This is a genomic window from Streptomyces sp. NPDC006193 (assembly GCF_040613915.1).
Lineage (GTDB): Bacteria > Actinomycetota > Actinomycetes > Streptomycetales > Streptomycetaceae > Streptomyces.
The window spans coordinates 1-57671 of sequence record NZ_JBEXTB010000029.1 but is presented as its reverse complement, the minus strand read 5'-3'; the positions used below and the strand labels follow the sequence as shown (position 1 = coordinate 57671).

Below are 57671 nucleotides of genomic sequence, written 5' to 3'. Positions count from 1 at the left end.
CGGCCGAACTCGTCGACCATGCGGTCGATGACCGCCTCCGCCGGGTGCGCCGTCCAGGTGCCGCCCGCCTCCTCCACGGCCCGCTTCGTCTCGTTGCGGATCTTGCGCGGCAGGGTGAGGGTCAGCTCGTCCATCAGGGCCAGCACCTTGGCCGGGTAGCCGGCCTGCGCGGCGGCCTGCTCGACGGAGGCGGGTTCGATCCCCTCGCCGACCATGGCGACGCCCTCGTTGATGAAGTGGCCGATCACCCGCGAGGTGAAGAAGCCGCGCGAGTCGTTGACGACGATCGGCGTCTTGTCGATCTGCCGGACCAGGTCGAAGGCCCGCGCCAGGGCCTCGTCGCCGGTGCGCTCGCCCTTGATGATCTCGACGAGCGGCATCTTGTCGACCGGGGAGAAGAAGTGCAGTCCGATGAAGTCGGACTGCCGCTGCACGCCCTCGGCGAGCGCGGTGATCGGCAGCGTGGAGGTGTTGGAGCACAGCAGCGCGTCCGGGGCGACGACCGGCTCGGTCTCCTGGAACACCTTGTGCTTGAGCGCGGTGTCCTCGAAGACGGCCTCGATGACCGCGTCGCAGCCCGCGAGGTCGGCGGTCTCGGCGGTGGGGGTGATCCGGGCGAGCAGCGCGTCCGCCTTGGCCTGGCTGGTACGGCCCCTCGCGACGGCCTTGGCGCACAGCTTCTCGGAGTGGCCCTTGCCCTTGACGGCAGCCTCCAGGGAGACGTCCTTGAGGACGACGTCGATGCCCGCGCGGGCGCAGGCGTAGGCGATGCCGGCGCCCATCATGCCGGCGCCGAGGACGGCCACCTTGCGGACCCGGCGGGGCTCGACGCCCTGGGGGCGGTTGGCGCCGGAGTTGACCGCCTGGAGGTCGAAGAAGAACGCCTGGATCATGTTCTTGGCGGTCTGCCCGGTGACCAGCTCGGTGAAGTAGCGGGTCTCGATCGTGCTCGCGGTCTCGAAGTCGACCTGGGAGCCCTCGACGGCCGCGGCGAGGATGTTGCGCGGGGCCGGGTACGGGGCGCCGTTGGTCTGCTTGCGCAGGCTGGCCGGGAAAGCGGGCAGGTTGGCGGCGAACTTCGGATGGGCGGGGGTGCCGCCGGGGATCTTGTAGCCGGGCCGGTCCCAGGGCTGCTGCGACTCGGGGTGGGCGTCGATGAAGGCGCGGGCCCTGGCGAGCATCTCCTCCTCCGTCGCGGCCACCTCGTGGACCAGGCCGTTCTCCAGGGCCCGCCGCGGCGAGTACTGGGTGCCCTGGAGCAGCACCTTCAGCAGTGCGTCCGTGATGCCCATCAGGCGCACGGTGCGGGTGACGCCGCCGCCCGCGGGCAGCAGGCCGAGGGTGACCTCGGGCAGGCCGATCCTGGAGCCGGGGGCGTCCAGGGCGATGCGGTGGTGGGAGGCGAGCGCGATCTCGTAGCCGCCGCCGAGGGCCGCGCCGTTGAGGGCGGCGACGACCGGTTTGCCGAGGGTCTCGATGCGGCGCAGCGCGCTCTTGATCTCGGTGGCGGCGTCGAACACCTGCTGGGCGTCCTCGGGCCGGGCCCTGATCATGTCCTTCAGGTCGCCGCCCGCGAAGAAGGTCTTCTTGGCGGAGGTGTAGACGATGCCGCGGATGGAGTCCTTCTCGGCCTCCGCGCGCGCGGCGACCGCCGTGATGGAGGCCCGGAAGGCCTGGTTCATCGTGTTCGCCGACTGGTGGGGGTCGTCCAGGACGAGGGTGACGACACCGGTGTCGTCCTGCTCCCAGCGGATGGTGGTGCTCTCGGTCATGACAGTCGTCTCCGTTGAGGTCGCGTGTTTCCGCAGGGAGTTCAGATGCGTTCGACGATGGTGGCGATGCCCATGCCGCCGCCCACGCAGAGCGTGGCGAGGCCGTAGCGCTTGTCCTGGCGTTCCAGTTCGTCGACGAGCGTGCCGAGGATCATCGCGCCGGTGGCGCCGAGCGGGTGGCCGAGGGCGATGGCGCCGCCGTTGACGTTGACCTTGTCCAGGGACAGGCCCATGTCCTTCACGAAGCGGAGCACGACCGCGGCGAACGCCTCGTTGATCTCGACCAGGTCGATGTCGTCGATGGTGAGGCCCGCCTTCGCCAGGGCCTTGCGGGTGGCGGGGGCGGGGCCGGTGAGCATGATGGTGGGCTCGGATCCGGAGACGGCCGCGGAGACGATCCGGGCGCGCGGGGTCAGGCCGTGGCGCTCGCCGGCCTCCCGGGAGCCGATGGCGACGAGCGAGGCGCCGTCCACGATGCCGGAGGAGTTGCCGGCGTGGTGGACGTGGTCGATCTTCTCCACCCAGTGGTACTTCTGCAGCGCGACGGCGTCGAAGCCGCCCATCTCGCCGATCTCCGCGAAGGACGGCTTCAGCCCGGCGAGGGAGTCGGCGGTGGTGCCGGGGCGCAGGTGCTCGTCGTGGTCGAGGACGACCAGGCCGTTGCGGTCCCGGACGGGGACGACCGAGCGGTCGAAGCGGCCTTCCTTCCAGGCGGTGGCGGCGCGCTCCTGGGACAGGGCCGCGTACTCGTCGACGTCCCGGCGGGAGAAGCCCTCGATGGTGGCGATCAGGTCGGCGCCGATGCCCTGCGGCACGAAGTTCACGGCGAGGTTGGTCATCGGGTCGTTGAACCAGGCGCCGCCGTCGGAGGCCATCGGCACGCGCGACATGGACTCGACGCCGCCCGCGAGGATCAGGTCCTCCCAGCCCGAGCGGATCTTGGCGGCGGCCAGGTTGACGGCTTCCAGACCGGAGGCGCAGAAGCGGTTCTCCTGCACGCCGGCGACGGTGTCCGGCAGTCCGGCGGCGATGGCGGCGATCCTGGCGATGTCGGAGCCCTGGTCGCCCACGGGGCCGACGACGCCGAGCACGATGTCGTCGATCGCGGCCGGGTCCAGGCCCGGGAAGCGGTCGCGGATCTCGTGGATGAGGCCGACGACCAGATCGATGGGCTTGGTGCCGTGCAGGGCGCCGTTCGCCTTGCCGCGCCCGCGCGGGGTGCGGATCGCGTCGTACACGTACGCTTCGGTGCTCACTGGTGTGCCTTTCGGGAGGGTGGGCCGGGCGGGGCGGGGCGTGGGCGGCCGCCGTCGGCGACCGGGGCGGGGGCCGGGGCCGCGGGTATGCCCCAGTCCCGGGCGACCGCCTCGGTGTCGGCGCCGGGCCGGGCGGGGCCGGTGCGGACGGCGGTGGGGGTGGCGGAGAACCGGGGGGCGGGGGCGGGCTGGGTGATGCCGTCGTGGTCGGTGAAGGTGCCGCGGGCGGCCAGGTGCGGGTGGTGCGGGGCCTCGCGCAGGCTCAGCACGGGCGCCACGCACGCGTCGGAGCCGTCGAAGACCGCGGTCCACTCGGCACGGGTGCGGGACCTGAAGGCGGCGGCGATGCCCGCGCGCAGCTCGTCCCAGCGGGCCGGGTCCTCGCGGGCGGACGCCAGGTGCTCCAGGCCGAGCAGGCGCAGGAACTCCGCGCAGAACCTGCCCTCCAGGGCGCCGACCGCCATGTACCCGCCGTCGGCGGTCGCGTAGGTGCCGTAGTAGGGGCAGCCGCCGTCCAGGAGGTTGGCGGCGCGCCGGTCCTGCCACGCGCCGGCGGCGAGCATGCCGTGGATCATCGCGGACAGGTGGGCGGTGCCGTCGACGATGGCGGCGTCGATCACCTGGCCGGCGCCGGTCGCGCGCGCGTGGTGCAGGGCGGCGAGGACGCCGACGACCAGGTAGAGGGAGCCGCCCGCGTAGTCCCCGAGGAGGTTGGCGGGGGCGGTCGGGGGCTCCTCGGGTCGGCCGGTCATGCCGAGCGCGCCGGTGACCGCGATGTAGGCGATGTCGTGGCCCGCGCGGTGGGCGAGGGGGCCGTCCTGGCCCCAGCCGGTCATGCGGCCGTAGACCAGGCGGGGGTTGCGGGCGTGGCAGGGGGCGGGGCCGACGCCGAGCCGCTCGGCGACCCCCGGGCGGTAGCCCTCGATGAGGATGTCGGCCCGCTCGGCGAGGTCCAGGACGCGTGCGGGGCCGTCCGGCGTCTTCAGGTCGACCAGGACCGAGCGCTTGTTGCGGTTGGTGACGTCGTGGGCGGGGTCGACGGCGAGGCCGGGTCCGCCGGGGCGGTCCACCCGGACCACGTCGGCGCCGAGGTCGGCCAGCAGCATGGCGGCGAACGGGCCCGGCCCGATGCCGGCCAGTTCCACCACGCGCACACCGGACAGCGGGCCGGGGCCCGGCGTCGGCGTCTTCGGCGTCGTCATGCGACCAGCTCCCCGCGTGTGTGACACACCTGATGTAACACCGGCGATGCTAGGAATGCGGTGCACCCGGCACAAGACCTGAACGAGCAAGCGCTTAGCCGAGTGCCCGGCCGGCCGGTTCACCACCCGGAGGAGTGACGGGCCGCCCCGCGCCGGCGCCGGCGCCGGCGGGAGGCGCGGGTGCCCGGTTCGGCTCCCCGGCCGTCCGGCGCGACCGTCCGGTCCGTCCGGGTCCGGGCGCGGGCGGCCTCGCCCGTCCGCCCGGCGGTTACTCCTATCGGGTGAACGTGGCCGGTCGCGCCGACGGTCGCGCCGACGGTCGCGCCGGTGCGGACGAGCGCCTTCCGGCCGGTTCCGGCCGCCGCCCGGAACCCTGGGAACCGCCCGGCCGCGCCCGGCGCGGGAAGCGCGCACGCATGCGCCTCCTCCCGCTTCTTCAGGGCATTCCTGGCCACGGCCACCGCTGCCTCCGGGCTGGTCGTCGGACTCCGCACCCCTCACGCTAGCCTCAGCCACCGACAGCGGCGCGGGCTGCACGGCGTGCTGCACGAACCAAGGGGTGTCATGAGCAGGCTGAACAGGACGGACCGTCCCTACGACCTGGTGCTCTTCGGGGCCACGGGCTTCGTCGGCACGCTCACCGCGCGGTACCTCGCCGCACACGCGCCGAAAGACCTGCGCTGGGCGCTCGCCGGCCGCGACCCGAGCAGGCTGGAGCGGCTGCGCGAGGAGCTGCCCGGCGGCGCGGAGGCCGGCGTCCTGCGGGCCGACGTGACCGAGCCGGCCACCCTGCGCGCCCTCGCCGAGCAGGCGCGCGTCGTCGCCACGACCGTGGGGCCCTACGTGCTGCACGGCGAGGAACTCGTCGCCGCCTGCGCCGACACCGGCGCCGACTATCTCGACCTCACCGGCGAGCCGGAGTTCGTCGACCTCATGTACGTCCGGCACGACACCCGCGCGCGCGAGACGGGCGCGCGCCTGGTGCACGCCTGCGGCTTCGACTCCGTGCCGCACGATCTGGGCGTGTACTTCACGGTCCGCCAGCTGCCGCAGGGCGTCCCGCTGACCGTGGACGGCTATGTGACCGCGGACGCGGCCTTCTCCGGCGGCACCCTCGCCTCGGCGCTGAACCAGGTCGCCCGCGCACGGCGGATGCGGGCCGCCGCGCGCGAGCGGGCCCGGCACGAACCCCGGCTGCCGGGACGCCGGGTGACGGCTCCGGCGGGCCCGCCGAGGTACGCCGCGGAGGTCGGCGCCTGGGCGCTGCCGCTGCCGACGATCGACCCGCAGATCGTGCGCCGCTCGGCACGGGCGCTGGAGCGGTACGGCCCGGACTTCCGCTACCGGCACTACGCCGCCGTGGAGCGCCTGCCGGTCGCCCTCGGCGGGGCCGCCGCCGTGGGCGCGGTGGCGGCCGCGGCCCAGCTGCCGCCCGCCCGGCGCTGGCTGTCGGACCGGTTGAAGCCGGGCGACGGACCCAGCGCCGAGAAGCGGGCGAAGAGCTGGTTCCGCGTGCGGTTCGTCGGCGAGGGCGGCGGCAGGCGCGTCTTCACGGAGGTCGCCGGCGGCGACCCCGGGTACGACGAGACGGCGAAGATGTTCGCCGAGGCCGCCCTGTGCCTGGCCTTCGACGACCTTCCGCCCACGGCCGGTCAGGTGACGACGGCCCAGGCGATGGGCGACGCCCTGACCGGGCGGCTGCGCGCCGCCGGGATCACCTTCCGGGTGGCGGCGGGACGCTAGACGGACGAGTCCGACGTCGAAGACTCAGGAGCGGCCGCCGAGGCTTGCGGCCACGGCGGTCAGCCGGCCCAACGCGTGAGCCACGCCGAGCCCGTCCATGTAGTCGCGGACATGCACGATCCGGCCGTCGCGGACCCGGATCACCAGGAGGCCCGGGAAGCTGAAGGGCCGGCCGGTCGTGGTCACGGTCCCGGAGACGACCTGCTCGACGACGATCACCTCCGGGTCGGTGCTCTCGTGCACGACGACTTCGCGGATCTCCTGCGGTTGCGCCGGGCTCGCTTTCCAGGCCGCTCGATACCCCGCGCGGACCTCTTCGCGTCCCTGGTAGCGCTCGGGCATGCCGGGGAAGAGGAAAGGGAACTCGTGCACGGCGTCGACCGCGTACAGATCGGCCAGATCGTCCGCGGACTTGTCGAGCATCGCCCGCTGGTAGCGGGCCAGGACCTCACGAGGGCCGAGGTCGGCCGAGGTGGTGTCCGACATGGCGGTGGGCTCCGTTCGGTTGCGCGTGGACGAGTGCTTTCGACCGCTGGGCCGGAACGTCGGGGCGTCGAGCCCGCGGACCGGACGAGGGTCTCCAACACCCGGTTGTGAGGCCCGACTTGAGGACCCTCTTCACCGCACTCTATGTGAGGATCGTCGTTCGGACGTGAGTGGCGGCGCTGTGGCGAGCCGATGCCGAAGAAGGCCGCCGCTGATCGAGTCGGTCGACGACACCCCCGAAGGGCAGCCCGACCTGGGACAGCACGGCGGACGGACCCTGGATCGGCGCACCTGTCACCCGCGCGCTGATCGCGTACGACCACTGATCACATGGACTCGTCCGTCCGGTCGGTTCCGGGTGGCGGCGGGGCGCTCGGCCGGGCCGTCGGGGCCGCCCCGGCCTCGCCGCCGCGGCCGGGACGGCCCGCACGGCACGACCCGGCCGCCTCCCGCAGGGCCTGCCGGCACAGGGCGTCCGCCCGGCGCGTGGTCTCCGGCAGCCGGTAGGCCGGGGTCAGCGCGAGGGTGTGCGCCACGGCGTTGCCGAGGCTCACCCGGTGGCCGACGGAGACGAACACCGGTTTGACGCCGTCCCGGGTGCGCACGGCGCGCCCGACCTCCTCGGTCCCGGCGAGCAGCGGCGTCCAGCCGCCCCGCGCAGGCGCCGGTTCGTCGTAGGCGAAGGTGAACGGGTTCTTCGCGACCCCGAGCACCGGCAGGCCGGTGAGCACGCCCAGGTGGCTCGCCAGCCCGAAGCGGCGCGGGTGGGCCAGGCCGTAGCCGTCGCACACGACCAGGCCGGGCGGGCACGGCAGCCGCTCCAGTGCGGCGGTCACGGCGGGGATCTCGCGGAAGGCGAGCAGGCCCGGCACGTACGGGAAGGACACCCGGCCCACCGCCGTGGCCTGCGCCACGACGTCCAGCGTGGCGGCGTCCAGCACGACGGCCGCCGCCGCGACGAGGTCCAGGCCGTCGTCGTAGGCGACGTCCACCCCCGTGACCAGACCCGTCCCCGGCGGGGGCCCCGGTTCGTCGAGCACCACCCGGCCGCGCAGGTCGTCCTGGACGGCGCGGGCCTCCTCCTCGGTCGCGGGCCAGCCCGCCGGTACGCCAACGATGGTCATGACGGGGGACTGTACGGGCCCGCCGCGCGCCGCCCGCCGGGCGGGGTGGGCTCAGCCCTTCTTGGAGTCCAGCGCGCGCCGCAGCTGCTCCTTGTTCATGTGCGAGCGGCCTTCGATGCCGCGCTGCCGCGCCTCGTTGTACAGCTGGTCGCGGGTCGGGCCCTGGGGGCCGGACCGGTTGCCCGACCGCCGGCCTCCCCGCTCGCCGGAGGACATGTCCTGCGTCGAGCTGCGGCTGGCGGTCCTGGACTCACCGGAGCGGGCGCGTTCCTTGTTCACCGTCCGTGCGGCGATCTCCTTGGCGCGTCCCTCGCTCTCACCCCGGTCCTGTGCGCTCTGCTTGATGTGCTCGTACTGACGCTCGCGTTTGGGGCTGGAACCGGCTGGCATGATCGCTCCCTTCCTCTGCGGCGAAGAAACGGGTACCCGTGTTCAGGTCGCTCACGTCACCCGCCGACCGCGTCCGCGCCCCGCGCATGAAACACGGTGACCGAGGTCACTCGTTCCATGTGTGCACGCACCGGCCGTTTCCTTCGTCTCCTGAAGTGCCGGGCGTCACACGTCCGGCACAACCAGCCGTCACGAGGGAGCAGGCGTTGTCCACCGTCATCGAGCAGCCCGTAGAGGCCCGTCTCGTCGCCGCCGCACCGCGCATGCCGAGCATTCCCGCCACGCTGCGCTACGACCGGCGCGATCCGTTCGCCGTCCGCATGACGTTCCCGGCCCCGGCCACGCTGGAGGGCGTGGAGGTGTGCTGGACGTTCTCGCGGGAACTGCTCGCGGCCGGACTGGAGGGGCCCGAGGGCGACGGCGACGTCCGTGTGCGGCCGTACGGGTACGACCGCACGGTGCTGGAGTTCCACGCCCCGGAGGGCACCGCGGTCGTCCATGTGCGCTCGGGTGAGATACGCCGGTTCCTGCGGGCGGCCGGCCGTCTGGTCCCCGCCGGCCTGGAACACCTCCAGCTCGACCTGGACGGCGACCTGGCCGAGCTGATGCGGGACGCCTGCTAGAGCCGGCGCGCGCGCCGGAGGAGGCGCGCGCGGGAGAAGGGCGGCGTGCGAAACGCGTTGACAGCCCTCCGGCTCCCTCCTACGGTGTACAGCGGTTCTGTAGCCGTCGACAGGAGAAGGACGTTGCTCGTCTGAGGTCCCGGGACACCGCGTCGCACCGGTGAGGTGTGCGCGGCGTACGACCTCGGCGTCCGAGCCGTCCCTGCGGCACAGGCCCTCTCCACGGCCTCTTCCCGTGCCGCCCCCTCGGTTTCCGCCTCGCGGTGTCTCGACTACGCGTCCACCCGACCGCACGCACTCTGCGAGGCGCCCATGTCCGCTTCCCTCACCTGCACGTCCCTGTCCTTCGCGTGGCCCGACGGCACCGCCGTCTTCGACGGCCTCGACATCGCCTTCGGCCCCGGCCGCACCGGCCTGGTCGGCGTGAACGGATCGGGCAAGTCCACCCTGCTGAGACTGCTGGCCGGGGAACTCGCCCCGGCCGGCGGCGCCGTCAAGGCGGTCGGCGAGATCGGCTACCTGCCGCAGCACGCCGCCCTCGACACCGCGCTCCGCGTCGACCAGGCCCTCGGCATCGCCGGCCGGCGGGCCGCGCTGCACGCCATCGAGGCCGGCGACGTCTCCGAGGAGCACTTCGAGACGGTCGGCGACGACTGGGACGTCGAGGAGCGCGCCCTGGCCGCCCTCGGACAGCTCGGCCTCGGCCACATCGGTCTCGACCGGACCGTGGGCGAGGTGTCCGGCGGCGAGTCGGTGCTGCTGCGGCTCGCCGCGCTGCTGCTGCGCCGCCCCGACGTCCTGCTGCTGGACGAGCCCACCAACGACCTCGACGTGTACGCGCGCCGGCGGCTGTACCAGGCCGTCGCCTCCTGGTCCGGGGTGCTGGTCGTGGTCAGTCACGACCGGGAACTGCTCGACCTGGCCGACCGGATCGCGGAGCTGCGCTCGGGGGAGGTCACCTGGTACGGCGGCAACTACTCGGCCTACGAGGAGGCCCTGGCCGTGGAGCAGGAGGCGGCCGAGCGGACGGTCCGGGCCGCCGAGGCCGACGTGCGCAAGCAGCGGCGCGAACTGTCCGACGCCCAGGTCAAACTGGCCCGGCGCAAGAGGTACGGGCAGAAGATGTGGGACTCCAAACGCGAACCGAAGATCGTCATGGGGGCGCGCAAGCGCGCCGCGCAGGAGTCCGCGGGCAAGCACCGCATCCTCCACGAGGAGCGGCTCGCCGAGGCCCGTGAACGCCTGGACGAGGCGGTGGAGGCCGTACGGGACGACGACGAGATCCGCGTCGACCTGCCGTACACGGCCGTGCCGCCCGGCCGCCGGGTCCTCACCCTGGAGGACCTGGTCATGGTCCACCACGCGCGCGTGGCCGGCGTTCTGGAGGTACGCGGCCCGGAGCGGATCGCGCTGGTCGGGCGCAACGGCGCCGGGAAGACGACGCTGCTGCGGACCGTCGCGGGAGAGCTGGCGCCGGTGGCCGGGACCGCGACGGCGCACGTGCCGCTGCGGTTCCTGCCCCAGCGGCTGGACGTGCTGGACGACGCCCTGACGGTCGCCGAGAACGTGGCCCGGTTCGCGCCGGGCGCCACCCGCAACCGGATCCGGGCGCGCCTCGCCCGCTTCCTGTTCCGGGGCGCGCGGGCCGACCAGGAAGCGGCCACCCTGTCGGGCGGCGAGCGGTTCCGGGCGACCCTGGCCGCGCTGATGCTGGCCGAGCCCGCGCCGCAACTGCTGCTGCTCGACGAACCGACCAACAACCTGGACCTGGCCAGCGTCCGGCAGCTGACCTCGGCCCTGGAGTCGTACGAGGGTGCGCTGATCGTCGCCAGCCACGACCTGCCGTTCCTGGAGTCGATCGGGATCACGCGGTGGCTGCTGATGGAGGGAGGGGAACTGAGCCGGACGACGCCCGGCGCGTTCGGCGAACCGGCCTGACCGCTCACGGAGGGCACCCGCAGGGCCGCGGCGCCGCGGCCGGACGGCAGGTTTCGTCCCGGCCGCGGCGGGCTGCATGATGGCGGACCGGTGCCGGGTCGCCGGCGCCGCAGCCGAGACACCGTCCCGACCGACCCGAAAGGTCCCTCGTGCCCAGCAAGAAGGCCCTCGTCCGCCGCCCCAGCCCCCGCCTCGCCGACGGCCTGGTCACGCACATCCAGCGGGAGAAGGTCGACGCCGGGCTCGCCGCCGAGCAGTGGGAGGCGTACGTCGAAGCCCTCCGGACGCACGGGTGGGAGACGATCGAGGTCGAACCGGCCGACGACTGCCCGGACTCGGTGTTCGTCGAGGACACCGTGGTCATGTTCCGGAACGTGGCGCTGATCACCCGGCCCGGCGCCGGGTCGCGGCGGGCGGAGACCGCCGGCGTCGAGGAGGCGGTGGCCCGTCTGGGCTGCTCGGTGAACTGGATCTGGGAGCCGGGCACGCTGGACGGCGGCGACGTCCTGAAGGTCGGCGACACGGTGTACGTGGGCCGGAGCGGGCGGACCAACGCGGCCGGGGTGCAGCAGGTGCGGGCGGCCTTCGAGCCGCTCGGCGCCCGGGTGGTGGCGGTCCCGGTGAGCAAGGTGCTGCACCTGAAGTCGGCGGTGACCGCGCTGCCCGACGGCACGGTGATCGGGCACATCCCGAACGTGGACCGGCCGTCGCTGTTCCCGGGGTTCCTGCCGGTGCCCGAGGAGTCCGGCGCGCACGTGGTGCTGCTCGGAGGCGGCAAGCTGCTCATGGCGGCCAGCGCCCCGAGGACGGCGGAGCTGCTGGCCGATCTCGGCCACGACGTGGTCACGGTGGACATCAGCGAGTTCGAGAAGCTCGAGGGCTGTGTGACCTGTCTCTCGGTGCGTCTGCGGGACCTGTACGCCTGACCGGGTGACCGGGCCCCGCGACAGCCCCGGGACCTGCGGTTCCGGGGCCCTCGGCGCTGCCCGGCGACGCCGCCCCCGCTCGGCTGATCAGCGGGTTCTTTACGGCACCTTAACCTACGGCTTCGTAACCTACGGGTTCGTAGCCTACGATCTCGTAGGTTCCCGGCACCGCTCGCCGGAGCGTCCCTTCCCCCGTCAGCCGTCCCCCTGGAGTTCCCATGACGATCACTTCCCCTCACCTCGGCAGCCCGTCCGTCTGGACCGACGCGCGTCTGCTCTACGCACTGGAGGAAGTGGTCGAGAAGGAGCTGAACCGGCACCTGAAGGTCGCCAAGGACTGGATGCCGCACGAGTACGTGCCGTGGTCCGACGGCCGCAACTTCCCCGGCCTGTTCGAGGACGGCGAGGCCTGGGACAAGGAGCAGTCCAAGGTCACCGAGGTCGGCCGCATCGCCCTCGTGGTGAACCTGCTCACCGAGGACAACCTGCCGAGCTACCACCACGAGATCGCCTCGCTCTTCGGCCGCGACGGCGCCTGGGGCACCTGGGTGCACCGCTGGACGGCCGAGGAGGGCCGGCACGGCATCGTGATGCGCGACTACCTGCTCACCTCGCGCGCCGTGGACCCGGACAAGCTCGAACGCTTCCGCATGTCCCACATGAGCGAGGGCTTCGAGTCCGACAACCGGCACTCGATGCTGCACTCGGTCGCCTACGTCGCCTTCCAGGAGCTCGCCACCCGGATCTCGCACCGCAACACCGGCCACCAGTCCGGCGACCCGGTCTGCGACCGCATGCTGGCCCGCATCGCGACCGACGAGAACCTGCACATGGTCTTCTACCGCAACCTGCTGCAGGCCGCCTTCGAGCTCGCGCCCGACCTGACCATGCAGGCGGTGCGCGACGTCGTGGTCAACTTCCGCATGCCCGGCCACGGCATCCCCGGCTTCGAGCGGGCGGCCGCGCAGATGGCCATCGGCGAGGTGTACAACCTGCGCATCCACCACGACGACGTGCTGCAGCCGGTGCTGCGCTACCTGAAGGTCATGGAGATCGACGGCCTGGGCCCCGAGGGGCGCCAGGCGCAGGAGGAACTCGGCCGCTTCCTGGACGGGCTGAACGCCGAGGCCGCGAAGTTCGACGAGAAGCTGGCCGCGCGCAAGGCGCGGATGGCGGCACGCGCCGGAGCCTGACGCCCCGCGCGGGCCGGGACCGCGGCCGGGCGGCGGTCAGCGGGCGGAGCGCCTCAGCGCGAGGCGCTCCTTCTCCGACAGACCGCCCCAGACGCCGAACCGCTCGTCGTTGGCCAGGGCGTAGTCCAGGCAGGCCGGGCGCAGTTCGCACAGGGCGCAGATCCGCTTCGCGTCGCGCACCGAGCTGCCGGGCTCGGGGAAGAAGAAGTCCGGCCCGGTCTGCGCGCACAGGGCCTGCGCCTGCCAGGCGCCGTCGGCCGGGGTCATCGTTTCGGAGTGCATGGCCAGGAGCCTGCCGCACGGGGGAAAACGTTCGATCAACGTCCGCTCAACGGCGGGCCCGGCACCCGCGCCGCTGTGGATGATGCTCCCCTCCCCCGGCCCGTGCACGGCGGCGCGCGGAACCGGCGGGGAAACGGGAGGACGCACGCCGTCGCCGGAGGCCGGGGGGCGGCGGGCGCGCCGCGGCGCTCCGGCGGCGTTTGTCAGCGGGGGGTGCCAGACTCGGCTGTACGGGACCCCTGCCGAGGAGGGCGAGGATGCTCACCACCCGTTTCGTCACCGGCGCGCCGAACTGGACCGACGTCCGCGCCCCCGACCTCGACGGCGCCACGTCGTTCTACGGCGAGCTCTTCGGCTGGCGGTTCAGGCCGGCGGGGCCGGACGCCGGCGGTTACGGCTTCTTCCAGCTGGACGGCAGAACCGTCGCGGGCGGTGTGCCGGCCGGCTCCGACCAGGGCCCGCCGGCCTGGACGGTGTACTTCCGCAGCGAGGACGCGCGGGCCACGGCCGAGGCGGCCGAGCAGGCGCACGGCAGCGTGCTCGTCCAGCCGGTGGACGTGATGGACGAGGGCCGTACGGCGATCCTCGCCGATCAGGCGGGCGTGCCCTTCGGCGTCTGGCAGCCCGGCCGCACCGAGGGCGTGGACGTGGCGGGCGAGCCGGGCGCGCTGTGCTGGGTCGAGCTGTACACGCGGGACATCGCGGCGGCGGCCGCCTTCTACCACCAGGTGCTCGGACTGGAGACCTCCGCGGTGTCCTTCCCGGGCGGTACGTACACCTGCGTCAACCCGGCCGGCGCCGGGGAGGACGCGATGTTCGGCGGGGTGGTGCCGCTGGCCGACGCGCCGTCCGAGGCGGAGGGCGGCCCGTACTGGCTGCCGTACTTCGCGGTGGAGGACCCCGACGCGGTGACGGACCGGGCCCGGCGGCTCGGCGGGACGGTGCGGATGCCGGCGACGAGCGTGCCCGGAGTGGGCCGCATGGCCAGGCTCGCCGATCCGTACGGCGCCCGCTTCGCGGTGATCAGAGGCGAACCGGCACAGGGCTGAGCACCCGGCCGGGCGGCCGCCCGGGCGGGGCCTGCGCGTGCCGCCGTCACGCGGAGGCGCGCCGTACCAGCGTCGTGGGCAGGATCACCGCCGCCGGCGCCGTGCCCGGCTCCGGGGCGGCCGCATCCTCGCCGGCGCGGTCGCCGCACAGGCCCCGCAGCAGCAGCCGGGCCATCAGCCGGCCCATGCCCTCGATGTCCTGACGGATCGTCGTCAGCGGCGGGTCGGTCTGCTCGGCGACCGGCGTCATGTCGTCGAACCCGACCACGGCCACGTCCTGAGGCACCCGCCGGCCGGCCTCGCGCAGCACCCGCAGGGCGCCGAGCGCGGTGAGGTCGTTCCCGGCGAACACCGCGTCCACGTGGGGGCAGCGGTCGAGGAGCTCGCGCATGGCGCGTTCCCCGCCGGCCGGCGTGAAGTCGCCCTCCGCGACCAGCCCGGGAGCGCCGCCGCCCGGCGCGTCGGCCAGGACGTCCCGGTAACCGTCGAGCCGGTCCACCGCCGAGGTCTGGTCCAGCGCGCCGGTGATGTGCGCGATGTGCCGCCGCCCCAGGTCCAGGAGGTGCTGGACCGCTGTGCGGGCCCCGCCCCGGTTGTCGCAGTCGACGTAGACCGCGTCCGGCTCCCTCTCGGCCCGGACGTCGTCGCTCCAGCCGGGCCGGCCGCCGAACACGGTGGGCACGCCGGCGTCGTTGATGAGGCCGGGCAGCGGGTCGTCCAGGTGCAGGGAGAAGACGAGCGCCCCGTCGACATGGCCGCCGGCGAGGTACCGGGCCACGCGCGCGTGGTCGGCACGGCCCTCGGTGAGCAGCAGCACCAGCTGGTTGTCGTGGGCGGTCAGCTCCTTGCTGATGCCGCGCAGCTGGAGCGCGAAGAAGGGATCGGCGAAGACCCGCGTCTCGGGTTCGGCGATGACGACGGCGACGGCGTCGTGCCGCCGGGTGACGAGGCTGCGTGCCGCCTGGTTGGGGACGTACCCCAGTTCCTCCACGGCCCGCCGGACCCGTTCGGCCAGCGGCTCGCGGACCCCGTCCCCGCCGTTGACCACGCGGGAGACGGTGGCCCGGGACACGCCGGCCCGGGCGGCCACGGCCTCCAGCGTGGGACGCGACACTGCCTCGGTCACTTCGGGACTCCTCGTCGGCGGCTCCCGATCAGGATAGCCGCGGGCCGCCGGGCCGCCGGGCCCGACCGGCGGCCGGGCGCCGCACGGCGGGACGGGGCTTCAGGACGCCGACTCGCGGCGGGCCCGGCTCGGCTGGACGCGTTTCGGTTCGCCGGGCATCTTCGGGTACTCCGGCGGGTACGGCAGATCGCCGAGGCCGTGGTCGTGTTCGTCCCGGCGGGCCAGTTCGAGCAGCGCCTCCAGGGAGAAGGCGTGGTCGTCCATGTCGGCGTGCACGTCGCCGGCCTCCGCGAACCGGGCCGGCATCGTGGCGAGGTCGAAGTCCCGGGGGTGTGCGTCACCGACCTCCTCCCAGCGCAGGGGCGCCGAGACGGGGGCGTGCGGGCGGGGGCGCACGGAGTAGGCGGAGGCGATGGTGCGGTCGCGGGCCGTCTGGTTGTAGTCGAGGAAGATCCGCCGCCCGCGCTCCTCCTTCCACCACTTGATGGTCACCCGGTCGGGCATCCGGCGTTCCATCTCCCGGCCGACCGCGATCGCCGCGCGGCGCACCTGGGTGAAGGTCCAGCGGGGCTCGATGGGGACGAAGACGTGCAGGCCCCGGCCGCCGGAGGTCTTCGGCCAGCCGCGCAGCCCGCCGAACTCCTCCAGGACGGCGCGCAGTTCGTGGGCGGCGCGGACCGCGTCGCCGTAGTCGGTGCCGGGCTGCGGGTCGAGGTCGATGCGGAGCTCGTCGGGGTGGTCGACGTCGGTGGCGCGCACCGGCCAGGGGTGGAAGGTGAGGGTGCCGTACTGGGCGGCCCACACCACCGCGGCCTCCTCGGTGGGGCACATCTCGTCGGCGCTGCGCCCGCTGGGGAAGGTGATGTGGGCGGTCGGGATCCAGCCGGGCATGCCCTTCGGGGCCCGCTTCTGGTAGAACCACTCGCCGCCGACGCCGTCCGGGTAGCGCTCCAGGGTGGTGGGGCGGTTGCGCAGGGCGCGCAGGATGCCGGGGCCGACGGCCGCGTAGTACCGGGCGAGGTCCAGCTTGGTGAAACCCCGCTCCGGGAAGAAGACCTTGTCCGGGCTGGACAGCCGTACCGTCCGGCCGGCCACCTCGAGTTCCACCGCAGCACCCATGCGGCCACGGTAGGCGCACCGCGCACAGCGCGCATACCGGGCGGATCGGGACGCGGACGAGCAGAATCGGAGGCATGGACCTGCCCGTCATGCCGCCCGTGATGCCCATGCTCGCCAAGTCGGTGGCGCGGATCCCGCCGGGCATGCACTACGAGGCGAAGTGGGACGGGTTCCGGTCGGTCGTCTTCCGGGACGGGGCCGAGGTCGAACTGGGCAGCCGTACCGGGAAACCTCTGACCAGGTACTTTCCCGAGCTGGTCGCGGCGCTGGCGGAGCGGGCGCCCGAGCGGTGCGTGCTGGACGGGGAGATCGTGGTCGCGCGCGACGGCCGGCTGGACTTCGACGCGCTGACCGAGCGGATCCATCCGGCGGCCTCCCGGGTGCGCACGCTGGCCGAGCGGACCCCGGCGTCGTTCGTCGCGTTCGACCTGCTGGCCCTGGACGACCGCTCCCTGCTCGCCGCGCCGCTGGCCGAGCGGCGCGCCCTGCTGGACCGGGCGCTCGCCGGGGCCACCGCCCCGGTGCACGTGGCGCCCGCGACGACCGACGTCGAGGTGGCCCGGCAGTGGTTCGAGCGGTTCGAGGGCGCCGGTCTCGACGGGGTCGTCGCCAAGCCGCTCACCCTGCCGTACCTGCAGGACGAGCGGGCCATGTTCAAGATCAAGCACGAGCGGACGGCGGACGTGGTGGTGGCCGGTTACCGCTTCCACAAGAGCGGCCCGGTGGTCGGCTCCCTGCTGCTCGGGCTGCACGACGGGCACGGCCGGCTCCAGCACGTCGGCGTGTCGGCCGCCTTCCCCATGAAGAGACGCGCCGAACTGGTCGAGGAGCTGGAGCCGCTGCGCATGGACGACGTGTCCGGGCACCCCTGGGCCGCCTGGACGGACGAGACCGCGCACGAGACGGCCCGGCTGCCGGGCGCACCGAGCCGCTGGACCGGCAAGAAGGACCTGTCGTGGGTGCCGCTGCGACCGGAGCGGGTGGCCGAGGTGGCGTACGACCACATGGAGAACGGGCAGCGTTTCCGGCACACGGCCCGCTTCCGTCGCTGGCGGCCGGACCGGACGCCGGAGAGCTGCACCTACGCCCAGCTGGAGGAGCCGGTGCGCTACGACCTGGCGGAGATCCTCGGCGGGAAGCCCGGCCGCGGCTGAGCCGCGGCCGGGCTTCTCGGCTGCACGGGGCCGGAGCCGCACGGGGTCACGGCTGCATGAGCACCTTGACGGCGCCGTCCTGCTTGCGCTGGAACATCTCGTAGGCGCGCGGCGCGTCCGTGAGCGGCAGCCGGTGGGTGGCGAAGTCGTCGACGCCGAGCGGGTCCTCGTCCGTCAGGTAGGGCATGATCCGGTCGGTCCAGCGGCGGACGTTGGCCTGCCCCATGCGCAGCTGGATCTGCTTGTCGAAGAGGGTGAGCATCGGCATCGGGTCGGCCATGCCGCCGTAGACGCCGCTGAGGGAGAGGGTGCCGCCGCGGCGGACCAGGTCGATGGCCAGGTAGAGGGCGCCGAGCCGGTCGACGCTGAAGCGTTCGGCGAGCGGTCCGCTGATCTTGCGGGGCATCAGCGCGGTGGCCTGCTGGGCGAGCTTGGCGGCGGCGCTGCCGTGGGCCTCGGTGCCGACGGCGTCGATCACGGCGTCCGGCCCCCGTCCGCCGGTCTCGTCCTGGATGGCGCGCACCAGCGCCTTCTCGTTGTCGAAGGCCCGCAGGTCGTACGTCTCCACGCCCCGCCGGCCCGCCCGGGCGAGCCGTTCGGGCACCAGGTCGACGCCGAACACCCGCTCGGCGCCGCGCGCCATGGCGATGCGGCAGGCCATGTCGCCGATCGGGCCGAGACCGAGGACGGCGAGGGTGCCGCCGGGCGGGACGGCCGCGTACTCCACGGCCTGCCAGGCGGTGGGCAGGACGTCGGAGAGGTAGACGAAGCGGTCGTCCGCCGGGCCCTCGGGCACCTTGATCGGGCCGAACTGGGCCTGGGGGACGCGCAGGTACTCGGCCTGGCCGCCGGGGACGGAACCGTACAGGCGGGTGTAGCCGAACAGCGCGGCGCCCATGCCCTCACCGGTGACCTGGGTGGTCTCGCACTGCGTGGGCAGCCCCGTGTCGCACATGAAGCAGTGCCCGCAGGCGATCTGGAAGGGGACCACGACGCGGTCGCCGGGCCGCAGGTTCGCCACCTCCGGGCCGACCTCCTCGACGATGCCCATCGGTTCGTGGCCGAGGATGTCCCCCGGCGTCATGAACGGCGTCAGCACCTCGTACAGGTGCAGGTCCGAGCCGCACAGTCCGGTCGAGGTGACGCGGATGACGGCGTCCGTGGGTTCCTCGATCCGCGGGTCGGGCACGTCCTCGACCCGGACGTCCCGCTTGCCCTGCCAGGTGACTGCCTTCATGGGGTCGCACTCCCTCGGTCGCGTGTGGGCGGCTCCTGTGTGGGGTGGCGGGCCGGGTACCCGGGCGCCGGCCGCTGAACCCCGGCTCCGTGCCGTTCGGCCGTGCCCTCGATGTCCGGACGCGATCGCGGCGTGACACCGGCACGGCACGGCAGGGGGCCCTGTGCGTCCGGCGCTCGGCCGGACGCACAGGGCCCGCGGCACTGCCCGGTCGGCTACCGGTAGGAGAGGGTGGTGCCGCTGCGGATGCCGCGTTCGGGCGTGCTGATCCGCAGGACGTGGGTGCCGGCGTCCCAGTGCCAGGCCGACGCCGACATCCGTGTGCCTCCCGCGGTCACCCGGCTCGGGGGGTGTTCCACTCCCAGGAAGGACACGGTCCAGGTGCGCCGGGCCGTCTGCCCCCGGAAGGACCCCCGGGTGGGGCCGATCCTCAGCACGTGCGAGCCGTCGTGCTCCGAGTAGCGGATCCGCGTGGTCGCCGACCGCCCCGGGACACGGCCGGCGCCGTCGTCCTCGTAGAGGGAGAAGGAGCCGGACGCGCCCGCGGCCACCGTGACGCCGACCCGGGACAGCGGGCGCTGCGCGTCGCCGGCCCCGCCGTCGGACCGGGCGGCGACGATGCCGCCGGCGCGGACGAAGACCGGCATGGTGTCCAGTGTCGTCGTGACGTCGTACGTGGCGCCGCCGGCGGGCGCGGTGTAGGTGCGTCCGGTGAAGTAGTCCGTCCACTCCCCCGGCGGGAACCAGACCCGCGTGGTGGCCTCGGAGCCCGGCGTGGCGACCGGCGCGACCAGCATGTCGGGCCCGTAGAAGTACTCGCTGTCCGCCTTGGCGTAGGCGTTGGCCTCCTCCGGGTACTCCAGGTACAGCGGCCGCAGGATCGGGACCCCGGTGGCGTTCGCCTCGTGGGCCAGCGTGTAGGTGTACGGCACCAGCGCCTCGCGCAGCCGGAGGAAGGCCTCGGCGGACTTGCGCGCCTCGGGGCCGTACTGCCAGGGCAGGCGGTCGCTGTGGTTGCTGTGCAGGCGGTCGATGGGCTGGAAGGTGCCCAGCTGCACCCACCGGGCGTACAGGTCGTCGGGGAGCTTGGTGGTGCGGTGGGTCCGGCCGTCCGCGACGTACGTCTCCGCGCCGGGGATGCCGTACGGGTCGTTGTGGCCGCCGATGTCGTGGCTGACGGCCGGGAGCCCGGTGGCGGCCGACTCGCCCGGCGTGTAGCCGATCTCGGCGCGCAGGGTCCCCCAGTTGGACGTCGTGTCGCCGGTGAAGTGGAGGGTGCTCCGCTTGTCGGCCCACGGTCCGGTGGGCAGGCCCACTCCGCCGCTGTAGCCGCCGGCCTGCAGGGATCCGTAGGCGCGGGAGAAGGCGAAGCCCCGCTCACTGGTCTCGGAGGTGAGGCCGGCGTACTTCTGGTTGATCCACGCGTCCGGGGTGACGCCGGCCTGCGAGGAGCGGGAGGCGTCGCAGCACCAGTCCAGCCACCAGAAGTCGTTGCCCGCCCGGTCCAGTGGGCGGTGCAGGTCGAGGTAGGCCTTGAGCTGGTCGGGGTCGCCGAAGTCGAAGGTGTAGCAGTCCGAGCCGGCCGCCGGCGCGCATCCGCCCTTGCGCAGCTTGCCCTTGGCGGTGGCCTGCGCCGCCGCGAACCGCGGGTCGGATCCGAGGATGCTCGGGTGCACGTTCAGGGTGCTGTGCAGCCCCTGGCCGGCCACCCAGTCGAGGAAGCCCTTGGGGTCGGGGAACTTGCCGGGGTCGAAGTTCCAGCCGCTCCAGGTGTTCGGCGACTTGAAGTCGGTGTCCATGACGAGCACGTCCAGGGGCACGTTCGCGTCGCGGAACGCCGACACGACGGACTTGTAGCCGTCGGCCGTGCGGTCGATGTACTCCGAGTACCAGACGCCGTAGGCCCAGCGGGGCAGCAGCAGCGGCGGCCCGGTCAGCTTGGCGAGGTCGGCCAGGCCCTGCCGGTAGTCGTGGCCGTAGCCGAAGAGGTAGCCGTCCTGGTACGGGCGCCCCTGGTGGCCGGGGCGCGCGGAGGCCTTCTCGGTGCCGGTGTCGAAGACGGCCGAGGGCGTGTCGTCGAGCAGGTGCCAGCCGTCCCGGTACAGCAGTCCGGGGGTGGTCCACGGGGTGGGGTCGCTGTCGCCGTTCAGCCCGTCGAGGCTGCGCCGGTAGCCGCCCAGGGCGAGGTGCGGCGCGGGCGCCGGCTCGGTCCGCCGGCTCAGTGCGAGGGTGTCCAGGTTGACGTGGCAGCTGACGGCCTGCGGGCAGGTCAGGGTGACCTCGTCGGCGCCCGCCTTCAGGTCGACGGGGACGGACACCGACAACCAGGTGTCCCAGTCGGCCGTGGGCGGCAGGGACACGGTGCGGTGCGTGCCGCCGCCGGTGGCCACGGTCACCTCGCGCGCCTGGTGCAGGCCGTCGCCGCCGACGCCGTTGGCGTAGCGCAGGTGCAGCGTGTAGGCGCCGTCCTCGGGGACCCCCACGATCCGGTCCGAGACCCGCGCCCCCTGGTCGAGTTCGGCGGTGAAGCCGTAGCCGGCGTGGCCGTCGTGGTCCGTGGCGACGACCGCGGAACCCGACAGGAGGGCGTCCTCGGCCTCGCAGCTCGTGCCGAACCGGCAGCCCGCGACGGCGCTGTCCTCCCGGGAGGGGTAGCCGGCTCCCGGGGTGAGCAGGGCGACGCTGTCGACGTTGACGTTCCCGGAGTCGGAGGCGGCGCGGTGGAGCCGCACCGTGTGCGGGCCCGCGCCGAGGGACAGCGGCAGGCGGGCCACGCCCCAGGTGTTCCAGTCGTCCGTCGCGGGCAGGGTGAACGTCCGGTCGGCGCCGCCGTCCACGCTGAGGCTGAGGGTCCGGCTGTCGTGGCGGCCGTCGCTGCCGACGGCGTTGGCGTAGCGCACGGCGAACTCGTACGTGCCCTTCGCGGGCGCCTGCACGTCCGCGGTGAGGGAGTTGCCCTCGGCCTCGAACCCGGCCAGGAACCCCTTCCCGGTGAAGCCCCGGTGGTCCGCGGCCATGCCGGGGCCGTCGTACAGCCGGTCCTCGACCTCGCACAGGTCCCCGGCGTCGCAGACGGAACGCTGCCAGGGCGCCGCCAGTACCGGCTGCTCCCCCGCGTGGAGGGCGACGGTCAGGTTGTCCGCGGTGAACGGCCCGGAGCCGATCCGGTAGCGCAGGGTCACTTCGCTGGTGGTGATGGTCAGGACGCCGTCGCGGACGGCCGACGTGTAGTGCGGCGGTGTGAAGGAGCCCCGGCCGATCGCGTTGAACGTGGACCGGTCCTCGAACCGGCCGTCCCCGGCGTACTCCGTGCGGATCAGGGTGGGCGAGAGCACCTCGAACCGGGCGTTGTCCACCGTCACGGCCGGGATGCGCGCCGCCGTGCTCGCGGTGTCCGCGCTCGCGACGCCCGGGAAGGTGAGGCCGAGGGCCACCGACGCGCCGGCCATGATCTGTCCGACGATCGGTGCGCGCAGTCTGCGGAAGGATCGGGTGAACGAAGGTGGCACGTCACGCTTCCTCTCATGGTCGGGCACCGCACGGGCGCCACGGACATGCGGCGACGACCGCACGTGCGAACCGGCTCGCGAGTACAACGTTGTAGATACGGCCTCAGGCATGAGATCACGCTCCGTCTCACGCGTCCACACCTCGGACCGGACATCGTTGTCGGACATCGCTCCCGACGGCCGCTGCGGCTCAACTCGCCTAACCAGGCAAGGTGAGTGACGCCGTGTCGGCGGAAACCTCGCCGCGGGGCGACCGGTCAGGGGCCGTGCCGCAGGGCGAGGCGGCGGACCGGGCCGGGCGCGTCCACGGGTGACGCCGGCTCAGTGCAGGTCGCGTCCCGTCTCCAGCGCCTCGCGGGCCCGCGCGGCCAGCCCGTCCGCGCCGCAGGCGAGGGCGAGGTCCAGGCCCCGGTGAAGTTCCGCCGTGGAGCGGGCGGCGATGCCGTACTCGACGCGGGCCGCCGCGTGCTCGTACTGGCAGGGCGAGGCCTCCAGGTAGGTGACGGCCCGGGCGGCGAGATGCGCGGCGCGCCGGCCCGTCGCCAGGGCGGCGGCGCAGCGCAGGGCCTCGCCGACGGCGGTGTCCGTGCCGAACCGCTCGGCCTGCCGGCGGGCGTCGGCCGCGAGCCGCGCCGCCCGTTCCGGGTTCTCGGCGGCGACGGCCTTGGCGAGGTCGACGGACCAGGGCGCCAGGACGGGGTTGTGGCCGCCGCGTGAGGCGGCGGTCTTCTCGGCGGCCTCCAGTTCGTCGATGCCTTCCTGGGTGCGGCCGACGGCGAGCAGCAGCCGGCCACGCACGGAGCGGATGTCGGGCAGCACGATGGTGGACGGGTACGGCGGCGCGAACCCGTACTGCTCGGCGACCGACCAGGCCTCCTCGACGCGGCCCCGGGCCAGCAGGGTGTCCACCAGTCCGCAGGTGGCCGACCAGTACAGCGGCAGGCGGCGGCCGACGCGTTCGGCGAGGCGGAGGGCCTCGCGCAGGGTGCACTCGGCGTCCCGCAGCCGGCCCTGCCTGCGGTAGGCCAGCCCGAGGAAGGCGTTGGCCAGGGAGAGGTGGCCGCCGCGCCAGCCGGCGCAGGTGTAGACGCGGCGGGCCTCGGCGAAGAGGCTCTCGGCGCGGTCCAGCCGGTCGGCGTACGCGTACGCGCTGCCGAGCATCATCAGCAGTTCCATGCCCCACTCGGGGTCGGTCCAGCCGAGGCCGGGCGCGAGGCGGCCGTTGACGAGGGCGCGGTCGCACAGCTCGATGACCTCGTCGGCGCTCTCGCCGTGCGTCATCGCGTCGAAGCCGCGCAGGATCAGCAGGACGCGCTCGGCGTTGTCGCGGCCGGTGCAGGTGGCGGCCAGGTCGGCGAGGCGCCGGGAGCGGGCCGGGGAGACGGTCTCGCCGTGGATGCCCTCCCACATGAACTGGAAGGCCTGCAGCCGCATCCGGACGGGGCCCGCCTCGTGCCGGGCGGCTTCGGCCTCGACCGTGCGGACGGCCTCCTCCAGCTGGTCGTTGTGGAGCAGCGCCTGGGAGAGGCGGACCACGGCGTCGACGCGGTCGCCGGCGTCCAGGCCCGGCATGCCGAGCGCGGTCTGCAGGTGGCCGATGGTGACCGCGGGGTTGGTCAGCGAGGTGGCGCAGCCCAGTTCGTAGAGGACCTGCGCGTGCACCTCGGGGAGGGGCGGCTCCCGCAGGGCGCGTTCCAGGCAGCGGCGGGCCGCGTCGGGCGCGCCGACGGCGAGGTGCTCGCGGGCGGCCTCGCGCAGCTGCTCGACCAGCTCCTCGTCGTCGTCCGGGTGCACCTTCAGCAGGTGCCGGGCGGCCTCGGCGGCGCCGCGTCCCAGTTCGGTGAGGATCTGGGCGGCCACGCCGTGCATGGCGGTGCACACGCCGGGCGGGATGGAGTTGTAGACGGCGGTGGCGATGAGCGGGTGGACGAACTCCAGCTCGCCGTCGTCGTGATCGAGGCCGGCGGCGGGGTCGGGAGCGGTCAGGATGCGGGCGCTGCACAGGACCTCGGCGCAGCCGCGGGCGAGGTCCTCGTCCATGGTGGCGAGGCGGGCGACCATGTCGACGGTGATGCCGGTGCCGAGAATGGCGGCGGCCCAGGCGAAGCGGGTGGCCTCCAGGCCGAGGCCCTTGAGCCGGTCGACGAGCCCGCCGCCGCGGGCGGCGCGGTTGAGGGCGCGCAGCTCCCCGGCCCGTGCCTCGACCGGCTGCAGTTCGCTGTCCTGCACCTTGGCGAGGAGTTCGACGGTGTCGTAGGGGTTGCCGCCGGTGACGGCCCAGACCTCGCGGCAGAACGGGTCGTCGGCGTGCCGGCCGAGGGTGGCGCGGGTGAGGCCGGCGGTGGCGTCGGGGGTGAGGGCGCTGAGGTTGCTGACGGGGTGGCGCGCGGCGGCGGCCACCGCCTCGAGGTGGCGGGCGCTGTCCCCGCGGACCTCGCCGGGGCGGCGGGCGACCACGACGAGCACGGGCAGGTCGTCCAGGCGTTCGGTGAACGCGGCGAGCCAGCGCAGGGTCTCCTGATCGGCCCAGTGGGCGTCGTCGAGGAGCAGCACGAGCGGCCATGCGCGGCGGGCGAGCCGGCGCACCGCGGCGACGAGTCCGTCGCAGACGTACTGCGGGTCGGCGTTGCCCTCCCGCGGATCGGCTATGCCGAGGGCGGGGCCCGCGATGTCGTACCAGTCGCCCAGGTGGGCGCGGGCCTCCTCGGGCCCCAGGGACAGCAGCGCGGGCTGCAGCAACTGCCGTAACACGGTGAACGGGACGGATCTCAGGGTCTCGGCGCCGCGGGCGGACCAGACGGTGCAGCCGCGGCGTTCGGCGATCCGGCGGGCCTCGGCCAGCAGCGCGGTCTTGCCGAGTCCCGACTCGCCCCGGACGACCAGCAGGCTGCCCGCGGACGACTGTTCGGCGCACAGGTCCTCGACCGCCCGTGCGACGGTGGCGATCTCGGCGTCCCGCTCCCACAGGGAAGCCGAGGCGGCCGCCGGCGGCCGTCCCTCCGTCATCCCGTCACCTCCCCAGGTCGCCCGAATGACGTACAGAGCATGAGCGTAGCCGTCCACCGGGGCGTGCGGCGGACGGTCACGGCAGGTGCTGCCCCGCCGGGTGAACCGGGGTGCGGGCGGGCGACGCGCCTGCCGTCCGGACCAGCGGACGGAGCGTCAACGGCGCCCGCGCGGGCCGGAGGAGAGGGACGGGGAGGGTGGGACCGCCGTGCGGGGAGGGCCGTGGACGACGGCCGGGAAAAAGTGCGGGGTGAAATGTTCCGGTACGCGGGATTGGCGGCGGATGCTCTCATCCGGCTTTCACCGTCGCCTCTTACGGTGGGCACATGACGCAGGTGACTCCTCCCGGGTGGTACCCCGACCCCGGTCAGACGAATGACGGTCCGCCCACCGAGCGCTGGTGGGACGGCACGGCCTGGACGGGGCGGACCCGCCCCGCGGGCACGGTCGCCCCGTGGGGCCCGCCCGCCGGGCCCGCGCAGCCGGCCGGGCAGGCGCCCGCGGGGTACGGCGGGTATCCGGCGTACCAGGGGTACCCGGGGTACCCCGCGTACCCGGCCCAGCCGCCGGCACGGACCCGGAGCGGGCTGCGCACCGGCATAGCCGTCGCGGCGGCCGCCGCGGTCCTGGCGAGCATCGGGGTCGGCGTGTACGCCCTCTCCGAGGACGGCGGCGGCAGCGGCGACCGCGTCGGGGCGCAGCAGCGGCCGGGCGGCGGGGACGACGGCCGGGGCGGCCCGTCCGGCGGGCCCGGCGGCGGACCGGGCGGGGCCTCGCCGTCCCCGGGGCGGACCGGGGCGCCGAGGATCGGGGGCGGCGGCACGGTGCCCGACCCGGTCAACGGCATCAGCCTGCCGGTGCCGAAGGGCTGGAGCGGGCAGAGCATCGGCAGCGGCGTGCAGGTGACCTCCGACGACTCCTACCCGTGCCCGGGCGACTCCGCCCAGACGTGCACCGCGGGCGGCGCCTACACGGCTCCGGCGGCGGCGTCGGGCGCCGGCGCCGACACGGCCGAGAAGGTCGCCAAGGCGGACATCGCGGCCAACGCCAAGCAGTCCTACGGCGGCACCACCTACGGCAGCATCACCTCGCACGAGGTGCTGGCCTCCGGGCCGGTGACGGTGGCCGGGCAGAAGGGCTACCGCGTGCGCTGGAAGGCGGTCACCAGCAAGGGCGCCGACGGCTACGTCGAGTCGGTCGCCTTCCCCTCGCCCGGCGACGACTCCCGGCGGCTCGTGGTCGTGCGCTTCGGCGTGGACGTCGGCAAGGACGTGTCCGTCATCGACGAGATCCTGAGGGGGATCAAGGCGTCGTCCGGCGGCGGCAACGGCCAGGACGTCTGAGACACAGGCCGGCCGGGTGGGACTCCCTTCCGCTCGAAGGGAGTCCCACCCGGCCGGGTGCGCGCCGCCCCCGTCCCCACGGTGCGGCGCGGTCGGGCCGCCGTCCAGTCATCCCGTGAACGGCGCCCCGGGTCGAGGGGGATGCGTCCGGATCAGCCGACACCGCCCCGGTCCGGACGAACCCCCTGCGTCAGTCCGAGCGCGGGCAGCACCGCGGCCTCCACGAACCCGACGAGGTAGTCGGCGTCCGCGTACCGGCCGCAGAGCACCGGCCGCACCCGCAGGACGCCGAACATCATGTCGGGCACGTACGCCAGCGCCGGGTGGCCCGCGGGCACCTCGCCCCGGGCCACGCCCCGGGCCAGCATCTCCTCCAGCGCGGCGATCTCCGGCAGCACCAGTGCCTCGCGCAGCGCCTGGGCCAGTTCCTGGTCCGCCGTCACCGCGTGCCCCAGCGCCTGCAGCAGCCTGGTGTCCTTGTCGGACCAGTCCCCCGCGGCCCGCGCGGCCTGGCGCAGGTCCTCGGCGAGCGAGCCGGTGTCGATGCCGGCGAAGCGCACCCGGCGGCTGGCGCGCAGCGCGGCCGCGACGAACTGCGGCTTGGTCTTCCACTGCCGGTAGAGCGTGGACTTGCTGCAGCGGGTGCTGGCGGCGATGCCCTCCATGGTGACGGAGTCGTAGCCGCACTCGCGGATCTGTTCCAGCACGGCGTCGAAGAACTCCCGCTCACGCTCGGGGGTGATCTTGGAGCGGCGCGAGGCGGCGACCGTCTCCGGTCCGTCCGCGGCCTGCGACGTCATGCGCTGCTTCTCCTCACTCGTGGTGCGGCCGGCCGTCGGCGGCCGGCTCGCCGGCATCCGGCCGCGCGTGCGCACGGACCCTGTCCCCAGTGTGACGCACATCGATCGATACGCAAGTGTACCGGTACTCGATCGTATCGGTACACTGGCGTATCGGTACACTGGCGTTTCGGTACGCCGACGTACCGATGATTCCCGGACCGGGCACGCACCCGGCGCCGGGACCCGCACCACCACACGCACCACCGTCAGCGAAGGGGCCGGGGGATGCATGCCCGAACCGAGCCTGCCGAGGCGCAAGCGGAGCCGGACACCTCGGCACGCCCGCCCCTGATACGCGAGTTCCTGCTGGTCGCGGGGCTGTTCCTGGTCTACAAGCTGGGCCGGCGCCTGGCCGTCGGCCACACCGGCGCCGCCTTCGCCGACGCACGCGGCGTGTGGCGCCTGGAGCGGGCCCTGCACCTCCCCCACGAGACCGCCGTGCAGTCCGCGCTGCTGCACGGCGGCGTCCTCGTCCGCCTGGCGAACACCTATTACGCGACCGTCCACTTCCCGGCCACGCTCGCCTTCCTGGTCTGGCTCTACCTGCGGCGCCCCGCGCACTACGTGTGGGCGCGCCGGGTCCTCGCGGTCGTCACCACGGCCGCCCTGGTGCTGCCGTTCGCCTTCCCGCTGGCCCCGCCCCGGATGCTGGCCGGCACCGGCCTGGTGGACACCGCCCGCGTCTACGGCCCGTCCGTGTACGGGCCGCCGGCCGACGACCATCTGTCCAACCAGTTCGCCGCGATGCCGTCGCTGCACTTCGGGTGGGCTCTGATGGTCGCGGTCGGTCTGATCGCCGCCACCCGGTCCCGTCGGCGCCGCCTGTGGCTGCTGCACCCCCTGATCACCCTGCTGGTGATCGTCGGCACGGCGAACCACTACTGGCTCGACGCGGCCGTCGCCGCGGTCATGCTCGGCGCCGCCCTCGCGGTCGTCCCCGCGCCGCGGCGCACGGCCACCACGGCCCGGCGCGGCGCCGGCCGGCCCGCGGCGCGCGAGGCCGTGCCGGCGGGAGCGGTCCGGTGAGCGCCGCCGCGGTCGCCGCGCTCGCGCTGTCCCTGGTGTCGGCCGTCGCCTACGCGCTGGCCGCGGTCGCGCAGGAGCGCCTCGCCGCGCGCGGCGCCGGAACCGGCCTGCTGCGCCTGCTGGGCACCGGCGCCTGGTGGTCGGCGGTCGGGCTGAACGCCGCCGCCGCGCTGCTGCACGTCGTCGCCCTGAAGTACGGCCCGCTGACGGCCGTCCAGCCGCTGGGCGCGCTCACCCTGGTCGCCGCCGTGCCGCTGGGCGCGCGGGCGGCCGGCCGGCGGGTCCGGGCGGCGGAACGGCGCGGCACGGCCCTGACCCTGCTGGGGCTCGCGGCGCTGCTCGTCACCGCCTCGGGACCGGCGCCCGCGCGGGTGCTGTCCCTGCCGGAGGCCGTGGCGGTCGCCGGTACGGCCGCCGCCGCGATCGGCCTGCTGGCCCGGCCCGGCGTGCGCCCGGGGCTGCGGCACGCGACCGCGTCCGGCTTCGCCTCCGGTGTCGCCTCGGCGCTCACCCAGACGGTGACCGTGGCGGCCACCGGCCGCTCCGGTCCGGTCCCGGTCGCCGAGGTGGTCGTGGTCGCGGTGCTGGTCGCCGCGTTCGCCGTCGGCGGGCTGCTGCTCTCCCAGACGGCGTACCGGGGCGGCCTCGGCGGTCCGCTGGCCGTGGTCACCCTCGCCAACCCGGTGGCCGCCGCGGCGGTGGGCCTCAGCCTGCTCGGCCAGGGTCTGCGGGGCGGCTCGGGCGGTGTCCTGCTGGGGCTGGCCGGAGCGGGGCTGGCGGCGCGGGGCGTGGTGCTGCTGACGCGGGCGGCGCCCGGGCCCGGCCGGGCGGGGCGCACCGGAGCGGACGACGGGCATCCGGTGGCGGCGGTGCCGGCGCCGGAGCCCGCGACGGCCGCCGCCGAGCCGGCGCGGGCGCCGGGGCGGACGGTGCCGCGGCAGCCGGAGCGGCCGGGGCGTCTCACCGCTTCGTGATCCCGTACGGCCGTCCGGCGGCGGTTCGTCGGCTCCGAGGCAGTACGGCGGCGGCCGGTGCGCGGAGGAACCTCCGCGTGCACCGGCCGCCGTCGCCGTACGTTCCCGCGCCGCCGGTCAGCCCCAGCCGCGCGCGTCCTGCTTGAGCGCGGTGTCGACCGTCAGCGCCGTCGCCACCACCAGGCTCAGCAGCGGCTCGGGCAGCTGGTAGTGGATCTGCAGGACGTAGTTGTCCGCGGTCGTGAACAGCGTCTTGGCGAGGCCCTCCCAGGTCTTGGTGATCCGGGCGACCTCGTTGTCCGCGTGGTCGACGATCGCGAAGTTCCAGGCCCGCCAGTTCTCCGCCTTGATCGCGCCGACCTGCTGGCCGTTCGCGACCATCGCGAAGTTGATCTTGCCGATCATGTTCTTCTGGACGATCTCGCCGACCGGCGATCCGTCCGGGCGGGACACGATCACCCGCGACTTGAAGACCTTGGCGGGCCGGGTCAGCAGCAGCTGCGGCTGGCCGTAGGCGTCACGGATCTCCAGCTTGTGGGTGAGGAACTGGTCGAGGCTGGAGACGAAGCGCAGGATCTTCCTCAGCACGCCCTGCCCGACCTGGGTGACCGAGCCGATCTCCCGGCCGCTCTGATCCATGACCTTGTACTCGTTGGTCAGCTCGATCAGCTTGGCCTTCTGGTTCACGACCAGGACGGGCTCGGTGAACAGGGTGCCGCCCCCGGGGCCGGCGGCCGCGACACCGGCCTGCTGCTGCACCTGGCGCTGCACCTTGGCGTCGGCGGCCTGCGGGGCCGGCTGCGGCGGAACCTGCCCGGCGCCCTGCTGGGCCGGGTTGGTGTGCTCGGTCCACTGCGAGCCGTCCCAGTAGCGGAGCGTCTGGGCCGCCCCGTGCGGGTCCGGGTACCAGCCTGCAGGAGTGTTCGATTGCGTGGTCACCGGGGCACACTACCCTGACGTGACCGGTACCTGACCAGTCCGTACGAAACGGTGTCCTCCGCGCATCCGTCCCGTGACGATCACCGGGGCCGCCGCGTCGCCGGCCCCGGCGACACGGGCCGGCGGGGAACGGCGGCGGACCCCCGGACCCGGCGGCCGGGCCCGGGGGCCGGCGCCGCCGGGCGGGAGCCCGGCCGGCCGTCCCTCCCGATCAGGAGGTCAGGTACGCCTCCACCTCGCTGAACTGCCCTGCCGGCCAGCCGGTGTTGGCGCTGACCGTCAGGCGCAGGTAACGCAGGTTGGTGCCGCCGGGCAGGGACACGGTCGCGGTGTTGCCGGTGGCCGGGTCGAAGCGGTAGCCCTGGGCCGCGGCCACGGTCGAGTAACCGGAGCCGTCGGTGCTGCCGAGCACCGTGACCGTCTGGGTGCGGGCGCCCCAGGCCGCGGACGGCGGCAGCTTCAGCACCAGCCTGCGCACGGCGTAGGAGGAGCCGAGGTCGACCGTGAGGGACTGCGGGAAGGCGTTGTTGGCGGACTCCCAGTACGACTGGGCGTCGCCGTCGACGGCCCTGCCGGGCGTGTAGACGTCCTGGGAGCCGGTCGCGGTGGCCGGACGGCCCTTGGCGAGGTTGCGGTTCGGGTCCGGCTCGGGGTTGCCCTGGCCGGGCCGGGGCCAGGTGGAGCAGTCGGACCAGGTGCTGGACCAGCCGGAGTTGCCGCCGCCGTCGGTGAGCGTGAAGGATCCCGAGTTCGCCGGGTAGGGGCAGTTGTAGACGCCCGCCGCGCCGACCCCGGTGGCGGTGACGTTCTTGAAGGTCGCCGCTCCCTGCGCCTCGGCCTGGACCACCACCGTGCCGGTGTTCTGCACGGTCGCGCCGCTCACGTTGACGTTGCGGACCGGGTAGCCCTGGCCGCCGCCGGAGACGAACTCGAAGGCGCTGTACGGGCTGCCCGTGATCGTCGTGTTGGTGATGTTCACGGTCGCGTTGACCGCGCTGTCGTAGGAGTCGACGCGCAGCGCGCCCATCGGATGGTTCCAGTTGGGGTTCATCGCCCCGGTGCGCACCAGTGTGTTGCCGTCGACCGTGATGGTGCCGGCGAGGGGGTGGAACGGGTCCAGGAACTTCTGGTTGGAGATCGCGATGCCGCTGCCGAGGGCGTTGGTGTCGGAGACCAGGTTGTTCCTCACCGTGATGTCGGTGCCGCCGTAGATCGCTATCCCGTTGGCGAGGTTGGGCTGCGAGACGGTGTTGTTCTCGAAGCTGGAGTCGGTGTCCGGGGAGTACAGCGACCACATGGCGAGGGCGTCGTCGCCCTGGTTGCGCAGGAAGTTGTTGCGGACGCGGACGCCCTTGGCGGTGCCGTTGAGGTTGAGCCCGTCGGCGGTGGTGTCGAGGACGCGGTTGTTCTCCACCACCAGGTTGTCGTTGTTGCCGGTGAGCCACAGGCCGACCTTGAGGTGCTGCAGCCACATGCCGGAGACCGAACTGCCCGGCCCGAGCGACCCGTTGACGAAGTTGTCCGGGTTGGAGTCGACACGCTCGGTGACCTCGCCGATCACCGCGAAGTCCTTGATGCGGACGTTCCCGGCGGATCCGGACTGGTCGATGAAACGGGAGGCGTGGACGACCGAGTGCCACGGTCCGGCGCCCTGCAGGGTCACGTTCTGCACGCCGTTCAGGGAGGACGTGAGCCGGTAGTCGCCGGGCGGGATCCACACCGTGCCGCCCTGGGCGGCGGCGATGGCGTCGCGGAACGCCTGGGTGGAGTCACCGTTGCCGCTGGGGTCGGCGCCCTTGGAGACCACGGACACCGAGCCCGCCGGCTGACCGGCGGCGGAGGCGGCCTGCTCGAAGTCGGCGACGTCGACGGTGACCTGGACGCCGGCCGCCTCGACGGCGACCTTGTCGCCGGCCTGGACGTCCCGCCCGAGCAGCATCCGGGTGTTGTCGAAGAAGTGGTGGGTCTTCGAGCCGGTGATCCAGCCGGTGTCGATGTAGGAGTACTTGGAGGTCACCGGGAGCGTCCTGGCGAGCCTGGTGCCGTTGACGTACACGTTCAGCGCGCCGGACTGGCCGTCCGGGACGCTGTAGGCGACGTTCAGCGCGTTGGCGGCGCGCGGCACGGTGAACTCGACCCGCTGCCCGGGGGACAGCCGCACGGCCTGGCGTCCGGAGGCCTCCGAGGCGAGGGTGCCCTGCGTGTAGTCGGGTCCGATCTTCGTGCCGTCGGTGGCCGCCGACTCGGCCTCCACGGAGGTGAAGGGGAGCGTGGCCCCGGCCGCCGCCCGGGCCGCCGGGGCGACGGCCACGAGCATGCCGGCGGCGAGGGCGACGACCGCCCCGGCGGCCGGCAGGCGCCGGAGGTGTCCGGCAGTTGTGCTGTGCATGTGCTGATCCCTTCGTGGTGGGGGTGCGTGGGATAGCGAGGTGCGTGCGGGGGGGGGCGGCTCAGGCGCGCAGCCAGGCCGCCGTGTCCTGCGGCAGCCGGCCCGCGTCGTCCAGCGGGCCGCTGCTGAGCAGGAGCCGGGAGTGCGCGGGCAGGCCGGCGGGTGCGGGCGCGAGGTTGACCACGCACAGCGCGCCGTCCCCGCGGGAGAAGGCGAGGACGCCGTCGGGCGCGGGCAGCCAGGTCAGGGGGCCGTCGCCGAACACCGGGCGCAGGGCGATGGCCCGGCGGTACAGGGACAGCATGGAGTGGGGGTCGTGCTCCTGGCGGTCCACCGCGTACGACGGCCAGTCGGCCGGCTGCGGCAGCCACGGCTCCTCGCGCGAGCCGAAGCCCGCGTACGGCCGGCCGGCGGCCCACGGCAGCGGCACCCGGCAGCCGTCGCGGCCGGGGTCGGCGCCCTGCGACCGGAAGTACATCGGGTCCTGGATGCGGTCGGCCGGGATCTCCGCCTCCGGCAGGCCCAGCTCCTCCCCCTGGTAGAGGTAGACCGCGCCGGGCAGCGCCAGCGACAGCAGGGCCGCGGCCCGCGCCCTGCGGGTCCCGAGGGCCAGGTCGGTCGGCGTGCCGAAGGCCTTGGCGGCGAAGTCGAAGGCGGTGTCCTCCCGGCCGTACCGGGTGACCGTGCGGGTGACGTCGTGGTTGCACAGCACCCAGGTGGCCGGGGCGCCGACGGGGGCGTGCTCGGCGAGGGTGGTGTCGATCGAGGCGCGCAGCCGCGCGGGGTCCCAGGGGCAGGTCAGGAAGGAGAAGTTGAAGGCGGTGTGCAGTTCGTCGGGACGCAGGTAGCGGGCGAAGCGCTCGGGGTCGGGGAGCCAGACCTCGCCGACGAACACCGCGCCGTACTCGTCGGCGATGCGCCGCCAGGAGCGGTAGACGTCGTGGAGTTCGTCGCGGTCCAGGAAGGGGTGCGGTTCCGGGCGGGCGGCGAGGTCGGGCAGGTCCGGGTCCTTGGCGAGCAGGGCCGCCGAGTCGATGCGGACGCCGGCGACGCCCCGCTCGAACCAGAAGCGCAGGACGTCCTCGTGTTCCTGGCGGACGGCCGGGTGGGCCCAGTTCAGGTCCGGCTGCTCGGGGGTGAACAGGTGCAGGTACCACTCGCCGTCGGGCACCCGGGTCCACACCGGTTCGGTGGAACCGGCGAACTGCGACGGCCAGTCGTTGGGCGGGAGTTCGCCGTGCGCGCCGCGGCCCGGCCGGAAGTGGAACAGCTCCCGCTCCGGGCTGCCGGGTCCGGCGGCGAGGGCCGCCCGGAACCAGGGATGCTGGTCGGAGACGTGGTTGGGCACGATGTCGACGATGGTGCGGATGCCCGCCTCGCGGGCCTCGGCGATGAGCTTCTCCGCCTCGGCGAGGGTGCCGAAGGCCGGGTCGATGCTCCGGTAGTCGGCGACGTCGTAGCCGCCGTCCTTCATGGGCGACAGGTACCAGGGGGTGAACCACAGGGCGTCCACGCCGAGTCCGGCGAGGTAGGGCAGGCGGGAGCGGACGCCCGCGAGGTCGCCGGTGCCGTCGCCGTCGCCGTCCGCGAAGCTGCGGACGTACACCTGGTAGATGACGGCGGAGCGCCACCAGTCAGGGTCCTTGGGGGCATGGCTGGGCTGTCCCACTGAGCTGCCTTTCTGTAGACGGGGGCGTCGGCGTCAGCCCTTGGTGCTGCCCGCGCTGATCCCGGCGATGATGTGCCGCTGGAAGACGAGGAACAGCGCCACCATCGGGATGCTGGCGATCACCATCGCGGCGACGAGCACGGTGAGCTGGATGTTCTGCGAGAGCTGGACGAGGGCCACGCTGATCGGCTGCTTCCCGGTGTCGGGGAAGACCATCAGCGGCCACAGGAAGTCCTGCCAGACGGCCACCAGCGCGAAGATCGACACCACGCCGAGCACCGGCCGGGACATGGGCAGCACCACGGACCACAGCGTGCGCAGCCTGCCGGCGCCGTCGATCTCGGCGGCCTCCAGCACGTCGCGCGGGAGCTGGTCGAAGAACCGCTTGAGGAGATAGAGGTTGAAGGCGTTGGCGACCGCCGGCAGCCAGATGGCCAGGGGGTCGTCGAGCAGGCTGGTGTGGATCAGCGGCAGGTCGGCGACCGTCAGGTACTTGGGCACGACCAGGGCCTGCGCCGGGACCATGAGGGTGGCGAGGATGCCGCCGAGGACGACCTTGCCGAAGGCCGGCTTCAGCTTGGACAGGGCGTAGGCGGCGGCCGTGCAGAACACCAGCTGGAAGGCCCAGGCGCCGGCGGCCTGGACGACCGTGTTCGTGAGGTGCTGCGGGAGCTGCATCAGGTCCCAGGCGTCGGTGTAGCCGCCGGTGCGCCAGTGATCGGGGACCAGGGTCGGCGGGGTGCGGGCGATCTCGTCCGGGGACTTCATCGCGCCGGTCACCATCCAGTACACCGGGAAGAGGAAGGCGAGGGTGAAGCAGACGACGACGGCCGTGAACACCGTCCAGTAGACGGCCTTTCCGCGGGGGCGGGCGAGCGTGGCCGGCGAGATCAGGGTGCGGGTGGCGCTCATGCGTCCCCCTCGGAGCGGGTGAGCCTCAGGTAGACGGCGGAGAAGGCGCCCAGCAGGAGCAGCAGCATCACGCTGAGGGCGCAGGCGCCGCCGAAGTCGTTGTAGAGGAAGGCGTACTTGTAGATGAGGTAGAGGACCGTGACGGTGGCGTTCTCCGGGCCGCCGCCGGTGATGACGAACGGTTCGGTGAAGACCTGCATGGTGGCGATGATCTGCAGCAGCATCAGCATGAGGATCACGAACCGGGTCTGCGGGATCGTGACGTGCCGGATGCGCTGGAGCAGGTTCGCGCCGTCCAGTTCGGCGGCCTCGTACAGCTCGCCGGGGATGGACTGCAGGGCGGCCAGGTAGATGAGGACGGTGCCGCCCAGGTTGGCCCAGGTGGCGACGAGGACCAGGGAGACGAGCGCGGTGTCGGCGCCGTTGGACCAGTTGGAGGTGGGCAGGTGCAGGAAGCGCAGCGTCTCGTTGGCCAGGCCGGCTCCGGGGTCGTAGAACCACTTCCACAGCAGGGCGCTGACCACCGGCGGGATCATGACCGGCAGGTAGACCACGACCCGGAAGAACGCCTTGGCGTGCCGCAGCTCGTTGAGGACGAGGGCGAGGACGAAGGGGACCGCGAAGCCGATGAGCAGGGCCAGCAGGGTGAAGACGAGGGTGTTGCGCCAGGCGGCCCCGAACTCCGGGTCGTGCAGCACGCGGGTGAAGTTGGCGGTGCCGACCCATTCGGGCGGGGAGCCCGGGGTGTACTTCTGGAAGGCGATCACGACCGCGCGGATCGCCGGGTACCAGGAGAACAGGGCGAAGCAGATCAGGCCGCCGAGGAGGAAGGCGTAGGCGCGGGCCTGGTCGGCGAGGCGGCGCCGGCCGCGGTCCCGCGCCGGGAGCGGCGCCGGGGCCGGGCGGGCGGCGGCCTGCGCCGCGGGGCGCCGTTCGGCCGTCTTGGTCATGGCGGTCAGCTCCGGGCGAGAATGCCGTCGATCTTGCCGGAGGCCTCTTTCAGGAGCTGGTCGATGTCGGCGTCCTCCTTGGTGAGGACGGCGGAGACGACGCCGTCGAGGACGGAGTAGATCTGCTGGGCGTGCGGCGGTTCGATCTTCATCCGGAGTTTGCGGCTGCCGTCCAGGAAGGCCTGGTAGTTCCCCACCGGGACGTTGGCGTTGGCCTTCTTCACCCTCTGGTCCTCGGCGTCGGCGGCGCCGGTGAACAGGCGCGGTTCGGGCAGGCCGACCGGGGCGTCGTGCTTCCGGGCGCGGGCGTAGTCGCCGAGGAAGCCCTTGCCGGGGGTGAGGAACATGTGGTCGAGCCACTTCAGGCCGGCCCGGATCTGGGCGGGCGTGGCGCGCCGGCTGAACATGTAGCCGTCGCCGCCGATGAGGGTGCCCCGGCCGCCCGGCATGGGGGCGAGGGCGAGGTCCTTGTAGTCGCCGCCCTTCTCCTTGACCAGGATCGGGATGTTGTCGGGCGCGGCGAGGTACATGCCGAGCTTGCCCGAACCCATCATCTGCTGCACGTCGTTGATGACGAGGAGCTGCTTGCTGCCCATCGAGTCGTCGGTCCACCGCATGTCGTGCAGGTTCCGCAGGACGGCGCGGCCCTCGGGGGTGTCGACGGTGGCCTTCGCGCCGCCGGCGTCGACGACGTCGCCGCCCTGTGAGTACAGCTCGGCGGTGAAGTGCCAGCCGCCCTGGTTCTGTGCGCTGTAGTCGGCGTACCCGACGGTGCCGTCGCCGAGGGCGGCGATGCGCTTGGCGGCGGCGCGGACCTCCTGCCAGGTCGCGGGGGGCTTGTCGGGGTCGAGCCCGGCCTTGCGGAAGAGCTCGCGGTTGTAGATCAGGCCCATCGAGTAGCCGGTGCGCGGGATGCCGTAGACCTTGCCGTCGACGGTGTAGATGTCCCGCAGCTGCTTCTGGATGCTGCCGTAGCTCTTGAGTTCCTTCAGGTACGGGGTGAGGTCCGCGGCCTGGCGGATGTCGACGACGTGCCGCGCGTCGGTGAAGTACGTGTAGAAGACGTCCTCCATCCGCCCGCCGGCGAGCTTGGCGTCGAAGGTCTTCGGGTCCTGGCAGGGGAAGGCGTCGTGGGCGACGACGTCGATGTCCGGGTTGCGCTTCTCGAACGCGGCGACGTCCTGCTCGAAGAAGGCGCGGTCGACCTTGGCGCTGCGGGGCGGCTCGCAGTTGACGGTGATACGGGTCTTGCCGCCCGCCGAGCCGCCGTCGCCCGATCCGCAGGCGGCGAGGGCGAGGGAGGAACAGACGCCGATCGCGACGGCGGTACGGCGGAACCCGGTGCTTCTCATCGGTGGACCCCTCAATGGCACTCAAGGCGGCGGCGGTTGGGTGCCGCACACTCAAGCACCGCCGACATCCGACCGCAAGATGTCACGCAGAATCTGTAATTATTCGACAGGTTCCCGCAGGCAGCCGGATGCGGCGGGCCCTCAGTCCCGGGGGGCTTGCGCGGTGGATCCGCGCACCACCAGCTCGGGCTCGAACAGCAGCTCTTCGGCGGGCACGGCGGTGCCGCCGATCTGCGCGTTCAGCAGCTCGACCGCCGCGCGGCCCATGGCCTCGATGGGCTGCCGGACGGTGGTGAGCGGGGGCTCGGTGCAGTTCATGAACGCCGAGTCGTCGTAGCCGACGACGGAGATGCGGCCGGGGACGTCGTGCCCCTTGCGGCGGGCGGCCCGGACCGCGCCGAGCGCCAGGGGGTCGCTGGCGCAGATGATGCCGGTGACGCCGCGGTCGATCAGCCGGGAGGCGGCGGCGTGCCCGCCCTCCAGGGAGAAGATGGCCCGCGCGACGAACTCCTCCGGCAGGTCCCCGGCGATCGCCCGGGCCGCGGCCAGCTTGCGCGCCGAGGGCACGTGGTCGCCGGGGCCGAGGAGGAGGCCGATGCGCTCGTGGCCGAGGGAGGCCAGGTGCCGCCAGGCCTGCTCGACGGCGACGGTGTCGTCGCAGGACACGGCCGGGAAGCCGAGGTGTTCGATGGCCGCGTTGACGAGGACGACCGGGATGTTGCGGTCGGCGAGCAGCCGGTAGTGGTCGTGCGGCGCGTCCGCCTGGGCGTACAGGCCGCCGGCGAAGACGACGCCGGAGACCTGCTGCTGCAGCAGCAGGTCGACGTAGTCGGCCTCCGACACCCCGCCCTTGGTCTGCGTGCACAGCACCGGGGTCAGCCCGAGCTGGGCCAGCGCGCCGCCGATGACCTCGGCGAACGCAGGGAAGATCGGGTTCTGCAGCTCGGGCAGGACCAGGCCGACCAGCCGGGCCCGCTCGCCGCGCAGCTGGGTGGGGCGCTCGTAGCCGAGGACGTCGAGCGCGGTCAGCACCGCCTGGCGGGTGGCGTCGGAGACGCCCGGCTTGCCGTTGAGCACCCGGCTGACCGTGGCCTCGCTGACCCCGACCTTCTTCGCCACTTCCGCAAGTCGTCGCGTCATGGACGCAAGCCTAGCGCAAATCACGCAAGTGGCTTGCGTCGGCGCCTCCCGGCGGTCCGCCGCCCGCAAGGCCCCCGGCCGGGACGGCTGTCGCACGGCATGGGTCTCGTGCGGCCGGGACTGTTCTCCGGCGCGGCCACACCGTCGGCGTGCAGGAGCGGGATGCCGGCGGCGTCCGCCGGGGCCGCCGGACGATCCGCACGGCCCGGCACGGGGACGGGAGCGGCACCGCAGCCGCGTGCCGGGGCCGGGCGCCGGCCGACCCGGCGCCGCCGGTGACCTGAACACCGGCGGTGCCGGATCAGCCCTCGGGGGCCGGGACGACCGTCAGGTGCGCGCCCGTCCCCCGGGGACGGCGCGGACGGCGGACCGGCGCGGCGGACCGGCCGGGATCGCGCAGGACCATCGACAGACGCCGGTAGCCGAGCTCCAGCAGCGGCTGCGGCGCCTCCTCGACGATGCGGCACTCGGTGCGCCCCCGGCGCGGGTCCGGGTGGAGCAGGAGCCGCACGGCGCCGTCGAGGCGGGCCCCGGCCTCGCCGACGGCCCGCATCCAGTGGGGCAGGCCCTGCCGGTAGGCGGCCTCCATGATCGGGTCCTGGGCGATGTCCCGGCGGACCGCCTGGAGTTCGTGGTCGTGCCCGTACGTCTCCAGGGCGGAGCGCAGCTGGGCCAGCATCGGCAGGCACCAGCCGGGCTCGTGCTCGCCGAGCACCTCGCCCGCGTCGGGGTGGAACAGCACGAACCGCAGGAAGTTGTCCCCCGGCATGGCCGTCGGATGCGGGCGCACGCCGCGGAAGAGCGTCGCGTAGGCGCTGTTGGCCATGACCACGTTCCAGTGGCGGTCGACGACCAGCGACGGACAGGACTGGTGCTCCAGCAGTGCTGCGTAGTCCTGGAGGTACGCCTGGGTCTCGCAGGTGTCGGGGACGGGCCGCGGTGCCGGCCGCTGCCCTCCTGCCTGATGTGCCATCGGGAGGTCACCCCTCTTGCCTCTGCGGCCTTTCACGCGGCGATGCGATCCTGCTGCCCCGCACGAGTCGTGTCAACTATCGTGGCATTTCATGCCGCTTGACGGCCGAAATTCGCCACAGTTGTGGCGACACCTGGATGTGGGTTCGAGACACCCGCTACTCTCCGGGAAGTTCACGGCGATCGCTCGTGAGAAGCACGGACGCATCTGAAGCCCTCGAGAGACGTAGGAGTTCTGTCGGTGACGGATGGCTACGAGGATCCGGGCGCCTCGGCGACCGCCCAGCTGCCGGCCGTCGTCGCCCGCGTCACCGCGCTCGCCGACCGGCTCGGCGTGGCGCACGCCGAGGTCTTCGACGTCGGGCGGCTCTCGTTCGCCTGCGGGGTGCCGGAGCCGGTGGTCAGGGCCCTGCTCAGCGGCCGGCCCGCGGGCGAACCGGACGTCCAGGCCCGCTTCCTGCAGCGCCTGGACCTGCTGCGCCGCACCCGGCTGAAGCCCAACGGCCGCCGGTACACCCAGCAGGAGATAGCCGACGGCGCGGGCATGTCGCGCCAGCAGGCCGGCGCCCTCATCAACGGCGACCGGCGGCCCACCATGGAGCACTGCGACGCCCTGCAGCGCTTCTTCCGGGTGCACGCGGGCTTCCTCACCGCGGAGGACCCCGAGGCGCTGGCGGGCGCGCTGCAGCGCACCGAGCAGGAGCTGCTGCAGAAGCTCGCCGACCGGGAGCGGGCCGCCGCCGAGGCCGCGGCGGACCCGCTGGAGCGGCTGCTGCAGGACCACGGCGTGCGCGGGATCGCCTGGCGGGCCGCGCAGTTGCCCACCGACCACCACCGGGACAAGGTCGCGGAGTGGCTCGACATGCTCTTGGAGAGCGTCAAGCGGCCCGAGTCGTGAGCAGGGGAGGACCGTGGGCATCGGCAGGGACATGCGCCGGCTGTGCGGCGAACTGCTGGGCGGGCTGACCCTGCCCGTCCCCGCGCCGCCGGACGACCTGTACCACGCGCTGTGCGAGGCGATGAGCCGCCGCCGGGGCCGGCCGGTGCACTTCCGCACGGCCGTCTTCCCGCCGGGCACGGCCAGCGGACTGTGGCTGGACCTGACCGACCGGGACGTCGTCGTGGTGGAGGAACGCACCGCGCCCGGGCACCAGTTGGTGATCCTGGGCCATGAGCTGTGGCACATGCAGGCCGACCACTGCGGGCACGTGGACGGCGCCGGCGCCGCCACCCGGCTGCTGCGCGGCGAGACCGACCAGGCGGCGCTGCAGGCGGCGGTGCAGCGGGTCGCGGCCCGCACCCGCTTCGACCTGTCCGAGGAGCGGGACGCCGAGACCTTCGGCCTGCTCCTGGCCAGCAAGTGCCGCACGCTCATGGCCGGTTCGGCGCTGCGCGGTCCCGTGCAGCGGGACCGGGTGGCCGGCCGCATCGAGGCCTCCCTGGGCTATCCGGGCCTCCAGGGCTGACATTCACCGCCACCGGACGGGCTCCGTGCCGGCCACCGCCCCGGCGGCGCCGTCGCCCTGCGCGCCGCACGCCTCCGGCCGGGGCGGGGGTGGCGGGCGCCGCCCCGAGGGCGTTGTCAGTGGTGGGCGGCAAGCTGGTCGCATGCGCTTCAGTGCGCCCGACCGTGACGCCTACTCGGGGAGAGCCGACCGATGCCCACCGCCGTACCGACCGACCGGGAGCGCACCGCCGTGCAGGCCTACCTGCGGCTGCTGCACACGGTGCGCGCCGCCTTCGACGGGCCGCCGGACGGCGGACGGCCCGCCGTGGTCCCGCCCGCCGTGCTCGCCGAGGCGGAGCGGGCACTGGCGGGGGCGGGACTCGCCGGCAACGAGGAGAAGTTCTTCCGGCTCCTGCGCGACTGGTGCCCACGCGCCTGAGCGGCCCGGCGGGTCCGGCCGCCACCGGCCGCGGGCGACCGGGTGACGGCGGCCGTACGGCGTCCCGCCGCGGCGCAGGGAAGGGTGACGGCCCGTCACGCGGCAGGGTGCGGGACGACCACGGAGGTGGCCACCACTCCGTCCCGCACGGCCCACCGGCCCTCGAACGTCTGCAGCCGCCTGCCGCCGACCAGCGGCCCGGGCACCAGGAGGCGGGCGCGCAGCGTGCCGTGGGGCCCGTCGGCCGGGTCCCGGTCCAGGGTGATGTCGGCCTCGGAGAAGTCCAGCCACATGCGCGTGAGCGGATACCACGCCTTGTAGACGGACTCCTTGGCGCTGAACAGGATCCGGTCCCAGTGCACGGCCGGCCACCGCTCGGCCAGCCGCACCAGCCGCGCGGCCTCCGCGGGCAGGAGGACGGAGGGGGCGACGCCGTCCGGGAGCGGCCCGTGGGGTTCGGCGTCGATGCCGAGGGAGGCGAGGTCGGTGGCGCGGACCAGGGCCGCGGCGCAGTAGCCGTCGCAGTGGGTCATGCTGCCGAGCAGGCCGGCCGGCCAGCGCGGAGCGCCCCGCTCGCCGCTGAGGACCGGCTGCGGCGGTACGCCGAGCTTCTCCATGGCGCGCCGGGCGCAGCCCCGTACGGCGGTGAACTCGCGGCGGCGCTTGGTCACCGCGCGGGCGACCAGCGCCTCCTCCGAGGGGTAGAGCGGGGACTCCCACAACGGGTCGTCAGCGTGTGCCTCCACGGCCACGACCGACGCCGGGAGCAGCTCCTCCATCACCTGCTTCGACCTCCATCGGCAGGATGCGGCGCAGCCGCCCCGGGGGGTGCGGGCGCTTGCGCCATTCGCGGGGGTATCCGACGGAGACCTCCATGAAGCGGACTCCGTCGTGCCAGGTGGTGCGGGGGACGTGCAGATGGCCGTAGACCATCGTGGCGACCCGGAACCGGCGGTGCCAGTCGGCGGTCAGCTCCGTGCCGCACCACATGGCGAACTCGGGGTGCCACAGGATCTCGGTGGGGTGCCGGTCCAGCGGGTAGTGGCCGGCCAGGACGGTCGGGAGGTCGCCCGGCAGCTCGGCGAGCCGGCGCGCGGTCTCGGCGACCCGGGCCCGGCACCACGCCTCGCGGGTGGGGTAGGGGTCGGGGTGCAGCAGGAACTCGTCGTTGCAGACGATGCCGGTGCTCTGCGCGTAGGCCAGGCCCTCGGCCTTGGTGGCGCAGCCGGCCGGCAGGAACGAGTAGTCGTACAGCAGGAACAGCGGGGCGACGACGACCGGGCCGCCGGGGCCGCGCCACACCGGGTAGTCGTCCTCGGGGGTCACCACGCCCAGTTCCCGGCACACCTCGACCAGGTGCTCGTAGCGGGCGACGCCGCGCAGGGTGACCTCGTCGCGCGGGTGGGTCCACAGCTCGTGGTTGCCGGGCGCCCACAGCACCTTGCGGAAGCGGCTCGCGAGCGTGCCGAGGGCCCAGCGGATGTCGGCGACGGTCTCCGCGACGTCACCGGCCACGATCAGCCAGTCCTCGTCGCTGTGCGGGCGCATGTCCTCGACCAGGGCGCGGTTCTCCGGATAGCCGATGTGCAGGTCGCTGATGGCCAGCAGCTGTCCGGTCCCGGCCGTCGACTCCACTGCGCGCACTCCTTCCGGTCCGCCGACGGCACCACAAGAACACATGCACGGGGCGGCGGACAAGGGATACCCGAGATGTCACGGTACGGGCGGCGGGAGCCGACCCTGCCGTGCGCCGCGCCGCCGCCCGGCGGGCGCGCCGCCGGACACGGGTGCGGACGGACGGGTGTGCGGGCGACGGAGGCGGGCGCGGACGTGCGTGCGGGCGACAGCGGCGGGTGCGGAAGGGGGTGCCTTCATCACCCGGCCGGGTGATGCCGGCCGGTGGGCGCGGTCGACCGCGGCCGGCCCGTGACGCCCGTGCCACGGCGTCGGACCGGGCCGTCTTCCGGCGGGGCCGGCGGCACCCCGCGACGCCCCGGAATCCGTGACGCGCGCGGTGCACCGGGGGGCTCCCGCAGGCCGTATGATCGCCCCGACACCAGCGCCCATGATTCCCCCCTTCGCACAGGGGTGTTTGGTGACCCTTCCTCCCACCTGCCCGGGCACGGGCCGCTCCGTCCTGCCCGCACACCCCCGAAAGGCGGCCTGCATGCTCTCTCGCGTACGCGTCTGGCTCAACCGCACGTACGCGGAGAACGTGTTCTTCATGGAACAGCTGCGGAGAAATCCCAGCGACCGCGCGGTGGAGATCCATGCCACGCACGGCGACCCCGACTCCCCGGTGCTCGCCGCGGCCGACACCGCAGACCTGGAGCCGGAGGGCCTGTCCCCGGCCGCGTACGTCGAGTACGCCCTCGACCAGTGCGTGCGGCGCGGCATCGACGTCTTCGTGCCCCGGCTGCACCAGGCGGCGATCGTGGCGCACCGGGCCGAGTTCGCGGCGGCCGGTACGGCGCTGCTGGCGCCGACGCGCGAGGCGGTGGCCGTGTTCGAGGACAAGGCGACCGCGTACGAGGCGGTCCGTTCGGTGGGCGTGCCGGTGCCGCCCTGGCGGCGCGTCCGGACGGCCGACGAATTGGTGTCCGCCGTGGAGGAGTTGGAGGTGGCGGGGCACCGGGCGTGTTTCAAGCCCGCCTCCGGCGCGGGCGGGGCCGGCTTCCGGGTGCTCACCCGGTCGCCCTTCTCGCTCGCGCACCTGGACGGCTTCCCGGGCCCGTACGTCCAGCTCGACCTGGTCGTCGAGGCGCTGCGGCGGGCCGGGGAGCCGGTGAACTGGCTGGTGATGCCGCGTCTGGAGCAGCCGGAGGTGTCCGTCGACTGCCTGACCGGGCCGGACAACCGGCTGCGGCTCGCGGTGGGCCGCACCAAGAACGGCCGCCGCCGCGGTTTCACGCTGGACGAGCGCTGGCTGGAACCGGCCCGGCTGATCGCGGAGGGCTTCGGACTGCACCACCTGTCCAACATCCAGTTCCGCATGCTCGGCGACCGCCCGGTGCTGCTCGATGTCAACACGCGCCCCGCCGGGGGGCTGCACCAGCTCTCGCTCTGCGGGTTGAACGCACCGTGGGCCGCTGTGCGGCTGGCGCTGGGCGAGGACCCCGGAGTGATCGTCCCGCCGTTCCTCGGACAGGACTACACGGTGGTGTCGGGGCCGCGTCCGCTGCTGCCCGGAGGGCTCGGGCGGCAGCGGGTGGAGCCCGCCGAGGTGCTGCTGCCGGCCGTTCCCGCCCAGGCCCCCTCGGCGGACGCCGCCCAGGCGCTGCCGCTGTAGGCCGCCGCCGGCGCGGGCGTCCGGCCCGGCCGCACCGCTTCCCGCGCCCCCTTCGAGGGCGCTCCCGCTCACCGGTATGGACCAATTCTGTTCTGCTTCTTGACAGCCGGATTGGTCCATACCAAATTCGTCGGCGCACCTCCTTCCGCACCCCCTGCACTCTCAACACCCCCACCCCCACAGGGAGATCGTGTGCGCAACACATTCGGGCGCTCCAGACGCCGGCTTCTCGCCCTCCTCGGTTCCGCGGCCCTCGCGCTCGGCGGGGCCGTCGCCCTCCCCGGTTCGGCCCAGGCGGCCGACCTGCTCTCCAACCCCGGCTTCGAGTCGGGCGGCCTGTCCCCCTGGACCTGCACCGGCGGCCTCGGCTCGGTCGTCTCCTCCCCCGTGCACAGCGGCGCCAAGGCCCTGCAGGGCGCGGTGACGTCGAGCGACAACGCGCAGTGCAGCCAGACGGTCGCGGTCCAGCCCAACACGACGTACAGCCTGAGCGGCTGGGTGCGCGGCAACTACGTGTACCTCGGCGTGGACGGCGGGGCCTCCACCTGGACCTCGTCCCCGTCGGCGTACAGCCGGCTCAGCGTCTCCTTCACCACCGGCGCCTCGCAGACCCGCGCCACCGTCTACGTGCACGGCTGGTACGGCCAGGGCGCCTATCAGGCCGACGACATCGCCCTGGACGGCCCGGGCGGCGGCTCGGGCGGGGACACCCAGGCCCCCACCGCGCCCAGCGGACTCACCTCCACCGGCCGGACGTCCACGAGCGTGTCGCTGAAGTGGAACGCCGCCACGGACGACACGGGCGTCACCGGGTACGACGTGTACAGCGGCTCGAACCGGCTGCTCACCGTCTCCGGCACCTCCGCCACGGTCAGCGGGCTCTCCCCCAGCACCAGTTACACCTTCAGCGTCCGGGCGCGGGACGCGGCCGGGAACACCTCGCCCGCCTCCGGATCCGTCACGGTGACGACCGAGGCGGGCACCGGCGGCGACACCGGCTTCAAGCAGGCCGCGCCGTACCTGTTCGAGGGCTGGGGCGATCCGCCGAACCCGGCCACGGTGATGAGCGCGACCGGCGTCAAGTGGTTCACCATGGCGTTCGTGCTGGACTCCGGGGGCTGCACCCCGGCCTGGGACGGCAGCCGGGCGCTGACCGGCGGCGTGGACCAGACGGCGATCAACCAGATCCGGTCCGCGGGCGGTGACGTCGTCCCGTCGTTCGGCGGCTGGTCGGGCAGCAAGCTCGGCGCCAACTGCTCCTCCGCGAGCGCGCTCGCCGGGGCGATACAGAAGGTGGTCGACGCCTACGGGCTGAAGGCCGTCGACTTCGACATCGAGAACACCGACGAGTTCGAGAACGAGGCCGTCCAGGCGAAGATCCTCACCGCGCTGAAGACGGTCAAGGCCGCCAACCCCGGTCTGAAGACCATCGTCACCTTCGGCACGTCCACCACCGGGCCGTCGTACTACGGCAACCGGCTCATCGAGCAGGCGCAGGCGATCGGCGCGAACATCGACGTGTTCACCATCATGCCGTTCGACTTCGGCGGCGGCTCGGACATGTACGGCAGCACCGTCAACGCCGCCGAGGGGCTGAAGAACAAGCTGAAGTCCACCTTCGGCTGGGACGACGCCACGGCCTACGCGCACATCGGCATCTCCGGCATGAACGGCCTGTCCGACCAGCAGGAGAACACCACCCCGGCGATCTGGACGCAGATCCGCGACTGGGCGAACGGCCACCACATCGCGCGGCTGGCGTTCTGGGCCGTCAACCGCGACCGGCCCTGCCCGGGCGGCGGCGTGGTGAGCAACTGCTCCGGCATCAGCCAGAACACCTGGCAGTTCACCTCGATCACGGCCGGGTTCACCGGCTGACCCGCCGGCGCCGTACGGCGGAGGGCCGCCCGGCCGGGCGGCCCTCCGTGCGCGTCGATCGGCCGGGAACGGTCAGGCGAGGTAGGCCAGGGCCGGGTGGACCTCGGTGTAGCGGTCGACCAGCCTGCGCGCCACGGTGACCGAGTCCACCAGCGGGTGCAGCGCGAACGCCTTCACCGCGCTCGCCCGCGAACCGGACTCGGCGGCGGCCAGCACCTCCCGCTCGACGGCCTTGACCGAGCAGACCAGGCCGGTGGCGTGTGCGGGCAGCGGGTCGGCGGACAGCGGATGGGCGCCGCTCGCGTCCACCAGGCAGGGGACCTCGACGACCGCGTCCGCGTCGAGCACGGACAGCGTGGAGCGGTTGCGGACGTTGAGGATGAGGGTGGCGCGCTCGTCGCGGGCGACGGCCCGCATCAGGGCGAGCGCCACCTTCTCGTACCCGCCGGACAGGTCGTCGGCCTCGCGCTCGCCCGCCCCGGCGCTCTCCCGGTTCTCGGCCATGTACGTCGCCTCGCGTTCGGCGCGGGTGCGCTCCCAGGCGAGCAGGGCGGAGGCGTGGGGGTCGCCCGCCTCCGCGTAGAACCGGGCCTGCTGGTCGCGCAGGAAGGCGCCGCGGGTCTTCCCGGCCTCCTGGTAGGCGCGGACCGTCTCCCGGTTGAAGTAGTAGTAGTGCAGGTACTCGTTGGGGACGGCGCCGAGCGACCGCAGCCAGTCGGCGCCGAACAGCCGGCCCTCCTCGAAGGAGCCGAGCAGCGCCGGGTCGGCGAGCAGGCGCGGCAGTTCGTCGCGCCCGGCGACGCGCAGCCCGCGCACCCAGCCGAGGTGGTTGAGGCCGACGTAGTCGACGAAGGCCTCGGCGGGGTCGGCGCCGAGGACCCGGGCGATGCGGCGGCCGAGGCCGACCGGCGAGTCGCAGATGCCGATGACGCGGTCGCCGAGGTGACGGGACATGGCCTCGGTGACCAGGCCGGCCGGGTTGGTGAAGTTGATGACCCAGGCGTCCGGGGCCAGCCTGGCCACGCGCCGCGCGATGTCCACGGCGACGGGGACGGTCCGCAGGCCGTAGGCGATCCCGCCCGCGCCGACCGTCTCCTGGCCGAGCACGCCCTCCGCGAGCGCCACCCGTTCGTCCTGCGCGCGCCCCTCCAGGCCGCCGACCCGGATCGCGGAGAAGACGAAGTCCGCGCCGCGCAGCGCCTCGTCCAGGCCGGTGGTGGCGGTCACCGCGGGCGCGCCGGGGACACCGGCGGCCTGTTCCGCCAGGACGCGGGTCACCGCCCGCAGCCGGCGGTCGTCGAGGTCGTGCAGGACGACCTCGGTGACCCGTCCCTCGCCCCGGTCGGCCAGCAGTGCCCCGTACACGAGCGGCACCCGGAATCCGCCGCCGCCCAGAATCGTCAGCTTCACGCCCGCACCCTTCCCGCAACTCCCGCCGCGGCCGCCTCGGCCCGGCCCCGCAGTGGCCATCCCCTGCCGGCCCACCAGGGTACGGAGCCGGACGCCGCCCGGAGCGGAACGCCGGCGACAGGAGCGGACGGCGGCGGACGGGAGCGGGCGGGCGGGAGCGGGCGGGCGGGAAGAGGCGGGCGGAACGGCGGCCGAGAGCGGGCGGGCGTGCGGACCGCCGGGGCGGTGGGCGGCTCGGCGCGCGCCGGGCTCGGACCGGTTCGGACCGCTTCAGTCGGCGAACTCGCCTGCGGGCAGCGGACTTTCCTTGCTTCAACTCTTGACGACCGGGAGAGCGGGGAGCACATTGGCGGGCACCGCTGAGAGCGCTCTCATACGGCTTGGGAGCGCTCTCACGAGTACTCCCGCACCCACTCCGTACCGAGAGGCTCCCCATGAGCGCTTCCTCCGGCACATCCAGACCCCGCCCCCTGCGGCGCGCGCTCGTCGCCATGGCCGCGACGCTCGGCCTGGCCGCCGCGGTCGCCACGGCCGCCACCGCGCCCGCCCGCGCCTCCGCGCCCACGCCCCCCACGGGCTGGACGCAGGTCTTCCTGGACGACTTCGAGGGCGCGGCGGGCTCCGGCGTCAACACCGCCAACTGGATCTACGACACGGGCACGTCCTACCCCGGCGGCGCCGCCAACTGGGGCACCGGCGAGGTCGAGACGATGACGTCGAGCACCAGCAACGTCTCGCTGGACGGCAGCGGCAACCTGCGCATCACCCCGCGCCGGGACGCCGCCGGCAACTGGACCTCCGGCCGGATCGAGACCGTCCGCACCGACTTCCAGCCCCCGGCGGGCGGAAAGCTGCGGGTGCAGGCCCGGATCCAGCTGCCGAACGTCACCGGCGCCGCAGCCAAGGGCTACTGGCCGGCGTTCTGGATGCTGGGCGCGCCGTTCCGCGGCAACTACTGGAACTGGCCCGGCGTCGGCGAGCTGGACATCATGGAGAACGTCCAGGGCCTGAACACCGACTGGGCCACCATCCACTGCGGCACCAACCCGGGCGGCCCGTGCAACGAGACCACCGGCATCGGCGGCTCCACCGCGTGCACCGGCACCACCTGCCAGGCCGGCTTCCACACGTACGCGATGGAGTGGGACCGCTCGACCGCCACCGAGGAGATCCGCTTCTACCTGGACGGCGTCAACTTCCACACGGTGCGCGCCAACCAGGTCGACGCCACGACGTGGGCGAACGCCACCAACCACGGCTACTTCATCATCCTCAACGTCGCGATGGGCGGCGGGTTCCCGGGCGCGTTCGGCGGCGGCCCGGACAGCGGCACCGAGCCGGGCCACCCGATGGTCGTCGACTACGTGCAGGTCCTGCGCTCCTCGGACGGCGGCACCACTCCCCCGCCGCCCGGCAACCGGGACGCCTACAGCGCCATCCAGGCCGAGTCCTACGACGGCCAGTCCGGCGTCGGCACCGAGACGACGACGGACTCGGGCGGCGGGCAGAACATCGCGCAGCTCGCGAACGGCGACTGGGCGCTGTACAAGGGCGTCGACTTCGGTTCCAGCGCGGCGAGGCAGTTCTACGCGCGGGTCGCCAGCGGCGCCGCGAACGGCGTCAGCGGCCTGGTCGAGGTGCGTCTGGACAGCCGCGGCAACGCGCCCGTCGGCAGTTTCGCCGTGGGCAACACGGGCGGCTGGCAGTCGTGGCGGACGGTGCCGGCCAACATCGGCGCGGTGACCGGCACCCATGACGTCTACCTGACCTTCACCAGCGGTCAGCCGGCCGACTTCGTGAACGTGAACTGGTTCGACTTCGGGCACTGACCCGCGAACCGTGCGCGCGTCCCCGGCGGGGTGCACCGCCGGGGACGCGTGCGTCCGCGGCCCGTCGCCGCGCTCCGCGCCCGCCGCGTCCCGCACGTCCCCCGCGGCTCGACCGGGGTGTTCACCGGCCCCGGCGTCCGCCGGCGTCCCGTCGCCCCGGCGCGGCGGCCTCAGGGGCGCAGCTCCGCGCGGAACGCGACCGGGGTCCGGCCGGTGTGCAGCTGGAAGAACTTGGAGAAGTTCGCCGCGTCGGGGAAGCCCACGGCCGCCCCGACGCGGCCGATCGGCAGGTCCGTGTGGGCGAGGAGGCGCTTGGCCTCCAGGACGACGCGCTTGTCGATGAATCCCTTGGGGGTCTCCCCGGTGGCCGCGCGGACGGCGCGGACGAGGGTGCGGCGGGAGTAACCGAGGCCGTCGGCGTAGGCGCTGACGCTGTGGTTGACGGCGAAGCCCCGTTCGACGGCCTCCCTGAAGCGCGTGAACGTGGTGTCGGTCTGCTGCCGTGAGACCTGTGCCGAGCTGGCCGCGAGGTGCGCGAGGCGCAGCAGGAAGGCGGTCAGGGTGTGCCGCAGCACGGCCGTGTGCAGGCTGAGCGGGAGCGTCGCGGTGTCCTCGTACTCCCGCCGCAGCTGGTCGAGGGCCGCCTGGAGCGGGCCGAGCCGGGCCGGACCGGGGCGCAGGAGGGGCGGGAGGTCGTAGCGGTACAGGCCGGCGGCCTCGACGGTGGCGGGGGGCAGAAAGCCGGGCTGCATGGTCAGGACGGTTCCGCGGTACACGGACTCACGGGAGAAGCGGTGCACCTGCCCGGGGCGGATCCACAGCAGGTCACCGGCCGTCGCCTCGTGTTCGGTGAAGTCGATCATGTGCCGGACCGGGCCGTCGGTGAAGAGCATGACCACATGGAAGTCGATGCGGTGGACGCGGTGCAGCGGGGCCTCGGCGTGCCATGCGCGGTCGGGACCCAGGGGACCGATCTGCATGCCGACGCCACCGGCGGCCGGGTCGGCCGGGAAGGGAAGGGTTCTGATCCGGTCGCGGTCCGTCGTGCCGTCGTCGCCGGTGTCACCGGCGGCGGCTTGCTGTGTTTCGTCGGTCATGTCCTCTTCGTGCCGTTCCTGTCGTGCGCCCGGTGTCCCAGATTCACCACAGGCTGACACACCCCGACCTTCCCCCGAAAAAGTCAGACTTTTAAGTTTGAACGCGCTCGGCCAGCCATCCCGCACGGAACGAGGATCTCCTGAAGATGACCACGCAGATGTCCGAGGGCTTGGAGTGGACCGAACTGGACCGGCGGGCGGTGGACACGGCCAGGCTGCTCGCGGCCGACGCGGTGGAGAAGGCCGGCAACGGCCACCCGGGCACCGCGATGAGCCTGGCGCCCGCCGCGTACACGCTGTTCCAGAAGGTGATGCGCCATGACCCGGCCGACCCGGAGTGGGCCGGCCGCGACCGTTTCGTGCTGTCGCCCGGCCACACCTCGCTGACCCTCTACACCCAGCTCTACCTCGCGGGGTACGAGCTGGAGCTGGACGATCTGAAGGCGTTCCGCACGTACCGCTCGAAGACGCCGGGCCACCCCGAGTACGGGCACACGGCGGGCGTGGAGACCACCACGGGACCCCTCGGGCAGGGCGTCGCCAACGCCGTCGGCATGGCGATGGCGGCCCGCTACGAGCGCGGCCTGTTCGACCCCGGCGCCCCCGAGGGCGCCTCCCCGTTCGACCACACCGTCTGGGCGATCGTCTCCGACGGCGACCTGCAGGAGGGCGTCTCCGCCGAGGCGTCCTCGCTGGCCGGCCACCAGAAGCTCGGCAACCTGGTGCTGCTCTACGACGACAACCACATCTCCATCGAGGGCGACACCGCGACCGCGTTCTCCGAGGACGTGCTGAAGCGGTACGAGGCCTACGGCTGGCACACCCAGCGCGTCGAGCCCGCCGCCGACGGCGACATCGACGTCCCGGCCCTCCACCGCGCCCTCACGGCCGCCCGGGCGGAGACCGGGCGGCCGTCCGTCGTCGCGCTGCGCACGGTCATCGCCTGGCCCGCCCCCGACGCGCGGAACACCGCGGCCGCCCACGGCGCCGCGCTCGGTGAGGAGGAGGTCGCCGCCACCAAGCGCGTCCTCGGCTTCGACCCCGGGCGCAGCTTCCAGGTCGAGGACGAGGTGCTCCGGCACACCCGCCGGGCCCTGGACCGGGGCGCCGAGGCGCACGCCGCCTGGGACAAGCGGATCGCCGAGTGGCGGACCGCCCGGCCCGAGCGGGCCGGGCTGTTCGACCGGATCAGCAAGGGCGAGCTGCCGGAGGGCTGGGAGGACGCGCTGCCCGTCTTCGCGGAGGGCGAGCGGGTCGCCACCCGGGCGGCCTCCGGCAAGGTGCTGCAGGCGCTCGGCGCGGTGATCCCCGAGCTGTGGGGCGGCTCCGCCGACCTCGCCGGGTCGAACAACACGACGATCGACAAGAACAGCTCCTTCCTGCCCGAGGGCAACCCGCTGCCGGAGGCCGACCCGTACGGCCGCACCGTCCACTTCGGCATCCGCGAGTTCTCCATGGCCGCGGAGCTGAACGGCATCGCCCTGCACGGCAACACCCGTGTCCACGGCGGCACGTTCCTGACCTTCTCCGACTACATGCGCAACGCCGTCCGCATGTCCGCGCTGATGCAGCTGCCGGTGACGTACGTGTGGACGCACGACTCCATCGGTCTGGGCGAGGACGGCCCGACCCACCAGCCGGTGGAGCACCTGGCCTCGCTGCGCGCGATCCCGGGTCTGAACGTCGTGCGCCCGGCGGACGCCAACGAGACCGCGGTCGCCTGGGCCGAGATCCTGAGGAGGCACGCCACCAACCCGGCCCCGCACGGCCTCGCGCTCACCCGCCAGGGTGTGCCGGTGCACGCGCCGGACCAGGACGCGGCCAGGGGCGGCTACGTGCTGCGCGCCTCCTCGACCGAGGTCCCGGAGGTGATCGTCATCGCCACGGGTTCCGAGGTGGAGCCGGCCCTGGCCGCGCGGGAACTGCTGGAGGCCGAGGGGATCGGCACGCGGGTGGTGTCGATGCCGTGCGTGGAGTGGTTCGAGGAGCAGCCGCGCGCCTACCGCGAGCGGGTGCTGCCGCCGGCCGTGAAGGCCCGTGTCGCCGTGGAGGCCGGCATCGGCCTGACCTGGCACCGGTACGTCGGCGACGCCGGGCGCATCGTCTCCCTCGAGCGCTTCGGCGCCTCCGCGGACGCGAAGACCCTGTTCGCCGAGTTCGGCTTCACCCCCGAGAACGTCGCCGCGGCGGCCCGCGAGTCGCTCGCCGCCGCGCGCGCCTGACACCGACGCACACCCACAAGAGAGATGAGCACAGTGACCGAAGCAACCGCGACCCCGGGCGCCCTCAAGCGCCTCGCCGACGAGGGCGTGTCCGTCTGGCTGGACGACCTGTCCCGCGAGCGGATCACCTCGGGCGGTCTCGCCCGACTGGTGGCGAACGCAGGCGCCGTCGGTGTCACCACCAACCCGTCGATCTTCCAGGCGGCCATCGGCTCCGGTGAGGGCTACGAGGAGCAGCTCGCCGACCTCGCCGTGCGGGGCGTCACGGTCGACGAGGCCGTACGGATGCTGACCACCGCCGACGTGCGCGACGCCGCAGACGTCCTGCGGCCCGTGTACGACGCGACGGGCGGGCGCGACGGCCGGGTCTCCATCGAGGTCGACCCCCGCCTCGCCCACCGCACCGAGGCGACGGTCGCCGAGGCCAGGCAGCTCGCCTGGCTGGTCGACCGGCCCAACGTGATGATCAAGATTCCGGCGACCAGGGCGGGCCTGCCGGCGATCACCGAGGTCGTCGGCAGCGGCATCAGCGTGAACGTGACCCTGATCTTCTCCCTGGCGCGCTACCGGGAGGTGATGGACGCCTACCTGGCCGGCCTGGAGAAGGCGCGTGAGCGGGGCGTCGACCTGTCCACCGTCCACTCGGTGGCGTCGTTCTTCGTCTCCCGGGTGGACACCGAGATCGACAAGCGGTTGACGGCCCTCGGCACCGACGAGGCGCTCGCCCTCAAGGGCCGCGCGGCCCTCGCCAACGCCCGCCTCGCCTACCAGGCGTACGAGGAGGTGTTCGGCTCGGCCGACGGCGCGACGCCGCCCTGCGGCCGCTGGAGCGCGCTGAAGGAGGCGGGCGCGCACGAGCAGCGTCCGCTGTGGGCGTCCACCGGTGTGAAGGACCCGGCCTACAAGGACACGCTGTACGTGGACGAGCTGGTCGCGCCGAACACGGTCAACACCATGCCGGAGGCCACGCTGAACGCCGTCGCCGACCACGGTGAGATCACCGGTGACACGGTGACCGGCGGCTACGCGCGGGCCCGCGCCGACCTGGACGCCGTCGAACGGCTCGGCATCTCCTACGACGAGGTCGTCCGTCAGCTGGAGGACGAGGGGGTCGCCAAGTTCGAGGCGGCCTGGCAGGAACTGCTGGACGCCGTCACCGCGTCCCTGAAGAGCAAGGGAGTTGACGCCCGATGACCGACGACGCACCCGCCCAGGCGCCCCGGGAGGTGCGGGTCCCGGTGACCCCCGCGGCCGACTGGGTCAATCCGCTGCGGGACGCCCGCGACCGCCGTCTGCCGCGCATCGCCGGGCCGTCCGGCCTGGTCATCTTCGGGGTGACCGGCGACCTGTCCCGCAAGAAGCTGATGCCGGCGGTGTACGACCTCGCCAACCGCGGTCTGCTGCCGCCGGGCTTCTCCCTGGTCGGGTTCGCCCGCCGGGACTGGGAGGACCAGGACTTCGCCCAGGTGGTGCACGACGCGGTGCGCGAGCACGCGCGCACCCCGTTCCGGGAGGAGGTGTGGCAGCAGCTCGCCGAGGGCATGCGGTTCATCCCCGGCGACTTCGATGACGACACCGCGTTCAAGCAGCTCAAGGACGCCGTGGACGAGCTGGACGCCTCCCGCGGCACCGGCGGCAACTTCGCCTTCTACCTCTCGGTGCCGCCGAAGTTCTTCCCGAAGGTCGTCCAGCAGCTGAAGAAGCACGGCCTGGCCGCCCCGCCGCAGGGCTCCTGGCGGCGCGCGGTCATCGAGAAGCCGTTCGGGCACGACCTGGCCAGCGCCTGCGAGCTGAACGCCATCGTGCACGACGTGTTCGAGCCGGACCAGGTGTTCCGCATCGACCACTACCTCGGCAAGGAGACCGTCCAGAACATCCTCGCCCTGCGCTTCGCCAACCAGATGTACGAGCCGGTCTGGAACCGGTCGTACGTCGACCATGTGCAGATCACCATGGCCGAGGACATCGGCATAGGCGGCCGGGCCGGCTACTACGACGGCATCGGCGCGGCCCGCGACGTCATCCAGAACCACCTGCTGCAGCTGATGGCGCTCACCGCCATGGAGGAGCCGATCGCGTTCGACGCGGAGGCGCTGCTCACCGAGAAGCTGAAGGTGCTGAAGTCGGTGCGGCTCCCGGAGGACCTCGGCCGGCACACCGTGCGCGGCCAGTACGCGGCCGGCTGGCAGGGCGGCGAGAAGGTGGCCGGCTACCTGGAGGAGGAGGGCATCGACCCTAACTCGAGGACCGACACCTACGCGGCGGTCAAGCTGGAGATCGACAACCGCCGCTGGGCGGGCGTCCCCTTCTACCTGCGCACCGGCAAGCGCCTGGGCCGCCGCGTCACCGAGATCGCGGTGGTCTTCAAGCGGGCCCCGCACTCCCCGTTCGACTCCACCGCCACCGAGGAGCTGGGCTCGAACGCGATCGTCGTCCGCGTCCAGCCCGACGAGGGCATGACCGTCCGGTTCGGCTCCAAGGTGCCGGGCACCTCGATGGAGATCCGGGACGTGTCCATGGACTTCGCCTACGGCGAGTCGTTCACCGAGTCGAGCCCGGAGGCGTACGAGCGGCTCATCCTGGACGTGCTGCTCGGCGACGCCAACCTGTTCCCCCGCCACCAGGAGGTGGAGGAGTCCTGGAAGATCCTCGACCCGATCGAGGAGTACTGGGCGGCGCACGGCAGGCCCGCGCAGTACGCGTCGGGGAGCTGGGGACCGAGGGAAGCCGACGAGATGCTCGCACGAGACGGACGGAGCTGGCGCAGGCCATGAAGATCGACCTGACCGACACCACGGCAAGCAAGATCAACAAGGCGTTGGTGCAGGGCCGGCGCGCCATCGGCACACCGGCCGTGGGCATGGTCCTGACGATGGTCATCGTCACGGACGAGGAGAACGCCTACGACGCGCTCAAGGCCGCCGAGGAGGCCTCGCACGAGCACCCCTCGCGCACCCTGGTCGTCATCAAGCGGCACGCCCGCACCCCGCGCGACCGCACCCGGTCGCGGCTGGACGCCGAGGTGCGGGTCGGCTCCGAGGCGGGCACCGGCGAGACGGTCGTCCTGCGCACCTACGGCGAGGTGTCCGACCACGCCGACTCGGTCGTGCTGCCGCTGCTGCTGCCGGACGCACCGGTGGTCGTCTGGTGGCCGGTGAACGCGCCCGACAACCCCTCCAAGGACCCGCTGGGCGCACTGGCCCAGCGCCGGATCACCGACCTGTACGCCGTCGAGCGGCCCCTGGAGGTGCTGGAGAGCCGGGCGCGCACCTACGCGCCCGGCGACACCGACCTCGCCTGGACCCGGCTCACCCCGTGGCGCTCGATGCTGGCCGCCGCACTGGACCAGGCCCGGGCGGAGGTGACCTCGGCGGCCGTCGAGGCCGAGGCGGAGAACCCCAGCGCCGAGCTGCTGGCCCGCTGGCTTCAGGCCCGCCTGGACGTGCCCGTGGACCGTGTGGTCAGCGAGGGCCCCGTCGTCACGGCCGTGCGGCTCGGCACCGGGAACGGGGAGATCGTCATCGACCGCCCCGAAGGCCCCCTCGCCTCGCTGACCCTGCCGGGCCAGCCGCCGCGCACCCTCGCCCTGAAGGTCCGTCCCACCTCCGAACTCATCGCCGAGGAGCTGCGCCGCCTCGACGCCGACGAGATGTACGCCGTCGCCCTGCGGGGCGAGGCCGCCAAGGAGCACGCCTGAGATGGCAGAGTCCCAGTACCCGAAGCTCACCGACCGGCCCGAGTGGGCCGCCCTGGCCGACCACCGCGCCGCGGGACAGCCGCACCTGCGCGAGCTGTTCGCCGCCGACCCGGGCCGCGCCGAGCGGTACGTGGTGCGGGTCGGTGACCTGCACATCGACTACTCGAAGCATCTGGTCACCGATGAGACGCTGCGGCTGCTGCGCGGGCTGGCCGCGGCGGCGGACGTGTTCGGTCTGCGGGACGCGATGTTCCGCGGGGAGCGGATCAACGTCACCGAGGACCGGGCCGTGCTGCACACCGCGCTGCGCGCGCCGCGGGAGGCGGTGGTGGAGGTGGACGGCGAGAACGTGGTGCCGAAGGTGCACGCGGTGCTGGACCGGATGGCCGTGTTCGCCGAGCGGGTCCGCTCCGGCGCGTGGACCGGGCACACCGGCCGGCCCGTCCGCAACGTCGTCAACATCGGCATCGGCGGCTCCGACCTGGGTCCGGCGATGGCCTACGAGGCACTGCGCCCCTACACCGCGCGGGAGCTGACGGTTCGTTTCGTGTCGAACGTGGACGGCGCGGATCTGCACGAGGCCGTCCGGGACCTGGACCCGGCCGAGACGCTGTTCGTGGTGGCCTCCAAGACGTTCACCACGATCGAGACGATCACCAACGCGACCTCGGCGCGCGCCTGGCTGCTCAACGCCTTCGACGGCGACGAGGCGGCGGTGGC

The 57671-nt window shown here is 73.6% G+C and carries 45 protein-coding genes and 1 pseudogene (1 of these 46 running past the window's edge); 21 read left to right on the top strand and 25 right to left on the bottom strand.

The window, feature by feature from the left end; genetic code table 11:
- The 3 genes in view from ABZ261_RS23570 to ABZ261_RS23560 are tightly spaced (at most 41 nt apart) and all read right to left on the bottom strand, a layout consistent with a single transcriptional unit that may run on beyond the window.
- Positions 1-1772, bottom strand: partial view of a 3-hydroxyacyl-CoA dehydrogenase NAD-binding domain-containing protein gene (locus ABZ261_RS23570; protein WP_356862244.1) — the 5' portion only. It extends 406 nt beyond the left edge of the window; the window shows 1772 of its 2178 coding nt (coding positions 1-1772); it begins with the start codon at positions 1770-1772; the stop codon falls past the left edge of the window.
- A 41-nt stretch (positions 1773-1813) separates the two neighbouring features.
- The gene (locus tag ABZ261_RS23565; RefSeq protein WP_356862242.1) at positions 1814-3028 is read right to left on the bottom strand and encodes an acetyl-CoA C-acetyltransferase; all 1215 of its coding nucleotides are present in this window, start codon (positions 3026-3028) and stop codon (positions 1814-1816) included.
- Positions 3025-4230 (bottom strand): CaiB/BaiF CoA-transferase family protein, encoded by a 1206-nt coding sequence (locus tag ABZ261_RS23560; protein WP_356862240.1) that lies wholly within the window; start codon positions 4228-4230, stop codon positions 3025-3027. Before ABZ261_RS23560 ends, ABZ261_RS23565 begins: the two co-directional genes overlap by 4 nt.
- A gap of 564 nt (positions 4231-4794) precedes the next feature.
- Between ABZ261_RS23560 and ABZ261_RS23555 the strand changes: the two genes are divergently transcribed.
- Positions 4795-5973 carry a saccharopine dehydrogenase NADP-binding domain-containing protein gene (locus ABZ261_RS23555; protein ID WP_356862238.1) on the top strand — a complete coding sequence of 393 codons (1179 nt, stop codon included), beginning with the start codon at positions 4795-4797 and terminating at the stop codon, positions 5971-5973.
- A gap of 24 nt (positions 5974-5997) precedes the next feature.
- Here ABZ261_RS23555 and ABZ261_RS23550 read toward each other — a convergent pair whose 3' ends face one another.
- From ABZ261_RS23550 to ABZ261_RS23540, 3 genes are all read right to left on the bottom strand, one after another.
- A complete protein-coding gene (locus ABZ261_RS23550) occupies positions 5998-6459 on the bottom strand; it encodes a nuclear transport factor 2 family protein (RefSeq protein ID WP_356862236.1) in 462 nt (153 codons plus the stop codon).
- A 326-nt stretch (positions 6460-6785) separates the two neighbouring features.
- A complete protein-coding gene (locus ABZ261_RS23545) occupies positions 6786-7583 on the bottom strand; it encodes an endonuclease V (protein WP_356862234.1) in 798 nt (265 codons plus the stop codon).
- Between the two features lie 51 nt (positions 7584-7634).
- A complete protein-coding gene (locus tag ABZ261_RS23540) occupies positions 7635-7973 on the bottom strand; it encodes a plasmid stabilization protein (RefSeq protein WP_356862232.1) in 339 nt (112 codons plus the stop codon).
- 206 nt (positions 7974-8179) lie between these two features.
- Between ABZ261_RS23540 and ABZ261_RS23535 the strand changes: the two genes are divergently transcribed.
- From ABZ261_RS23535 to ABZ261_RS23520, 4 genes are all read left to right on the top strand, one after another.
- Complete coding sequence (locus ABZ261_RS23535; RefSeq protein ID WP_356862230.1) at positions 8180-8596, top strand: SsgA family sporulation/cell division regulator; 417 nt, start codon at positions 8180-8182, stop codon at positions 8594-8596.
- 312 nt (positions 8597-8908) lie between these two features.
- Positions 8909-10534, top strand: a complete 1626-nt coding sequence (locus tag ABZ261_RS23530; protein ID WP_356862228.1) for an ABC-F family ATP-binding cassette domain-containing protein — start codon at positions 8909-8911, stop codon at positions 10532-10534.
- Between the two features lie 149 nt (positions 10535-10683).
- On the top strand, positions 10684-11460 hold the full coding sequence (gene ddaH, locus ABZ261_RS23525) for a dimethylargininase (RefSeq protein ID WP_356862226.1): 777 nt from the start codon (positions 10684-10686) through the stop codon (positions 11458-11460).
- A gap of 218 nt (positions 11461-11678) precedes the next feature.
- Positions 11679-12653 (top strand): acyl-ACP desaturase, encoded by a 975-nt coding sequence (locus ABZ261_RS23520; protein ID WP_356862224.1) that lies wholly within the window; start codon positions 11679-11681, stop codon positions 12651-12653.
- A 36-nt stretch (positions 12654-12689) separates the two neighbouring features.
- On the opposite strand, the gene ABZ261_RS23515 is transcribed toward ABZ261_RS23520, so the two are convergent.
- The gene (locus ABZ261_RS23515) at positions 12690-12935 is read right to left on the bottom strand and encodes a WhiB family transcriptional regulator (RefSeq protein ID WP_356862222.1); all 246 of its coding nucleotides are present in this window, start codon (positions 12933-12935) and stop codon (positions 12690-12692) included.
- A 257-nt stretch (positions 12936-13192) separates the two neighbouring features.
- Here ABZ261_RS23515 and ABZ261_RS23510 point away from each other — a divergent pair, with 257 nt between their 5' ends.
- Positions 13193-13984 (top strand): VOC family protein, encoded by a 792-nt coding sequence (locus ABZ261_RS23510; RefSeq protein ID WP_356862220.1) that lies wholly within the window; start codon positions 13193-13195, stop codon positions 13982-13984.
- A gap of 46 nt (positions 13985-14030) precedes the next feature.
- Here the strand turns inward: ABZ261_RS23510 and ABZ261_RS23505 are convergent, their stop codons facing one another.
- Both ABZ261_RS23505 and ligD read right to left on the bottom strand, forming a co-directional pair.
- Positions 14031-15110 (bottom strand): LacI family DNA-binding transcriptional regulator, encoded by a 1080-nt coding sequence (locus ABZ261_RS23505; protein WP_356862218.1) that lies wholly within the window; start codon positions 15108-15110, stop codon positions 14031-14033.
- A 99-nt stretch (positions 15111-15209) separates the two neighbouring features.
- A complete protein-coding gene (gene ligD / locus ABZ261_RS23500; protein ID WP_356862216.1) occupies positions 15210-16229 on the bottom strand; it encodes a non-homologous end-joining DNA ligase in 1020 nt (339 codons plus the stop codon).
- Positions 16230-16303: 74 nt separating this feature from the next.
- Here ligD and ABZ261_RS23495 point away from each other — a divergent pair, with 74 nt between their 5' ends.
- Complete coding sequence (locus ABZ261_RS23495) at positions 16304-17383, top strand: ATP-dependent DNA ligase (protein WP_356862214.1); 1080 nt, start codon at positions 16304-16306, stop codon at positions 17381-17383.
- Positions 17384-17429: 46 nt separating this feature from the next.
- Here ABZ261_RS23495 and ABZ261_RS23490 read toward each other — a convergent pair whose 3' ends face one another.
- From ABZ261_RS23490 to ABZ261_RS23480, 3 genes are all read right to left on the bottom strand, one after another.
- Complete coding sequence (locus ABZ261_RS23490; protein ID WP_356862212.1) at positions 17430-18620, bottom strand: zinc-dependent alcohol dehydrogenase; 1191 nt, start codon at positions 18618-18620, stop codon at positions 17430-17432.
- A 215-nt stretch (positions 18621-18835) separates the two neighbouring features.
- On the bottom strand, positions 18836-22069 hold the full coding sequence (locus tag ABZ261_RS23485; RefSeq protein WP_356862291.1) for a TIM-barrel domain-containing protein: 3234 nt from the start codon (positions 22067-22069) through the stop codon (positions 18836-18838).
- A gap of 381 nt (positions 22070-22450) precedes the next feature.
- The gene (locus ABZ261_RS23480) at positions 22451-25135 is read right to left on the bottom strand and encodes an AAA family ATPase (RefSeq protein WP_356862210.1); all 2685 of its coding nucleotides are present in this window, start codon (positions 25133-25135) and stop codon (positions 22451-22453) included.
- A gap of 326 nt (positions 25136-25461) precedes the next feature.
- On the opposite strand from ABZ261_RS23480, the gene ABZ261_RS23475 reads away from it, so the two are divergent.
- Positions 25462-26478, top strand: a complete 1017-nt coding sequence (locus ABZ261_RS23475) for a DUF2510 domain-containing protein (protein WP_356862208.1) — start codon at positions 25462-25464, stop codon at positions 26476-26478.
- 152 nt (positions 26479-26630) lie between these two features.
- On the opposite strand, the gene ABZ261_RS23470 is transcribed toward ABZ261_RS23475, so the two are convergent.
- On the bottom strand, positions 26631-27278 hold the full coding sequence (locus tag ABZ261_RS23470) for a TetR/AcrR family transcriptional regulator (RefSeq protein WP_356862206.1): 648 nt from the start codon (positions 27276-27278) through the stop codon (positions 26631-26633).
- 267 nt (positions 27279-27545) lie between these two features.
- Between ABZ261_RS23470 and ABZ261_RS23465 the strand changes: the two genes are divergently transcribed.
- The gene (locus tag ABZ261_RS23465; protein WP_356862204.1) at positions 27546-28346 is read left to right on the top strand and encodes a phosphatase PAP2 family protein; all 801 of its coding nucleotides are present in this window, start codon (positions 27546-27548) and stop codon (positions 28344-28346) included.
- Positions 28343-29320: a hypothetical protein gene (locus ABZ261_RS23460; RefSeq protein ID WP_356862202.1), complete on the top strand. Its 978-nt coding sequence runs from the start codon at positions 28343-28345 to the stop codon at positions 29318-29320. The genes ABZ261_RS23465 and ABZ261_RS23460 overlap by 4 nt, the downstream gene beginning before the upstream one ends.
- Positions 29321-29437: 117 nt before the next feature.
- On the opposite strand, the gene ABZ261_RS23455 is transcribed toward ABZ261_RS23460, so the two are convergent.
- The 8 genes from ABZ261_RS23455 to ABZ261_RS23420 form a co-directional block, all read right to left on the bottom strand.
- Positions 29438-30259, bottom strand: coding sequence for a phospholipid scramblase-related protein (locus ABZ261_RS23455; RefSeq protein ID WP_356862200.1), 822 nt, complete (start codon positions 30257-30259; stop codon positions 29438-29440).
- A gap of 211 nt (positions 30260-30470) precedes the next feature.
- Positions 30471-32648 carry a discoidin domain-containing protein gene (locus ABZ261_RS23450; protein ID WP_356862198.1) on the bottom strand — a complete coding sequence of 726 codons (2178 nt, stop codon included), beginning with the start codon at positions 32646-32648 and terminating at the stop codon, positions 30471-30473.
- 61 nt (positions 32649-32709) lie between these two features.
- Complete coding sequence (locus tag ABZ261_RS23445; RefSeq protein WP_356862196.1) at positions 32710-34317, bottom strand: glycoside hydrolase family 13 protein; 1608 nt, start codon at positions 34315-34317, stop codon at positions 32710-32712.
- A 33-nt stretch (positions 34318-34350) separates the two neighbouring features.
- Entirely contained in the window at positions 34351-35229 is an 879-nt protein-coding gene (locus ABZ261_RS23440) for a carbohydrate ABC transporter permease (RefSeq protein ID WP_356862194.1), read from the bottom strand.
- Complete coding sequence (locus tag ABZ261_RS23435; protein ID WP_356862192.1) at positions 35226-36179, bottom strand: sugar ABC transporter permease; 954 nt, start codon at positions 36177-36179, stop codon at positions 35226-35228. The genes ABZ261_RS23440 and ABZ261_RS23435 overlap by 4 nt, the downstream gene beginning before the upstream one ends.
- 5 nt (positions 36180-36184) lie before the next feature.
- The gene (locus tag ABZ261_RS23430; RefSeq protein WP_356862190.1) at positions 36185-37531 is read right to left on the bottom strand and encodes an extracellular solute-binding protein; all 1347 of its coding nucleotides are present in this window, start codon (positions 37529-37531) and stop codon (positions 36185-36187) included.
- 141 nt (positions 37532-37672) lie between these two features.
- Positions 37673-38671, bottom strand: a complete 999-nt coding sequence (locus ABZ261_RS23425; RefSeq protein ID WP_356862188.1) for a LacI family DNA-binding transcriptional regulator — start codon at positions 38669-38671, stop codon at positions 37673-37675.
- 301 nt (positions 38672-38972) lie between these two features.
- Positions 38973-39644: a hypothetical protein gene (locus ABZ261_RS23420; RefSeq protein WP_356862186.1), complete on the bottom strand. Its 672-nt coding sequence runs from the start codon at positions 39642-39644 to the stop codon at positions 38973-38975.
- 240 nt (positions 39645-39884) lie between these two features.
- Between ABZ261_RS23420 and ABZ261_RS23415 the strand changes: the two genes are divergently transcribed.
- The 3 genes from ABZ261_RS23415 to ABZ261_RS23405 all read left to right on the top strand — a co-directional run bounded on the left by ABZ261_RS23415 (position 39885) and on the right by ABZ261_RS23405 (position 41529).
- Positions 39885-40541 carry a helix-turn-helix transcriptional regulator gene (locus ABZ261_RS23415; RefSeq protein ID WP_356862184.1) on the top strand — a complete coding sequence of 219 codons (657 nt, stop codon included), beginning with the start codon at positions 39885-39887 and terminating at the stop codon, positions 40539-40541.
- Positions 40542-40554: 13 nt separating this feature from the next.
- Positions 40555-41109, top strand: coding sequence for a toxin-antitoxin system, toxin component (locus tag ABZ261_RS23410; protein WP_356862182.1), 555 nt, complete (start codon positions 40555-40557; stop codon positions 41107-41109).
- A gap of 192 nt (positions 41110-41301) precedes the next feature.
- Entirely contained in the window at positions 41302-41529 is a 228-nt protein-coding gene (locus ABZ261_RS23405; RefSeq protein WP_356862180.1) for a hypothetical protein, read from the top strand.
- Between the two features lie 95 nt (positions 41530-41624).
- Here ABZ261_RS23405 and ABZ261_RS23400 read toward each other — a convergent pair whose 3' ends face one another.
- Positions 41625-42311: a 4'-phosphopantetheinyl transferase superfamily protein gene (locus ABZ261_RS23400; protein WP_356862178.1), complete on the bottom strand. Its 687-nt coding sequence runs from the start codon at positions 42309-42311 to the stop codon at positions 41625-41627.
- Positions 42259-43164 (bottom strand): metallophosphoesterase, encoded by a 906-nt coding sequence (locus ABZ261_RS23395; RefSeq protein WP_356862176.1) that lies wholly within the window; start codon positions 43162-43164, stop codon positions 42259-42261. The genes ABZ261_RS23400 and ABZ261_RS23395 overlap by 53 nt, the downstream gene beginning before the upstream one ends.
- 532 nt (positions 43165-43696) lie before the next feature.
- Here ABZ261_RS23395 and ABZ261_RS23390 point away from each other — a divergent pair.
- Both ABZ261_RS23390 and ABZ261_RS23385 read left to right on the top strand, forming a co-directional pair.
- Entirely contained in the window at positions 43697-44818 is a 1122-nt protein-coding gene (locus tag ABZ261_RS23390) for an ATP-grasp domain-containing protein (RefSeq protein WP_356862174.1), read from the top strand.
- Between the two features lie 192 nt (positions 44819-45010).
- Positions 45011-46696, top strand: coding sequence for a carbohydrate binding domain-containing protein (locus ABZ261_RS23385; protein WP_356862172.1), 1686 nt, complete (start codon positions 45011-45013; stop codon positions 46694-46696).
- Positions 46697-46768: 72 nt separating this feature from the next.
- Here the strand turns inward: ABZ261_RS23385 and ABZ261_RS23380 are convergent, their stop codons facing one another.
- Positions 46769-48106 carry a 6-phospho-beta-glucosidase gene (locus ABZ261_RS23380; protein WP_356862170.1) on the bottom strand — a complete coding sequence of 446 codons (1338 nt, stop codon included), beginning with the start codon at positions 48104-48106 and terminating at the stop codon, positions 46769-46771.
- Positions 48107-48540: 434 nt separating this feature from the next.
- On the opposite strand from ABZ261_RS23380, the gene ABZ261_RS23375 reads away from it, so the two are divergent.
- A complete protein-coding gene (locus tag ABZ261_RS23375; RefSeq protein WP_356862168.1) occupies positions 48541-49935 on the top strand; it encodes a glycoside hydrolase family 16 protein in 1395 nt (464 codons plus the stop codon).
- 170 nt (positions 49936-50105) lie between these two features.
- Here the strand turns inward: ABZ261_RS23375 and ABZ261_RS23370 are convergent, their stop codons facing one another.
- Positions 50106-51032: an AraC family transcriptional regulator gene (locus tag ABZ261_RS23370; RefSeq protein WP_356862166.1), complete on the bottom strand. Its 927-nt coding sequence runs from the start codon at positions 51030-51032 to the stop codon at positions 50106-50108.
- A 146-nt stretch (positions 51033-51178) separates the two neighbouring features.
- Here ABZ261_RS23370 and tkt point away from each other — a divergent pair, with 146 nt between their 5' ends.
- The 5 genes and pseudogenes from tkt to ABZ261_RS23345 form a co-directional block, all read left to right on the top strand.
- Positions 51179-53254 carry a transketolase gene (gene tkt / locus ABZ261_RS23365; protein WP_356862164.1) on the top strand — a complete coding sequence of 692 codons (2076 nt, stop codon included), beginning with the start codon at positions 51179-51181 and terminating at the stop codon, positions 53252-53254.
- Between the two features lie 24 nt (positions 53255-53278).
- A complete protein-coding gene (gene tal, locus ABZ261_RS23360) occupies positions 53279-54448 on the top strand; it encodes a transaldolase (protein ID WP_356862162.1) in 1170 nt (389 codons plus the stop codon).
- A complete protein-coding gene (gene zwf / locus ABZ261_RS23355; RefSeq protein WP_356862160.1) occupies positions 54445-56028 on the top strand; it encodes a glucose-6-phosphate dehydrogenase in 1584 nt (527 codons plus the stop codon). Before tal ends, zwf begins: the two co-directional genes overlap by 4 nt.
- A complete protein-coding gene (opcA, locus tag ABZ261_RS23350; RefSeq protein WP_356862158.1) occupies positions 56025-56951 on the top strand; it encodes a glucose-6-phosphate dehydrogenase assembly protein OpcA in 927 nt (308 codons plus the stop codon). The genes zwf and opcA overlap by 4 nt, the downstream gene beginning before the upstream one ends.
- A gap of 1 nt (position 56952) precedes the next feature.
- Positions 56953-57671, top strand: a pseudogene (locus tag ABZ261_RS23345) (glucose-6-phosphate isomerase); the annotation flags it as partial.

Excerpts from the sequence above, each read along its gene's own strand:
- ABZ261_RS23520 (WP_356862224.1), top strand. The coding sequence starts at position 11,679 with ATGACGATCACTTCCCCTCACCTCGGCAGCCCGTCCGTCTGGACCGAC.
- ABZ261_RS23515 (WP_356862222.1), bottom strand. The coding sequence starts at position 12,935 with ATGCACTCCGAAACGATGACCCCGGCCGACGGCGCCTGGCAGGCGCAG.
- tkt (WP_356862164.1), top strand. The coding sequence starts at position 51,179 with ATGACCACGCAGATGTCCGAGGGCTTGGAGTGGACCGAACTGGACCGG.
- ABZ261_RS23470 (WP_356862206.1), bottom strand. The coding sequence starts at position 27,278 with ATGACGTCGCAGGCCGCGGACGGACCGGAGACGGTCGCCGCCTCGCGC.
- opcA (WP_356862158.1), top strand. The coding sequence starts at position 56,025 with ATGAAGATCGACCTGACCGACACCACGGCAAGCAAGATCAACAAGGCG.
- ABZ261_RS23495 (WP_356862214.1), top strand. The coding sequence starts at position 16,304 with ATGGACCTGCCCGTCATGCCGCCCGTGATGCCCATGCTCGCCAAGTCG.
- ABZ261_RS23425 (WP_356862188.1), bottom strand. The coding sequence starts at position 38,671 with ATGACGCGACGACTTGCGGAAGTGGCGAAGAAGGTCGGGGTCAGCGAG.
- ABZ261_RS23530 (WP_356862228.1), top strand. The coding sequence starts at position 8,909 with ATGTCCGCTTCCCTCACCTGCACGTCCCTGTCCTTCGCGTGGCCCGAC.
- ABZ261_RS23560 (WP_356862240.1), bottom strand. The coding sequence starts at position 4,230 with ATGACGACGCCGAAGACGCCGACGCCGGGCCCCGGCCCGCTGTCCGGT.
- ABZ261_RS23450 (WP_356862198.1), bottom strand. The coding sequence starts at position 32,648 with ATGCACAGCACAACTGCCGGACACCTCCGGCGCCTGCCGGCCGCCGGG.
- ABZ261_RS23475 (WP_356862208.1), top strand. The coding sequence starts at position 25,462 with ATGACGCAGGTGACTCCTCCCGGGTGGTACCCCGACCCCGGTCAGACG.
- ABZ261_RS23550 (WP_356862236.1), bottom strand. The coding sequence starts at position 6,459 with ATGTCGGACACCACCTCGGCCGACCTCGGCCCTCGTGAGGTCCTGGCC.
- tal (WP_356862162.1), top strand. The coding sequence starts at position 53,279 with ATGAGCACAGTGACCGAAGCAACCGCGACCCCGGGCGCCCTCAAGCGC.
- ABZ261_RS23485 (WP_356862291.1), bottom strand. The coding sequence starts at position 22,069 with ATGGCCGGCGCGTCGGTGGCCCTCGGCCTCACCTTCCCGGGCGTCGCG.
- ABZ261_RS23420 (WP_356862186.1), bottom strand. The coding sequence starts at position 39,644 with ATGGCACATCAGGCAGGAGGGCAGCGGCCGGCACCGCGGCCCGTCCCC.
- ligD (WP_356862216.1), bottom strand. The coding sequence starts at position 16,229 with ATGGGTGCTGCGGTGGAACTCGAGGTGGCCGGCCGGACGGTACGGCTG.
- ABZ261_RS23375 (WP_356862168.1), top strand. The coding sequence starts at position 48,541 with ATGAGCGCTTCCTCCGGCACATCCAGACCCCGCCCCCTGCGGCGCGCG.
- ABZ261_RS23480 (WP_356862210.1), bottom strand. The coding sequence starts at position 25,135 with ATGACGGAGGGACGGCCGCCGGCGGCCGCCTCGGCTTCCCTGTGGGAG.
- zwf (WP_356862160.1), top strand. The coding sequence starts at position 54,445 with ATGACCGACGACGCACCCGCCCAGGCGCCCCGGGAGGTGCGGGTCCCG.
- ABZ261_RS23555 (WP_356862238.1), top strand. The coding sequence starts at position 4,795 with ATGAGCAGGCTGAACAGGACGGACCGTCCCTACGACCTGGTGCTCTTC.
- ABZ261_RS23545 (WP_356862234.1), bottom strand. The coding sequence starts at position 7,583 with ATGACCATCGTTGGCGTACCGGCGGGCTGGCCCGCGACCGAGGAGGAG.
- ABZ261_RS23440 (WP_356862194.1), bottom strand. The coding sequence starts at position 35,229 with ATGAGCGCCACCCGCACCCTGATCTCGCCGGCCACGCTCGCCCGCCCC.
- ABZ261_RS23465 (WP_356862204.1), top strand. The coding sequence starts at position 27,546 with ATGCATGCCCGAACCGAGCCTGCCGAGGCGCAAGCGGAGCCGGACACC.
- ABZ261_RS23510 (WP_356862220.1), top strand. The coding sequence starts at position 13,193 with ATGCTCACCACCCGTTTCGTCACCGGCGCGCCGAACTGGACCGACGTC.
- ABZ261_RS23370 (WP_356862166.1), bottom strand. The coding sequence starts at position 51,032 with ATGACCGACGAAACACAGCAAGCCGCCGCCGGTGACACCGGCGACGAC.
- ABZ261_RS23435 (WP_356862192.1), bottom strand. The coding sequence starts at position 36,179 with ATGACCAAGACGGCCGAACGGCGCCCCGCGGCGCAGGCCGCCGCCCGC.
- ABZ261_RS23405 (WP_356862180.1), top strand. The coding sequence starts at position 41,302 with ATGCCCACCGCCGTACCGACCGACCGGGAGCGCACCGCCGTGCAGGCC.
- ABZ261_RS23490 (WP_356862212.1), bottom strand. The coding sequence starts at position 18,620 with ATGAAGGCAGTCACCTGGCAGGGCAAGCGGGACGTCCGGGTCGAGGAC.
- ABZ261_RS23540 (WP_356862232.1), bottom strand. The coding sequence starts at position 7,973 with ATGCCAGCCGGTTCCAGCCCCAAACGCGAGCGTCAGTACGAGCACATC.
- ABZ261_RS23390 (WP_356862174.1), top strand. The coding sequence starts at position 43,697 with ATGCTCTCTCGCGTACGCGTCTGGCTCAACCGCACGTACGCGGAGAAC.
- ABZ261_RS23430 (WP_356862190.1), bottom strand. The coding sequence starts at position 37,531 with ATGAGAAGCACCGGGTTCCGCCGTACCGCCGTCGCGATCGGCGTCTGT.